Annotated in this window: 55 protein-coding genes and 2 pseudogenes (1 of these 57 running past the window's edge); 34 read left to right on the forward strand and 23 right to left on the reverse strand. The window is 44.6% G+C overall.

Features of this window, described 5'->3' with window-relative positions; translation table 11 throughout:
- Positions 1–76: 76 nt before the first annotated feature.
- Positions 77–1,102, reverse strand: coding sequence for an IS110-like element ISVisp6 family transposase (locus tag AB6D93_RS15995; protein ID WP_102332345.1), 1,026 nt, complete (start codon positions 1,100–1,102; stop codon positions 77–79).
- 102 nt (positions 1,103–1,204) lie between these two features.
- On the opposite strand from AB6D93_RS15995, the gene AB6D93_RS16000 reads away from it, so the two are divergent.
- The 4 genes from AB6D93_RS16000 to AB6D93_RS16015 all read left to right on the forward strand — a co-directional run bounded on the left by AB6D93_RS16000 (position 1,205) and on the right by AB6D93_RS16015 (position 4,860).
- Positions 1,205–2,341 (forward strand): hypothetical protein, encoded by a 1,137-nt coding sequence (locus tag AB6D93_RS16000; protein ID WP_102332346.1) that lies wholly within the window; start codon positions 1,205–1,207, stop codon positions 2,339–2,341.
- Positions 2,342–2,473: 132 nt separating this feature from the next.
- On the forward strand, positions 2,474–4,099 hold the full coding sequence (locus AB6D93_RS16005; RefSeq protein WP_102332347.1) for a DUF4435 domain-containing protein: 1,626 nt from the start codon (positions 2,474–2,476) through the stop codon (positions 4,097–4,099).
- A gap of 195 nt (positions 4,100–4,294) precedes the next feature.
- On the forward strand, positions 4,295–4,576 hold the full coding sequence (locus AB6D93_RS16010; RefSeq protein WP_011080399.1) for a type II toxin-antitoxin system Phd/YefM family antitoxin: 282 nt from the start codon (positions 4,295–4,297) through the stop codon (positions 4,574–4,576).
- Positions 4,573–4,860 (forward strand): type II toxin-antitoxin system RelE/ParE family toxin, encoded by a 288-nt coding sequence (locus tag AB6D93_RS16015; RefSeq protein WP_017064044.1) that lies wholly within the window; start codon positions 4,573–4,575, stop codon positions 4,858–4,860. Before AB6D93_RS16010 ends, AB6D93_RS16015 begins: the two co-directional genes overlap by 4 nt.
- A gap of 150 nt (positions 4,861–5,010) precedes the next feature.
- Here the strand turns inward: AB6D93_RS16015 and AB6D93_RS16020 are convergent, their stop codons facing one another.
- Complete coding sequence (locus AB6D93_RS16020) at positions 5,011–5,289, reverse strand: type II toxin-antitoxin system RelE/ParE family toxin (RefSeq protein WP_102332348.1); 279 nt, start codon at positions 5,287–5,289, stop codon at positions 5,011–5,013.
- Positions 5,286–5,570 (reverse strand): hypothetical protein, encoded by a 285-nt coding sequence (locus AB6D93_RS16025; protein WP_017059448.1) that lies wholly within the window; start codon positions 5,568–5,570, stop codon positions 5,286–5,288. Before AB6D93_RS16025 ends, AB6D93_RS16020 begins: the two co-directional genes overlap by 4 nt.
- Before the next feature lie 185 nt (positions 5,571–5,755).
- Between AB6D93_RS16025 and AB6D93_RS16030 the strand changes: the two genes are divergently transcribed.
- Both AB6D93_RS16030 and AB6D93_RS16035 read left to right on the forward strand, forming a co-directional pair.
- The gene (locus AB6D93_RS16030) at positions 5,756–6,457 is read left to right on the forward strand and encodes a lipoyl protein ligase domain-containing protein (protein ID WP_017059449.1); all 702 of its coding nucleotides are present in this window, start codon (positions 5,756–5,758) and stop codon (positions 6,455–6,457) included.
- Positions 6,458–6,562: 105 nt separating this feature from the next.
- Positions 6,563–7,570: a LacI family DNA-binding transcriptional regulator gene (locus AB6D93_RS16035; RefSeq protein WP_017059450.1), complete on the forward strand. Its 1,008-nt coding sequence runs from the start codon at positions 6,563–6,565 to the stop codon at positions 7,568–7,570.
- Positions 7,571–7,643: 73 nt separating this feature from the next.
- On the opposite strand, the gene edd is transcribed toward AB6D93_RS16035, so the two are convergent.
- Complete coding sequence (edd, locus tag AB6D93_RS16040) at positions 7,644–9,440, reverse strand: phosphogluconate dehydratase (protein ID WP_102332349.1); 1,797 nt, start codon at positions 9,438–9,440, stop codon at positions 7,644–7,646.
- Positions 9,437–9,961, reverse strand: coding sequence for a gluconokinase (locus AB6D93_RS16045; RefSeq protein ID WP_017059452.1), 525 nt, complete (start codon positions 9,959–9,961; stop codon positions 9,437–9,439). Before AB6D93_RS16045 ends, edd begins: the two co-directional genes overlap by 4 nt.
- A 242-nt stretch (positions 9,962–10,203) precedes the next feature.
- Here AB6D93_RS16045 and ascF point away from each other — a divergent pair, with 242 nt between their 5' ends.
- The 3 genes from ascF to AB6D93_RS16060 all read left to right on the forward strand — a co-directional run bounded on the left by ascF (position 10,204) and on the right by AB6D93_RS16060 (position 13,839).
- Positions 10,204–11,682, forward strand: a complete 1,479-nt coding sequence (gene ascF, locus AB6D93_RS16050; protein WP_017064040.1) for a PTS cellobiose/arbutin/salicin transporter subunit IIBC — start codon at positions 10,204–10,206, stop codon at positions 11,680–11,682.
- 71 nt (positions 11,683–11,753) lie between these two features.
- Positions 11,754–13,190, forward strand: a complete 1,437-nt coding sequence (gene ascB / locus AB6D93_RS16055; RefSeq protein WP_102332350.1) for a 6-phospho-beta-glucosidase — start codon at positions 11,754–11,756, stop codon at positions 13,188–13,190.
- Positions 13,191–13,221: 31 nt separating this feature from the next.
- Entirely contained in the window at positions 13,222–13,839 is a 618-nt protein-coding gene (locus AB6D93_RS16060) for a bifunctional 4-hydroxy-2-oxoglutarate aldolase/2-dehydro-3-deoxy-phosphogluconate aldolase (protein ID WP_065583747.1), read from the forward strand.
- 90 nt (positions 13,840–13,929) lie between these two features.
- On the opposite strand, the gene AB6D93_RS16065 is transcribed toward AB6D93_RS16060, so the two are convergent.
- The 3 genes and pseudogenes from AB6D93_RS16065 to AB6D93_RS16075 all read right to left on the reverse strand — a co-directional run.
- Positions 13,930–14,805, reverse strand: a complete 876-nt coding sequence (locus AB6D93_RS16065) for a radical SAM protein (protein ID WP_102332351.1) — start codon at positions 14,803–14,805, stop codon at positions 13,930–13,932.
- A gap of 217 nt (positions 14,806–15,022) precedes the next feature.
- Positions 15,023–15,844 (reverse strand): SDR family NAD(P)-dependent oxidoreductase, encoded by an 822-nt coding sequence (locus AB6D93_RS16070; protein ID WP_102320416.1) that lies wholly within the window; start codon positions 15,842–15,844, stop codon positions 15,023–15,025.
- Between the two features lie 210 nt (positions 15,845–16,054).
- Positions 16,055–16,213 (reverse strand): annotated as a pseudogene (locus tag AB6D93_RS16075) (enoyl-CoA hydratase/isomerase family protein); the annotation flags it as partial.
- Between the two features lie 446 nt (positions 16,214–16,659).
- Here AB6D93_RS16075 and AB6D93_RS16080 point away from each other — a divergent pair.
- Together AB6D93_RS16080 and AB6D93_RS16085 are read left to right on the forward strand one after the other, a co-directional pair.
- Complete coding sequence (locus tag AB6D93_RS16080; RefSeq protein WP_102332352.1) at positions 16,660–18,033, forward strand: MATE family efflux transporter; 1,374 nt, start codon at positions 16,660–16,662, stop codon at positions 18,031–18,033.
- Between the two features lie 91 nt (positions 18,034–18,124).
- On the forward strand, positions 18,125–18,457 hold the full coding sequence (locus tag AB6D93_RS16085; protein WP_372050172.1) for a LysR substrate-binding domain-containing protein: 333 nt from the start codon (positions 18,125–18,127) through the stop codon (positions 18,455–18,457).
- A gap of 195 nt (positions 18,458–18,652) precedes the next feature.
- Here the strand turns inward: AB6D93_RS16085 and AB6D93_RS16090 are convergent, their stop codons facing one another.
- Positions 18,653–20,725: an alkyl/aryl-sulfatase gene (locus AB6D93_RS16090; RefSeq protein WP_102332353.1), complete on the reverse strand. Its 2,073-nt coding sequence runs from the start codon at positions 20,723–20,725 to the stop codon at positions 18,653–18,655.
- Between the two features lie 189 nt (positions 20,726–20,914).
- On the opposite strand from AB6D93_RS16090, the gene AB6D93_RS16095 reads away from it, so the two are divergent.
- Positions 20,915–21,817, forward strand: coding sequence for a LysR family transcriptional regulator (locus tag AB6D93_RS16095; protein ID WP_102332354.1), 903 nt, complete (start codon positions 20,915–20,917; stop codon positions 21,815–21,817).
- On the opposite strand, the gene AB6D93_RS16100 is transcribed toward AB6D93_RS16095, so the two are convergent.
- Positions 21,814–22,713 carry a DMT family transporter gene (locus AB6D93_RS16100; RefSeq protein ID WP_017059463.1) on the reverse strand — a complete coding sequence of 300 codons (900 nt, stop codon included), beginning with the start codon at positions 22,711–22,713 and terminating at the stop codon, positions 21,814–21,816. The genes AB6D93_RS16095 and AB6D93_RS16100 overlap by 4 nt on opposite strands.
- A 197-nt stretch (positions 22,714–22,910) precedes the next feature.
- Between AB6D93_RS16100 and AB6D93_RS16105 the strand changes: the two genes are divergently transcribed.
- From AB6D93_RS16105 to AB6D93_RS16125, 5 genes are all read left to right on the forward strand, one after another.
- Entirely contained in the window at positions 22,911–23,300 is a 390-nt protein-coding gene (locus AB6D93_RS16105) for a VOC family protein (protein ID WP_017064032.1), read from the forward strand.
- 51 nt (positions 23,301–23,351) lie between these two features.
- A complete protein-coding gene (locus AB6D93_RS16110) occupies positions 23,352–23,876 on the forward strand; it encodes a hypothetical protein (protein WP_102332390.1) in 525 nt (174 codons plus the stop codon).
- Between the two features lie 169 nt (positions 23,877–24,045).
- A complete protein-coding gene (locus AB6D93_RS16115; protein WP_102332355.1) occupies positions 24,046–25,485 on the forward strand; it encodes a 6-phospho-beta-glucosidase in 1,440 nt (479 codons plus the stop codon).
- A gap of 99 nt (positions 25,486–25,584) precedes the next feature.
- A complete protein-coding gene (locus AB6D93_RS16120) occupies positions 25,585–26,583 on the forward strand; it encodes a LacI family DNA-binding transcriptional regulator (protein WP_017064029.1) in 999 nt (332 codons plus the stop codon).
- A 202-nt stretch (positions 26,584–26,785) separates the two neighbouring features.
- On the forward strand, positions 26,786–27,346 hold the full coding sequence (locus AB6D93_RS16125; protein WP_017059468.1) for a sugar O-acetyltransferase: 561 nt from the start codon (positions 26,786–26,788) through the stop codon (positions 27,344–27,346).
- Between the two features lie 67 nt (positions 27,347–27,413).
- Here the strand turns inward: AB6D93_RS16125 and AB6D93_RS16130 are convergent, their stop codons facing one another.
- Complete coding sequence (locus AB6D93_RS16130) at positions 27,414–28,601, reverse strand: MFS transporter (protein WP_017064027.1); 1,188 nt, start codon at positions 28,599–28,601, stop codon at positions 27,414–27,416.
- Between the two features lie 281 nt (positions 28,602–28,882).
- Here AB6D93_RS16130 and AB6D93_RS16135 point away from each other — a divergent pair, with 281 nt between their 5' ends.
- Together AB6D93_RS16135 and AB6D93_RS16140 are read left to right on the forward strand one after the other, a co-directional pair.
- On the forward strand, positions 28,883–29,764 hold the full coding sequence (locus AB6D93_RS16135; RefSeq protein ID WP_017064026.1) for a LysR family transcriptional regulator: 882 nt from the start codon (positions 28,883–28,885) through the stop codon (positions 29,762–29,764).
- A 444-nt stretch (positions 29,765–30,208) separates the two neighbouring features.
- Positions 30,209–31,741, forward strand: a complete 1,533-nt coding sequence (locus tag AB6D93_RS16140) for a phospholipase D family protein (RefSeq protein ID WP_102332356.1) — start codon at positions 30,209–30,211, stop codon at positions 31,739–31,741.
- Between the two features lie 128 nt (positions 31,742–31,869).
- Here the strand turns inward: AB6D93_RS16140 and nfsA are convergent, their stop codons facing one another.
- The gene (gene nfsA, locus AB6D93_RS16145; RefSeq protein ID WP_017066969.1) at positions 31,870–32,592 is read right to left on the reverse strand and encodes an oxygen-insensitive NADPH nitroreductase; all 723 of its coding nucleotides are present in this window, start codon (positions 32,590–32,592) and stop codon (positions 31,870–31,872) included.
- A 279-nt stretch (positions 32,593–32,871) separates the two neighbouring features.
- Between nfsA and AB6D93_RS16150 the strand changes: the two genes are divergently transcribed.
- From AB6D93_RS16150 to AB6D93_RS16180, 7 genes and pseudogenes are all read left to right on the forward strand, one after another.
- Positions 32,872–34,116, forward strand: coding sequence for an NADH:flavin oxidoreductase/NADH oxidase family protein (locus tag AB6D93_RS16150; RefSeq protein ID WP_102332357.1), 1,245 nt, complete (start codon positions 32,872–32,874; stop codon positions 34,114–34,116).
- A gap of 236 nt (positions 34,117–34,352) precedes the next feature.
- Entirely contained in the window at positions 34,353–35,336 is a 984-nt protein-coding gene (locus tag AB6D93_RS16155; RefSeq protein WP_102332358.1) for an HAD family phosphatase, read from the forward strand.
- Positions 35,337–35,544: 208 nt separating this feature from the next.
- A pseudogene (locus tag AB6D93_RS16160) lies at positions 35,545–36,126 on the forward strand (aspartate/glutamate racemase family protein); the annotation flags it as partial.
- Between the two features lie 244 nt (positions 36,127–36,370).
- The gene (locus AB6D93_RS16165) at positions 36,371–36,493 is read left to right on the forward strand and encodes a hypothetical protein (protein ID WP_258182976.1); all 123 of its coding nucleotides are present in this window, start codon (positions 36,371–36,373) and stop codon (positions 36,491–36,493) included.
- 199 nt (positions 36,494–36,692) lie between these two features.
- Positions 36,693–37,565, forward strand: coding sequence for a radical SAM protein (locus tag AB6D93_RS16170; protein ID WP_102332359.1), 873 nt, complete (start codon positions 36,693–36,695; stop codon positions 37,563–37,565).
- Between the two features lie 267 nt (positions 37,566–37,832).
- Positions 37,833–38,069: a YdcH family protein gene (locus AB6D93_RS16175; RefSeq protein ID WP_017067743.1), complete on the forward strand. Its 237-nt coding sequence runs from the start codon at positions 37,833–37,835 to the stop codon at positions 38,067–38,069.
- A gap of 193 nt (positions 38,070–38,262) precedes the next feature.
- Positions 38,263–39,159: a LysR family transcriptional regulator gene (locus tag AB6D93_RS16180; RefSeq protein WP_102332360.1), complete on the forward strand. Its 897-nt coding sequence runs from the start codon at positions 38,263–38,265 to the stop codon at positions 39,157–39,159.
- Positions 39,160–39,412: 253 nt separating this feature from the next.
- Here AB6D93_RS16180 and glpD read toward each other — a convergent pair whose 3' ends face one another.
- The 5 genes from glpD to AB6D93_RS16205 form a co-directional block, all read right to left on the reverse strand.
- Positions 39,413–40,972 carry a glycerol-3-phosphate dehydrogenase gene (gene glpD / locus AB6D93_RS16185; RefSeq protein WP_102332361.1) on the reverse strand — a complete coding sequence of 520 codons (1,560 nt, stop codon included), beginning with the start codon at positions 40,970–40,972 and terminating at the stop codon, positions 39,413–39,415.
- A gap of 288 nt (positions 40,973–41,260) precedes the next feature.
- Positions 41,261–42,055, reverse strand: a complete 795-nt coding sequence (locus AB6D93_RS16190) for a DeoR/GlpR family transcriptional regulator (protein ID WP_102332362.1) — start codon at positions 42,053–42,055, stop codon at positions 41,261–41,263.
- Positions 42,056–42,315: 260 nt separating this feature from the next.
- The gene (gene glpK, locus AB6D93_RS16195) at positions 42,316–43,836 is read right to left on the reverse strand and encodes a glycerol kinase GlpK (protein WP_017060940.1); all 1,521 of its coding nucleotides are present in this window, start codon (positions 43,834–43,836) and stop codon (positions 42,316–42,318) included.
- A 59-nt stretch (positions 43,837–43,895) separates the two neighbouring features.
- Positions 43,896–44,750 (reverse strand): MIP/aquaporin family protein, encoded by an 855-nt coding sequence (locus AB6D93_RS16200; RefSeq protein WP_004732234.1) that lies wholly within the window; start codon positions 44,748–44,750, stop codon positions 43,896–43,898.
- A 448-nt stretch (positions 44,751–45,198) separates the two neighbouring features.
- Positions 45,199–45,630 (reverse strand): PACE efflux transporter, encoded by a 432-nt coding sequence (locus AB6D93_RS16205; protein ID WP_017064018.1) that lies wholly within the window; start codon positions 45,628–45,630, stop codon positions 45,199–45,201.
- 130 nt (positions 45,631–45,760) lie between these two features.
- On the opposite strand from AB6D93_RS16205, the gene AB6D93_RS16210 reads away from it, so the two are divergent.
- Complete coding sequence (locus tag AB6D93_RS16210) at positions 45,761–46,651, forward strand: LysR family transcriptional regulator (protein ID WP_017066099.1); 891 nt, start codon at positions 45,761–45,763, stop codon at positions 46,649–46,651.
- An 89-nt stretch (positions 46,652–46,740) separates the two neighbouring features.
- Here AB6D93_RS16210 and arsB read toward each other — a convergent pair whose 3' ends face one another.
- The 5 genes from arsB to AB6D93_RS16235 all read right to left on the reverse strand — a co-directional run bounded on the left by arsB (position 46,741) and on the right by AB6D93_RS16235 (position 50,701).
- Entirely contained in the window at positions 46,741–47,796 is a 1,056-nt protein-coding gene (gene arsB / locus AB6D93_RS16215) for an ACR3 family arsenite efflux transporter (RefSeq protein ID WP_102332363.1), read from the reverse strand.
- Positions 47,797–47,905: 109 nt separating this feature from the next.
- Positions 47,906–48,247: a helix-turn-helix transcriptional regulator gene (locus tag AB6D93_RS16220; RefSeq protein ID WP_017064015.1), complete on the reverse strand. Its 342-nt coding sequence runs from the start codon at positions 48,245–48,247 to the stop codon at positions 47,906–47,908.
- 192 nt (positions 48,248–48,439) lie between these two features.
- Complete coding sequence (locus tag AB6D93_RS16225) at positions 48,440–48,847, reverse strand: glycine zipper family protein (RefSeq protein ID WP_029235181.1); 408 nt, start codon at positions 48,845–48,847, stop codon at positions 48,440–48,442.
- 31 nt (positions 48,848–48,878) lie between these two features.
- A complete protein-coding gene (locus tag AB6D93_RS16230; RefSeq protein WP_017072305.1) occupies positions 48,879–49,541 on the reverse strand; it encodes an START domain-containing protein in 663 nt (220 codons plus the stop codon).
- Positions 49,538–50,701: a glycosyltransferase family 2 protein gene (locus AB6D93_RS16235; protein ID WP_017064013.1), complete on the reverse strand. Its 1,164-nt coding sequence runs from the start codon at positions 50,699–50,701 to the stop codon at positions 49,538–49,540. Before AB6D93_RS16235 ends, AB6D93_RS16230 begins: the two co-directional genes overlap by 4 nt.
- Before the next feature lie 262 nt (positions 50,702–50,963).
- On the opposite strand from AB6D93_RS16235, the gene AB6D93_RS16240 reads away from it, so the two are divergent.
- From AB6D93_RS16240 to AB6D93_RS16250, 3 genes are all read left to right on the forward strand, one after another.
- Positions 50,964–51,761, forward strand: a complete 798-nt coding sequence (locus tag AB6D93_RS16240; protein WP_017069716.1) for a Cof-type HAD-IIB family hydrolase — start codon at positions 50,964–50,966, stop codon at positions 51,759–51,761.
- A gap of 180 nt (positions 51,762–51,941) precedes the next feature.
- Entirely contained in the window at positions 51,942–52,589 is a 648-nt protein-coding gene (locus AB6D93_RS16245; RefSeq protein ID WP_017060931.1) for a DsbA family oxidoreductase, read from the forward strand.
- 34 nt (positions 52,590–52,623) lie between these two features.
- Positions 52,624–53,832 carry a winged helix-turn-helix domain-containing protein gene (locus tag AB6D93_RS16250; protein WP_102332364.1) on the forward strand — a complete coding sequence of 403 codons (1,209 nt, stop codon included), beginning with the start codon at positions 52,624–52,626 and terminating at the stop codon, positions 53,830–53,832.
- Positions 53,833–53,897: 65 nt separating this feature from the next.
- Here AB6D93_RS16250 and AB6D93_RS16255 read toward each other — a convergent pair whose 3' ends face one another.
- Complete coding sequence (locus tag AB6D93_RS16255) at positions 53,898–54,755, reverse strand: LysR family transcriptional regulator (protein WP_102332365.1); 858 nt, start codon at positions 54,753–54,755, stop codon at positions 53,898–53,900.
- 106 nt (positions 54,756–54,861) lie between these two features.
- Here AB6D93_RS16255 and AB6D93_RS16260 point away from each other — a divergent pair, with 106 nt between their 5' ends.
- From AB6D93_RS16260 to AB6D93_RS16275, 4 genes are all read left to right on the forward strand, one after another.
- Positions 54,862–55,185: a putative quinol monooxygenase gene (locus tag AB6D93_RS16260; RefSeq protein WP_102332366.1), complete on the forward strand. Its 324-nt coding sequence runs from the start codon at positions 54,862–54,864 to the stop codon at positions 55,183–55,185.
- Between the two features lie 3 nt (positions 55,186–55,188).
- Positions 55,189–56,163 (forward strand): Gfo/Idh/MocA family protein, encoded by a 975-nt coding sequence (locus tag AB6D93_RS16265; RefSeq protein ID WP_102332367.1) that lies wholly within the window; start codon positions 55,189–55,191, stop codon positions 56,161–56,163.
- A gap of 199 nt (positions 56,164–56,362) precedes the next feature.
- Positions 56,363–56,701, forward strand: a complete 339-nt coding sequence (locus AB6D93_RS16270; RefSeq protein WP_017060926.1) for a hypothetical protein — start codon at positions 56,363–56,365, stop codon at positions 56,699–56,701.
- A gap of 431 nt (positions 56,702–57,132) precedes the next feature.
- Positions 57,133–57,671, forward strand: partial view of a hypothetical protein gene (locus AB6D93_RS16275; protein WP_102332368.1) — the start only. Its footprint extends 1,693 nt past the window's final position; 539 of the gene's 2,232 nt are visible here — the first part of the coding sequence; the start codon lies at positions 57,133–57,135; the stop codon falls past the right edge of the window.

Below are 57,671 nucleotides of genomic sequence, written 5' to 3' on the forward strand. Positions count from 1 at the left end.
GGTCTTAACCTATCTCCATCATTAGCGTCTGCAATGACCCGGTGGGTTTAACTCTCTATGCTGCTTAGGTTTCTACTTAAGCAGCATAGTTTTCATATTCGGTTTGATTGTGTAAAAGCGACCATATAATTCGTGCGTTCTTCGCGGCCAGTGCCACTATTGCTCGGTTCATTCCTCTTCGTTCTAGAACGCCGCGACACCACTGACTTAACTTATCTTGCTTGTCGCCAAGGTTGGCAATCACGGTCCTTGCGCCATGAACTAATAGTGTTCGTAAGTATTTATCACCGTGTTTGGTTATTCGGCCTAAGCGAGGTTTTCCTCCTGTGGAATATTGCTTTGGTACGAGTCCTAGCCAAGCAGAGAAATCACGGCTTTTATCAAATTGAGAACCATTGCCTATCGAAGCAAGTATCGCAGTAGCGGTTTGCGGCCCAATACCTCGAACTTTCATCACTCGTTGAACATTAGCGCTGACCTTAGCAAAAGAGTCGAAGACTTGTTCAGTATCGGCGATACGTTGATTCAACTCTCCAAGGTGGTGATAAGCATCGGCAATCACCGTTCTTGCGAGATGTGGCAGTTCATTTTCTGCATCTTCAAGCATTAAGGGAACGTGTTTCATCAATGAAGAGCGACCAACGGGAATGATCAACCCGAACTCAGAAAGTAGGGCGCGCATGCGATTCATAAGCGCGGTGCGTTCACGAACCCAATGCTCTCTCATTCTATGTACCGATAAGATGGCTTGTTGCTCGGGGGATTTTACGGGTACAAAGCGAGTTGATGGACGCTGAACAGCTTCGCAGATAGCGACTGCATCATTAAGGTCGTTCTTCCCTTTAGTTCGATAAGGAACCACGTATTTAACGGCCATGATACGGGCGTCGTGCCCAAGTTTATTGAGTGTTCTTGCCCAATAATGTGCACCACCACACGCTTCAACGCCTATACGCATGAGTGGCATATTTGCTATTGTAGTCAGTAGTTTAGAGCGAGTTACCGATTTATGAAGTATGACCTTACCATTTTGGTCTACGGCATGAAGACTGAAGTGGTTTTTAGCTAGGTCGATACCGCAGAAATAAGAATAATCAGACATGGTGCCTCCGATGCATTTAAGTACCACATAAGTGTGGCAGATCCTCGGTATGGGGAATCCATGTCATTCGTTAGGGCTCTCCGGATAATAAAAGGAATATACATGTCAGATTTACCAAAAAGTATTCAAGTTATTTTTGAAAATAACCCCCAGCTCAAGGAGTTAATACCCAATCCTACTTTGGTGTCAGATTCATCATTCGTATCTGCTTTTAGTCAAAAGCTAGGGCGTTCGTCTGTAGTTGAAGAGGGGGAATGCTTTTATAAAGTTGTCTTTAAGAAAAACTCTTCCAGAGAATTAATGACAATTAATAGTGGGGAGTTGAAAGGGTTGCTTACATCTACATGTATTGAGAAAGGGAAAATCAGTGATGTTGCAGGGCTAGAAAAGGTAGAACTAGATAACCAATCAGATCTAATGCCGACTTTGTTAGGTATTAGCCTTTATGGCTCTATTCAAAATAATTTGTCTTATATTTCTCACTTATGTGTTGATATTAGAAATCACCAGATTATTGAGGAGCAGGCACGGTTTGAAAGGATTTCAGAAACTATAGTAGATAGTTTTAAAAGTATTCCTGACATAGCACTAGACAGGTCAATGCGAGATGTATACTTATCTCGCATAGTAAAAAATAATGACGATTGTTATGAGATGTATATTTCTCAAAGACAGGGATTTAATGACCTTATTGAGTCAGAGCCACGAGAGTATTCTACGGGATTCCGCTATTATTACACAATGCATAATGGTCAGCGGTTTTATCCGGATCAGTTCTTCGAGAGTAAAGTTTTAGCTCACCCTGTATTTTCAGTTTTTGAACGTTTGGTAGCTGGGAGAATTTGCGAAATAGTTCTAAGTGGTAATTATTCAGATAGCAATATTCAAAGGCATAAAGACTTCATAAGTCGGGTTCAGACTGAACTAGAAAAAATCATGGAATATCGCCTTAATGCATTTCATAGATTTACGGAAGATCAAAAAAGAAAAATTGAAGAAGATTTGAGTTTGTCTGGTTATGATCGCAAAGAACTAAATGATCAATTAGTGGAGCATATTGGCTTTGTTGATCGAATAGAAAACAAAGTATCTGGTTTGTTAGAAGCGAAACTAGATGGCTTTAATATTTTAGCTCATCTAATGGAACAAGATGAAATAGATGTATTTTTAATCGATGGCAAATTGCTTGTAAGTAATACGGAATTAAGCCCTAACAAATTGCTTAAGAGCGATTCGTAACGCGTGGCATTTTTACTGTGCGGTGGCTTTTGTGGTTAAGGCGCTGTGCGGTAACTCTTATATTGCGTTACTCACACCTTAGCAAGGCGTTATGCCACACTAAAATTTTCAACTACAAAGGTGAAGTTTGAAATGGGAAAAAACAATAAATTCACATTAAGTTTGCCTAATAATGTGAATGGTTTATCTGAAATAGAAACGTTGAATAGTCTACTATTTATTGGTGCCAATGGTTCAGGGAAAACTCGATTAGGAACATGGGTTGAATTTAATTCCCCACAAAAAGAAAAAGTACATCGTATATCAGCTCAAAAATCATTAGCTATGCCAGATAGTACAACTCCGCGTTCTATTGATGAAGCTGTTTCCGACCTTTTATTTGGTTATCCAGATGCGATTAATCAATCTAGTCCTTCGTCTTATAAACATTCTAACCGTTGGCAAAGAAAACCTGCAAATACAATGCTAAATGACTTTCAAAAACTAATGGTCTACTTGTTCTCAGATCATACTGAGGAAAGCGCTAAGTATCTTGCTGAGTCAAGGTTATCGAATGAACGAGTAGCACCTCCGACTACTAAATTGGATAGAGTTAAAGAAGTATGGGAGAAAATTTTACCTCATAGAGAACTAGTCCTAGGTGGTTTAAGAATTCAGACTAAAGTGAAGAATGATGCAGCATCAGTTTATAACTCATCGGAAATGAGTGATGGAGAACGAGTCATTTTTTATTTGATTGGGCAATGTTTATCGGCCCCTACTGATGGCATTATTGTTATTGATGAGCCAGAATTACATTTACATAAATCGGTACAAGCGCCATTGTGGGCTGAAATTGAGCGGCAAAGGCCTGATTGTTTGTTTGTATATCTAACACATGATGTTGATTTTGCTGCATCTTTTAAAGATGCTAAAAAAGTTTGGCTAAAATCATATGATGGAAATACCTGGGACTGGGATATAGTACAAGAAATAGATAATTTACCTGAAGAATTATTGATCGAGATTCTTGGAAGTAGAAAACCTATTGTATTTGTTGAAGGAGAAACGGGTAGTCATGATACGACATTATATCGAATGTTATTAGATGACTATTTAGTCATACCAAGAGGTTCGTGCTCTCAAGTTATAGAGTCGACTAAGGCTTTAAGAAACAGTCAGCAACTCCACCATTTATCAGCTTATGGCATCATCGACCGTGACAGAAGGGTTGACGATGAAATTGCTTCTTTAGAAGAGTACGGTGTTTATACTCTAAAAGTTGCAGAAGTGGAAAATTTATTTTGTACAGAAGAAATATTGGCAATAATAAGTGAGCGTTTAGTACGAAATAAAGAGGATGACTTTTCAGAGATTCGTACATTTATCATATCACGCTTGAAATCTGAGCTAGAAAATCAGATTTCGTTAAGAACAGTAAGTGAAATAAAGTTTCGTTTGAACTTGTTTGATGATAAAGCAAAGGGTATTGATGGCTTAGAAACAGCTCTGGTTGGTTTAACTTCATCAATAGATGTTCCGTTTATTTATAAGCAAAATGAATCGTTATTTGAACAGATAATATCGACATCAGATTATAAATTACTCTTGAAAATTTATAATAGAAAGTCACTACCTAAGCAAATAGCCCAAAAAGTAGGCTTAAAGAATGATGAATTGCCAGAGTTTGTCATTAGAATGGCAAAAAGTGGTTTAGTGGCAGATGTGAAAAGAGCACTGAAACCTTACTTTGGGGGGTTTTCAAAATACATGGCATAACAAAGTAATCAACACGATTTACTACATTCGCCATTCTGGGTTTGTCTTTAGTTTCAGTGGTTAAGGCTGTAAAATTCAGTTTGGTCAATGTCGTAGTAAACGTGTTATTGCGGCGTAACACAAAATCAGGCTATTGCTCAAAATTGCTATTTGAACTATTATTTGTACATTAAATTGTACCATAGGGAGTTCAACATGAGCCGCATCCATTTTGATCAAGATATTCAGCCTTTGTCTGAATTTCGTGCTGGCGTGACGTCATTTATTAAACAGATTAACGAAACTCGCAGACCACTAGTTATCACACAACGTGGTAAGGGTGTTGCGGTTGTCCTTGATGTTGCAGAATATGAAGCAATGCAAGAGAAGATCGAGTTACTGGAAGAAATGCGTACTGCTGAAGCACAATTAGCTTCAGGTTTAGGTGTTTCCAATGAAGACGCTCGTGCTCAAGTGCTGGGGCGCATTAAGAAATGAAAGTAGTCTGGTCACCACTAGCATTACAAAAGTTAGGTGATGCAGCCGAGTTTATTTCACTGGATAATCCAGTGGCGGCAGAAAACTGGGTTAATGAGGTCTTCGATAAAACAGACCTTCTCTCAAGTATGCCTGACATGGGACGAATGGTTCCTGAGCTACCTCATACCAATTACCGCGAAATCTTGTTTGGTCACTATCGAATCATATATAGCCTCAGCCATGAAATTCGCGTCCTTACAGTACGAAATTGTCGTCAGATACTAACGGAAAGTGACGTGTAGCAATTGTGTTATAACAAGCAATTTAAGAGGGATTCACAACGCTTGGCACTTTTGCTCCTACTTCAAGTTAAGTGTTTATGGCACAATGCTTTAGGTTTGGGTGGAGGCGTTGTTCACCCCTTAATTGGGCTAGTTGCCCAGAGGAAGTAATCAATCCATTGGGAACTTTTGTTTCTGGTGGAGTACGCGCATAATTCGGATAATGTCGCCTTCGATCCAATAGGAGACGATCATTGAAATCTCAGGAATTATAAGTAATTGCCCACGAATGCCGTCTCTCTGTACACCCATTAGAGGCTGCTCAAGCAAGTTTTCTACTTTTGTTTCAATGAGGTTGTCAGCGTTTTCTGCCGCATCAGGGGTGAAGTCATAGATAAACTCAAAGATCCTTTCACGATCATTGAGTGATTCTTCTTCCCATAAAATCATTGCTTACCTCGATTACGTATTCTGGCTTTGCGTTCTTCCATTCGAGATTTAGCAGTTTGGTGTTCAACGAAAACGGATTCTCCTGAGTCAAACTTCTCAAATGCTAGGTTTACTTGTTCAGTTAGCCATGCATCGTGAGATAATGTCTGTCTTTGTTGCTCAGCGAGTTGCTCAGTAAGCTCACGGCAAGCACCACTCAGTGTGCGACCTTGGCTCTCAGCCATCTGTTGAGCTAGGCGTTTTGTTTCTTCATCAACACGAAATTGAATTCTAGTGTCCATGATGTATTCCTTTATTGGTGTGTGTACAAATGTTAGCACTCACCTTTGAGATGGGCAACTGACAAGCTACTATGGCGCCAATAACTAACTTTTGGTGCTATGTTTCATCGCACATAGTCCCATATCTCATCAACCATTGCAGAACGTTAAATGATAGGTCACCACAATCTGTAGAGGAAAGTGCATTGAAGTTAACCAATAAACTCGTACGTTACCCGCACATTGATGTTGATCGTGCGTTTGAAAAAGAAGCTGAATTATTGCAGCAAATTCAGGCGGGTGAGATTGGGCAAGCCTTAATGTTGTGGCAAGCAAAAGCGCCGACACTTGTTTTGCCCGCAGGTAAAAAGTGGCCTGTGACCGTAGAGTCTAGAAAACAACTCGCGGCACAAGGTTGGCAACTCACCTCACGTAAAACAGGCGGCGCTCCCGTTCCCCAACTGCCGGGGATCATTAACTTATCGCACATTTACCATTGGCCTCGTGATGAAGCCTACAACATCCAAAAAGCGTATCTACATCTGTGCAATGTCTTAACCCTGTTTTTTAAAGAACTGGGCATCGATGTGGATGTACACGCGACTCCCGGTTCTTATTGTGATGGTGACTACAACCTCAATATCAATAAACAAAAAATAGTGGGCACGGCGCAGCGTGTTTTGCTTAAACAAGGGGGCGGCCAAATCGTACTTTCGCAAGCTTGTATCTTGTTGGATGTCGACCTAGAGAACATCGTTGCACCCGTAAATTTTTATAATCAAGTTTGTGGCAATCCAACCGTGGTGGACGCGCAAGTTCATACTCCGTTGTCCGCACATCTGACAACTCTACCCAACGTAGACTCACTCTTTCAGCAGTTAAGCCAAGCTTTCATCAAGCATGCGTGATACCAACCTTTCGTTAACGCCATGCTAATTTGTCGGATGGGTTGAACTTAAGGCGGTGAGAACTTTATAATGTTACTTGTAACATAATAAAGAGTTCAAATAGTTATGACAGAACAGCAGAAGAAAACTCGAACCACACTTCAAGATGTTGCAGACAAAGTGGGGGTCACAAAGATGACCGTCTCTCGTTACATGCGCAATCCCGATTCAGTCGCAGCCAAAACTCGCGTTAAAATTGCAGCGGTTATTGAAGAGATGGGATACATCGAAAACAAAGCGCCAGCTATGCTCTCTAAATCGTCGAGTAAAGCGATCGGTATCTTGCTCCCTTCGTTATCAAACCAAATCTTTGCCGCGTTTGTTCAAGGTATCGAAACGGTTACTAAAGAGAATGGCTACGAGACGTTGCTTGCTCACTTTAGCTATGATGCTGTGGAAGAAGAGGAAAAGATTGCTTCGCTGCTTTCGTATCAAGTTGATGGGTTGATATTGACGGAAAGCCACCACACCCCCCGCACGTTACAGATGATCAAGAATTCAGGTGTTTCTGTTGTTGAAACGATGGAACTCCCAACCAATCCGATCGATATGGTTGTTGGCTTGGACCATATTGATGCTTCTTACCATGTCGTGAAGCGAATGATTGAAGCTGGTAAACGCTCTATTGCTTACTTTGGCGCTCGATTGGATGCGCGAACCAAGTTGCGTTTGCAAGGCTATGACAAAGCGATGTATGAGGCTGGATTAGAGCCTAAACACGTGTTGACTGAACAGCACTCTAACTTCTCTTTGGCTGAAGATCTGCTTGATCGCGCTCTTGCGGATTACCCAGATCTAGATGGCGTGTTCTGCACCAATGATGACATCGCGATAGGTACCTTGCTCATTGCCCAGCAACGTGGAATCCAAGTGCCGCAACAGCTATCTGTGGTGGGCTATAACGCGTTAGATATTGGTCAAACCATACGCCCAAAACTGACTAGCGTGGATACGCCACGTTATGAAATAGGTAAGAAAAGTGCCGAGCTACTGCTTGCCCGATTGAAAGGTGAGCCAGTTACGGAAACGGTAGTGGATATGGGCTATCGCATCACTGATGGCGAAAGCGTTTAACCAAGTATGGTGGAAACTGAAAGGGGCATCGAAATGATGCCCCTTTTGCTTTTACATTTAAGTAATGACACAGCTAGACGATAAAACTCGCCCCTTGTTCTGCACTCGAAACGCTTTGGCGCATCACGCTAAATAGGTTGCGCCCCATGGTTTGCTGGTTGGCGTCTGCCTCAAATACCTTCGCTTGGCGAGATTGCATGTCGTTGAGGTTATTGAGTTCGCCACTCGCGCAATCTAAGCGCAGGATATCGCCTTCGCAAACAAGCCCAATAGTTCCTCCTCGAATAGCCTCTGGTGAGACATGAATCGCGGATGGGATCTTTCCTGAGGCTCCAGAAAGGCGCCCATCAGTAACCAGAGCCACTTTAAACCCTTGTTTCTGAACATTACCTAGAATCGGCATGAGCTTATGCAGTTCAGGCATACCGTTCGCAGCTGGTCCATTATTTATCACCACAACAATGCAATCTTTGTTGAGCTCACCTCGTTGATACGCAGCTTCTACCTTATGTTGGCAATCAAAAACTACCGCAGGTGCTTCTATTACACGTCGCTCTTCTGCAACCGCTGACACTTTAATCACTGCGTTGCCAAGGTTCCCTGAAAGGACTCGCGTTCCGCCTGTGCTTTGGAATACCTGTTCTTGGCCTGCAATTACCTCTGCATCTGCCGACTGTTTGCACTTTTTCCACGTTAGCTTTCCATTTTCAAGTTCTGGAATACTCATTTGATCTTCAAACGAGCCAAAGGTAGGTGTGACATCTCGGTGCAGTAAGTTGGCTTGATCTAAACGGCGTAACAGCGCGGGAACTCCTCCTGCCGCTTGGAACGCATTCATATCTGCTGGGCCGTTGGGATAAACTCGAGCAAGTAAAGGCACCACATCGGATAGATCGCTGATGTCTTGCCAAGTCAGAATAAATCCTGCTGCGCGTGCTACTGCGACCATGTGAATGCTGTGGTTAGTGCTGCCACCTGATGCGAGTAGGGCAACAATGCCATTGATTAAGCTTTTAGCGGTAAAGACTTCAGAAAGCGGGCGGAAGTTTGCGGCTTGTGGTGTCATTGAAGCAATTTCAATGGCGGCATGCTGAGTGAGTGATGCGCGCAATTTAGAGTCAGGATGAATAAACGCTGAGCCCGGAAGCATCAGCCCCATCGCTTCAAATACCAGCTGATTGGTATTGGCTGTGCCGTAAAAAGTGCAGGTGCCCGCTGAGTGATAAGCGTTGCACTCCATATCCAGTAAGGCACTTTTTCCTACCTTACCAGCCGCGTATTCTTGGCGAATATGTACTTTCTCATCATTGCTGATGCCCGTTGCCATCAAGCCCGCCGGAACAAAAGCGGTGGGTAGATGTGCAAAAGAGAGCGCGCCCATCAGTTGTCCTGGAGCTATCTTGTCGCAAATACCAAGTAATAGGGTTGAATCAAACACGTTGTGACTCAGTGAAAGAGCGGTCGATTGAGCAATCAAGTCCCTTGAAAACAAAGACATATCCATGCCTGGTTGCCCTTGAGTTACCCCGTCGCACATCGCAGGAACACAGCCTGCTACTTGAGAGGTGTGGCCGAACTTAGCTAACGCCTTTTTGATCTGATCTGGATAGTGTTGATACGGCTGGTGAGCGCTTAACATATCGTTGTAAGAGCTGATTAACGCCACATTGGATTTAGTGAGATCAAGAATCGAGCGTTTCTCATCGGAGCAAGAAGCTGCGACAGCATGAGCCAAGTTGCCGCAAGAAAGCCCTTTACCACCTTTGCCAGCAGAGGCTTGGTGTTGGGTTCGGTTTAGAAACGCTTCATGAGTCTCTTTGCTTCGTTCAATTAATCGTTGAGTCACCGCTTGGATGGTTGGAAGGGTCATGCTGTTTCTGCCTCATCAGTCATTGAAAGCACAATCGCAGCACAGTCCACAACGTCATCAATATCGCCATCAATGCTGATGACAACCGTATCTGGCTCGTGATCGGGTCTTTCTAATGTTTCGAACTGGCTTTTAATCATGTTCTCTTTCATGAAGTGGCCTTGGCGCTGACGCATTCGATGCAAGATCAGGTCAATGTTGCCATCTAAAAAGAGAAAGGTGAGGTTTTTGTTCCCTTCGCGAATTTGGTCGCGGTACTTCTTCTTCAACGCAGAACACACAATAATGCCGTGCTCATTTTTACTTTCTAGGCTGTACGCTGCATCACGAACGCGTTCCAGCCATGGAATGCGATCATCATCATTAAGAGGTTGGCCTGACGCCATTTTTTGAATGTTTGCTCGAGGATGAAGGTCGTCACCATCAATGAACTTACGCCCAAGTTTTTTTGCCAACTGCTCGCCTATCGTGCTTTTCCCACAAGCACTGACACCCATGACGATGACACTACTACCAGCCATAACTCAATCCTCTTAACAAATTTGCGCGTGATCTCAATTTTGAACATCGCTTGTAAATATGGCTTTATCTTATAAGCGTTACCGGTAACATGTTACCGGTAACTTAAGGAAGTGTGATGAAGGACACAAAACAACAATTCACAACAATTGTGATTGTTTTTGCATCCTACTGACGGAAAATTAGTCACATCTCACTATATTCGCGTTTAAAAATCACTGGAAAGAGATCTTTGGGGGATAAAATGGCCAACGATTACCGCGCAATTGCGAAATCTGTTGTTGAGCATCTTGGGGGCAAGACAAATGTGGCTGCCCTAACACACTGTATGACTCGACTACGATTCGTTTTACACAGCCAAGATGGCGTCGATATTAACAAGCTAAAAGCACTGAAAGGTGTGATGGGTGTTGTTGATAATGGAGACAAAGTACAAGTTATCATTGGTAACGAGGTATCGTATGCATACAAAGAAGTGATGGCGCTTTGTGAGCTATCCACTGTATCTGAGTCAGAGGTTCCTGCTAAAAAAGAGAAGCTAACGGCTAAGTCAATTGGTGCGAAAATGTTGGACGCACTGGTTGGTACCATGTCGCCTCTTATCCCAGCAATCATTGGCGCTTCAATGGTCAAACTGCTCGCCATGGTACTTGAGATGCTGGGCTGGGTTGAGCCAAATGCACCTACCTTGATTATCTTGAAAGCGATTGGCGATGGCGCCTTCTTCTTCCTACCGGTTATGGTTGCCGCTTCCGCATCGATCAAATTCAAGACCAATATGTCTCTTTCCATTGCGATTGCCGGTGTCTTAATCCACCCGAACTTTATGGAATTGATGGCGCAAGCAGCAGAAGGCAAGCACGTTGATTTCTTCGGTATCCCAATCACGTCAGTGAAATACACCTACACGGTTATTCCTGTACTTGTGATGACTTGGGCTCTTTCTTACATAGAACGTTGGGTAGATAGCATTACCCCTGCTGTGACTAAAAACTTCCTGAAACCTATGCTTATCGTATTGATTGCAGCTCCGGTTGCTATCGTACTTATCGGTCCATTTGGTATTTGGGTTGGTACTGCACTTTCAGCGCTTGTTTACACAATTCATGACACATTAGGTTGGTTGTCGGTTGCTATCATGGGCGCACTGTGGCCTCTACTAGTTCTTACTGGTATGCACCGTGTATTTACTCCAACGATTATTCAAACCATTGCTGAGACGGGTCGTGAAGGTATGGTTATGCCTTCAGAAATCGGTGCCAACCTCGGTATGGGTGGTGCGTGTCTGGCTGTTGCTTACAAAACCAAAAACAGCGCACTAAAGCAGACATCATTAGCCGCAGGTGCTTCAGCTATCTTCGCCGGTATCTCTGAGCCTGCATTGTACGGCGTGCTTGTTCGTCTGAAACGTCCACTTATCGCAACAATGATTACTGGTTTTATCGTAGGTGCATTAGCGGGCATGGGTGGCCTTGCGAGTCACTCGATGGCAGCACCAAGCTTGTTTACGAGTGTTCAGTTCTTCGATGTGAATGACCCAATGAGTATCGTTTGGGTGTTCGGTCTGATCGCATTGTCTATTGTTCTGTCATTTGTTCTAACCCTAGTTTTAGGCTTTGAAGATGTTCCAGAAGATGATGCCGATGAGAAAGCAACTTCAGAGTCAGCAAACAAAGAAGCTGGTAAGGCAGAAGACAAGCCGACAGTAGTGTCCGCGTCTTAATTAGAGTTGATTAATTTATTCAGTCACCTTACTTCCGCGTAAGGTGACTTTTATTGTTTCCGAGGTATTCGATGTCAAACATTCAATTTCCCGAAGATTTCTTATGGGGCGGCGCTATTGCTGCAAACCAGTCTGAAGGCGCTCACTTAGCGGGTGGTAAAGGCCTAACAACCGTAGATATGATCCCTTATGGTGAGAACCGCATGCCAATTAAGCTTGGTCAGGTTGATAAGGTGACGCTCAGCGAAGACGAGTTCTACCCAAGCCATAACGCGATAGACTTTTATCACCGTTACAAAGAAGACATCGCCTTGCTGGCAGAGATGGGATTTAAAGTCTTCCGCGTATCCATCGCTTGGAGCCGAATCTTTCCAAAAGGTGACGAGCTAGAGCTAGAGCCGAACCAAGCTGGCTTAGATTTTTACCGTGATGTTTTTGAAGAGTGTAAGAAATACGGTATTGAGCCGCTCGTTACCTTGTGCCATTTCGATGTGCCTATGCACTTGGTCAACGAGTATGGTTCGTGGCGTAATCGTAAGATGATTGAGTTCTTTAGCCGTTACGCGAGAACCTGTTTCGAAAACTACAAAGGCTTGGTGAAATACTGGTTAACTTTCAACGAAATCAATATTTTACTAGCGAGCCCGTTTTCTGGTGCTGGATTGTTGTTTCAGGAAGGCGAAAATCACGATCAAGTGAAGTACCAAGCAGCTCACCATGAGCTAGTAGCAAGCGCTTTGGTAACCAAGATTGCCCATGAAGTTGATGAGCAAAACCAAGTGGGTTGTATGCTGGCGGGCGGTAACTTCTATCCATATTCATGTAAGCCAGAAGATGTGCTGATGGCTATGGAAAAAGACCGCGAGAACCTGTTCTTTATCGATGTTCAATCGCGTGGTTACTACCCATCTTATGCTCAAAAAGTGTTTGATAACAAAGGTGTGGTGCTTGAAACACAAGATGAAGATTTCGAGATTCTAAAGAACACCGTCGATTTCATTTCTTTCAGTTATTACGCTTCACGCTGTGCTTCCGCTGATATGAATGCAGGAAATACGAGTGCAGCGAACGTCGTTAAGTCCATCAAAAACCCTCATCTTCCAGCAAGTGATTGGGGCTGGGTCATTGACCCTACAGGTCTTCGAATTACGATGAACACACTCTATGACCGTTACCAGAAACCACTTTTCTTGGTAGAAAATGGCTTAGGTGCTCGTGATACCTTGGATGACAATGGAGAAGTGAACGATGATTACCGCATTGATTACCTTCGTCAGCACATTGTTGCGATGCATGAAGCAATGGAAGACGGTGTACCATTGATGGGTTACACACCTTGGGGTTGTATCGATCTTGTTGCGGCGTCGACCGGAGAGATGAGCAAGCGCTATGGGTTTATCTACGTGGACAGAGACAACCTAGGCAATGGTACGTTAAATCGTATTCCTAAAAAGTCATTCCACTGGTACAAAAAAGTGATCGCAAGCAACGGCAGCGACTTGGCTTAATTTGTCTGTTTGATAATGAGAGAAATGAACAATGAAAACAATTGAACAGCGACTCAGAGATATTCGCATCGTTCCGGTGATCGCCATTAATGACGTTGCTCAGGCTGTGCCGCTTGCGAAAGTACTGGTTGAAAATGGCTTGCCTTGTGCTGAAGTGACATTTCGTACAGAAGCGGCAGCAGAGTCGATTCGTTTGATGCGTGAAGCTTACCCTGAGTTACTGATTGGCGCAGGTACTGTGCTGACTACAGAGCAGGTGGATACTGCCATTAATGCGGGTGTTGATTTCATTGTCAGCCCAGGTTTGAATCCAACCACAGTCAAATACTGTCAGCAAAGAGGGGTTACGATTGTTCCTGGAGTGAGTAACCCAAGCTTGGTTGAACAAGCAATGGAAATGGGGCTTAAGACACTAAAGTTCTTCCCTGCCGAGCCATCTGGCGGTGTCGCAATGTTGAAAGCGTTGACGGCTGTTTACCCGGTTAACTTTATGCCTACAGGCGGTGTAAGCCCAGCGAACGTTGAGTCTTACTTAGCACTGAAATCAGTCGTTGCCTGCGGTGGAACTTGGATGGTACCGACAGACAAAATGGACAAGGGTGATTGGGATGGAATCGCAGAATTAGTCCGAGCGGTCGGCTCCAGGTAGTTCGATAGAGAGCGACATAAGTAGAAAATGAAAGGGCCAGCTGATACTGGCCCTTTTTGTGGCTGCTTCAAACGATGTAGAGGTTACTCGTTACCAAGCAAAGGTTTTAATGACGTTTTGCTTAGTGATTGGGTTGTGAGCGATGTCTTGATTAATCTTATCAAGAAACGGCTTACGAGCCTGAGGCAACATGCCACGCATTGGTGAGATGTTATTGCCGTGGTCGCCCCAGTAGTAGCAATCGAAATCTTCTAGATTTTCGAGCAAGTATTTTTCTTCTTCCAGAATCTGCAATGGCGTTGGTAAAACAAACTCGCCACGGTTTACTCCTTTTTCCAGCACCGATCCCGGTTGAACGGCTAAAGCCATCGGTGCAATCGCATCTGGCTGCATGATGTTCAGCAAGCTGGTGGTATTAATCGCATGCTCGACAGAACGCTCTTTGCCGCCAAGGCCAAAGATAAATGAAGCCAGCACCTTGATGTCTGCTTCACGGGCTAGGTTCATGCCTTCAATCGCATGCTCACGCGTCATGCGCTTTTGAATGCGTTCAAGCACAATTGGGTCACCTGACTCCAAGCCTGAATAGGCCATGCTTAAACCTGCCGACTTAATCTCTTTCAGTTCAGACAAGCTCTTACGACGGAAGTCATTGAACCCTGAATATAGAGAAATGTTCTTGATCTCTGGGAAGGTGATCTTGATGTAATCCAGAATCGAAATCAGCATCTCGGTTCTAATCGCCATCACGTTACCATCGACTAAAAAGATAGACTCTACATGCGAGTAGATCTTTCTCGCCGCGTCAATATCTTCAAAGATGTCTTTGATGTCTCTTACTTTGAAACGCTTATCATCAAACATCGTGCAGAAGGTACACTGGTTATTACTGCACCCCAATGTTGTCTGGATGAGTACGCTCTCTGCTTCCATCCAAGGACGATAAACTTTACCTTCAAAACGCATAAATGCTCCTCGGCCGTAGCCTGTGTTGTTTCGACGGGGGCAAGTTTAGCAATCTGCATCTTGGGTGATAATTGGGCAAAGCGGGGAATCAGTATTAAAGAAATCTTAATAATCGAAAGAGCGCGCAGTTCTTTGTCTGTATAGATAGAACTGCGGCTTGGATTGTGTGTGTGGTGGTGGGGGGGAGTGTTAGTGGTCGTTTTTTACTAATGAATGATCAGTGCGTAACGCACAGCTTTTCTTCGAGTAATTGATTAAGCACTGTCACCAGCTTGTGGTTCTTAGTGTTGTCTAATGCGTCGGCGTGCGGGTCTTTGAACAACCCAGAATCATTATCAAAATATTGACCAGAAGCGTTGGCAAACTCATCACTGAGCGCAGCACGACAAAGAATATCGGCTCCAATCGCAAGGTCGTTGCCATCAACGCCATAAGCATCTTTCACTAATTTACTACCAAGGAAAGAAGCTGGGTTTACAGGGATAATTGCGGTGCCTTTGTCTAAAAGAGTATTGGCTAATTCGATGGACCACATCGTTAGCGCGAGCTTACTTTGCGCGTAAACCGGACCATCAAGTTCGCCCGCATTCGGACTGATTAATGCATCTAGATCTACGGGTGCTTGGGCTGCTGAAGATAGGTTGACGATACGACCTGTCGCATCAAAAAGAGGAAGCAGCTTTTGTGTCAGTAGATACGGCGCAATGGTGTTTACGACAAAACGCACATCAAGATTGTCTGGAGTGGTGATGTCCGACACTTTATACACACCTGCGTTGTTAATGAGTATATCGAGTCGTTTGTGATCGCTTTTGATTTGGGTTGCGAGCGCCTCAACTTCAGAGAGCGTCGATAGGTCTGCGATGTAGCTTTCGATGATTGCATTCTTAGACAGGCGAGACAGAGCGGTCACGACTTTATTGACCTTAGCTGGGTTGCGGCCATGAATTAGAACATGGTGCCCTTGCTGCGTTAGTGCTTTTGCGGTCTCTAAACCAATGCCATCCGTGGCACCTGTGATCAGAATTATTTTTTGCATATTCCGTCCTTCAAAAAATAGTTTGAACAACGTTATAACAAAGATTAATGACACATAGTTGCATTTGGCTCACAAGCTGAAGACTCAAATGTGAGTCTATGGGGCAAATAATGACCATTTTAACACTTGGTGGTTAACCGTTGGCGTTTAACGATTAAGTAAGACAATGGGTCAGTTTGTGACTGACCCAAATTAAGAGAAGTGACCGAGTTATTTGATGTCTTGAACGTTCATAACCAGAGTTTCCCAGTTACGTTGGTTTTCCATATCGTGCTCTAGGCCTTGCTCATCGGCAATTTGGAAGCGCTTAACCGCAGGGGTTTTGCTCGTAGCTTGATACAACCAATAAGCTTCCGCTTTGAGTGCTTCGGCTTCGTCAGCATCAAAGTCTCTTGCCCTTGAACATTCACAGTACCGAAGTCAAAAGTGACGGTAAGAATTCCATCCTCGGCTTGAGCTTTAAACGTTGTATAACCTTGATATACCATTTCCATATTCCTTCTGAGAGATTTCATTTCAGCCTATTCAGTGTGAATGCGACCTAAATTCAGGCTAGCGAGGAATGTTCGAACCAACAATTAACCATTAAACGAAACACTATTAACGAATTATTAAGAGTGTTGGCGCGTTTGATAATTTCAATTTATTCAGTGTCTTAGATGGATACTTTAACGTTGAAGGTATCTTGCTAATTCGATTGTCAACGAAATCTAAAAACTCATTCCTTGTCTGGCGCTCTTATCCTTTTCATTTAGCTTAGTATACTGCTCAACTAGGTAATTAGCCCCAAGGTACAGACAAGAGTGAACCGACTTATGCAGATGAGATCCGCGACTTTGAAAACCATTATTGAGAAAACGCTGCCACTGACGCTGGGTGTGTTTGCGATCATGATGGTGCAATTGGTCGATTCGATCTTTATTGGTCAGCTAGGGGTGAATGAGTTGGCGGTTCACGGTATCACCTTGCCATTCCAAGCGGCGTTTACCGGTGTTCAAGTGGGAATCGGTGTCGCGGCAACGTCCATTATTTCTCAAGCGGTAGGGGCAAAAGAACAACGTAAATCCACCTCAATTGCCTCACTATCTGTCGGGTTCGGTGTCTTGGTGATTGCTTTGATCTGCATAGGGCTGATTGTTTTTAGCGATTCTGTTTTTGCGTCGTTTGTGAATGATGTCTCTGACGCTCAATACCAATCCATGCTGTTGATTTTTAATGTGTACTGGCCGTTGTGGCTATTCAGTGCATTGATGGTGGCGGTGCTTTATCTGGCCACCTGCGTTTATCGAGCCAATGGCGATACCAAAACAACCGGCAGCATGTTCTTGGCTGCCAGCGTGATTAACCTGATTCTCGACCCTATTCTGATCTTTGGATTGGACATGGGTATTGCAGGGGCGGCGATCGCATCGAGCATTGGCTACGCTTTCGGCGCAATCTACATGCTAATCAAGTCTCGTGGCAAAGGTTGGTTTGGCTTCAATGGCGCGTGCCGTAAGCAAATCAAAGGCTACAGTTTTGAGTTATTCAAGACGGTAATGCCAACCACCGCGAATCAGATATTACCTGCGGTCAGCGCGTTCTTCTCAATGTTATTGATTGCGAGAATCGGAACCGATGAGATGGCTTTTTGGAGCTTACTCGCCCGTGTTGAAAGTTTTATGCTGGTGTTTTCTCTTGCTCTGACGATGTCTATCCCGCCTATGATTGGTCGTTACCTAGGGGCGCAGCAGCGATGCAAAATCCCTGAGCTATTGAATACAACAGCGAAGTTCTTATTGGTTTTCCACACCGTGATGGCAACATTGTTGGCGCTGTTTAGTGGCTGGATTATTCCTGTTATCTCGGAAGAACAAAGCATACGCAGCTGGTTTGAAGTGACCTTGTTATTTATACCGTTCAGCTATGGGCCGCTTGGGCTTTGCATGTTGGTTGCGTCGGTCTTTAATGCCTTGGGTGTGCCGCGTAAAGCTTTGAATGTCTCTTTCCTACGCTTGTTTGTTTTCTACATTCCCGCTTTATGGATCGGCTCGATAACCGGAGACATGGTCAATGCGGTTATTGCTGCGACCGTCGCCAATGTTTTAGCGGGCGCTTTTGCATGGTTTAAGCTTAATGCCTATATTAAAACTCACATTATTCCCCGTGCCGCTGCGGCCAATAAGCAGCGTGTACTCAGCGCAGGCTAGCCATTATTGATGAACATTGAACATCTAAAATTGTTTGTGCGACTCGCGTCTACCTACGCACAATATAGGTCAAGCAGGACAAGAGCTTGGGTTGTCACCTCCGGTAGCCAGTATTCATATCGGAAAACTCGAAGAGAGCCTAGGTGCTATCCGCGTCGATCACGGTGAAGCGGTAAGGGATGTATGTGTCGATGGCTTGGGCATTGCCATGTGCGCGAGTTGGATAGCATACAAGCAGCTCGCGGAAGGTTCGCTGGTTGAGGTGTTGCCGGATTACCCTTTAAAGGATGAGGCGGCTATCTGGGCGGTATACCCGAGTGCTCAGTTACTTGCACCAAAGGTGCGCGTATTTATCGATTACTTTGTTCAATATTATGGTTCACCTTCTTATTGGGATTGCGACGTAAACGGGCAAACTCAGTAATCTATCAGCTTCAACAAATTATCAGTTTTATTAAGCTCTCAGTCTCAGTAATAGAGCAAACGCAGTAGCGTTCAAGAAGCACTTATTGAGAACAAATAAGAAAGCCCCGACCAAAAGGTAGGGGCTTGTTTTATGTTCTTTATAGAACGTTTTTTCTAGCTAACTGCTGTTGTTTTTACTTAGTGTTTCCGGCGTTTAATGAGCGTGTACCGCTGAATCTTGGTATAGCTCTGCATCAACTTCTTCGCCTTTTTTTGGACGCGGTACAATCTCAAAAGAGGTGTCAGCTTCTGTCAATGAAGACAGCAGTTTGTTAAGTGATGTCTTATCACCTTTCACGCCTGCTTGTCCGTCTTCTAACAGTTTTCCAAGGCTTGTTTTCTTAAGCACGATGTCAGACACGTCAGACTTATTGATGATCAGTGTTGTATCGGCGTCTTGCAGCTCGTTCACTTGAATGTTGTTCAGGTTACCGTTAGACATCTCAACGTAGTAGAACTCTTGCACATCAGGCAGCTGAATATTCAACGTAAATGGTGTTTCTTGTGCCTTTAGCGAATCCACTTTTACGGCTAAGTAATCCAACAAGTTCTCAATAGTCATGTTAGCCAATACATCCGGAGATGCAGTTTTTGGTGCGCCCGGTTGTGTGCCAATACGAAGCTCTTGAGCGCCGGTTAGGTAGATGTTTCTCCAACCTGCACCTTCTGATTGATAACCCAATTGCTCGTACGTATCTGCCAATAAGCCACGTGCAACTTTGTTCTCTGGTTCTGCTTGAATCACCTTATTCAGTGCTGTTGCAACGAAGCGATATTCACCTTCTTGGAAGTCTTGCTGCGCTTTTTCAATCACAGCGTCGCTGCCGCCCATGTATTCAACAAACTTCACTGACTCTGGCTTGATTGGTAGTGGATTTAGGTTAGCTGGGTTCATGTCGAAGTAACCAAGATACATGTTGTACACAGCGCGGGCGTTGTGAGAGTAAGTACCGTGGTAACCGTTGGTGTGCCAAGACTGTTGAATGCTGTCTGGCATGACCTTGTAAATCTCGTCCCCGATGTCTTGTAGAACCACACCGTTATTGGCTAAGCGAAGCGTTTGGTTATGAGTAAAACCGTAAGCGTCACGCTGCATTTTTAGGTAATCAGAGATCTCTTGTTCGCCCCAGATTGGCGATGAGTGAGACGCAAACAACACCTCTGTTTCTTCACCCCAAGTGATTAACATCTCGTTGATCTTCTTAGACCATTTCAAGCCGTCACGTACTTTAGCGCCACGCAGCGTGTACAGGTTGTGCATGCCTTGGTAGGTCAGTTCGCCAGTCCAAAGTGCTTTCATGCTTGGAATATACGTCACCATTTCAGAGGCCGCTTCGGTACCTGAAGCATCCATGAATTGCATTTCTAGGCCGTCAATAACCAGAGTTTCAATCTCTTCGTTATGGTTCAGCTCGTAGTCTGGCAGTACGTAAGTAATGCTACCGGTTGATAGGCCTTTCGACAGTGCAGCATCAACAATACCGTGCTCGTGTCGGTTCAGGGTTGCACCATACTGATAAGCGGTACGACGAGACATTGCATTACCCGCCAATACGTTTTCGTCGACGATCTCTTTAGTAATGTTTTTCGAACCGTACACTTTTACATCTGGGTATGCGTCTTTGATTGCTCTTGCGCCACCAAAGTGATCAGCGTGCGAGTGAGAGTAAATCATTGCTACGACTGGCAGTTCGCCGCCATCAGGCACATTGTTTTTGAAGAATTTTAGAGATTTAGCGGCCGCTTCTTTGGTAAGAAGTACGTCATAAGCGATCCAACCGTTGTCACTACGAATGAAAGAGATAGACGCTAAATCCGCGCCTCGAACTTGGTAAACTTTACCCGGAACAACTTCATATAAGCCTTCTGCTGCTTGGTTCAATACCGCTTGGCGCCACAGTGAAGGGTTTACTGAATCTGGTGCTTGGTCTGCATTCGTCACACTTGGGTCGATAAAGTTAAAGCTATTGCGAATGATGTCGCCCGTCTCTTGGTCGAAGCTAGCAATAAGGCCCTTGTTGTTATTGTCGAAAGCGCGAGTGTCGGCAAAGTTAAGTGTTTTTGCGAACTCTTGGTTTGCCTTAGTCGTCATCTCGGTTGCGCTTTTGCCACCTTGGTCGCCAATTTCGCTGAAGTGTGCGTGGTCATGGTTAGCTGCAACTGCAGGGAATACGAGCGAGATAGCTAGGAACAGTGATGCATTTTTGAACGTGCGTGAAGTCGTCATAAGAGCCTCTTCATTTCAGAATTTTGTTTCGTTGAGGCGATTATAGGAATAAGACATATAGCAAAAAATAAAGTAAGCTTTATTTAATACATCACGAACTGTTATGTGTTGTATGCTTAAAAGTAGCAGATTGAAGCGCAAAGCTTGTCGCATACCCAATGCGAGTGCAACTAAACATGGAGAGTGACCGTGAGTGATGTTGAAAAGTTAGATCTAAATTTACTGAGCGTATTTTTGGAAGTGTATCGATTAAAGTCGATCACGCTTGCATCAGAATCGCTTGGTATGACTCAGCCTGGGGTTAGCGGGGCATTGAAGCGATTGCAATCTCAGCTTGATACCGACCTGTTTATTCGTGAAGGGCGTGGGATTATTCCGACTAACGCTGCGGTGCAATTGGCAGACCGAGTAGAGCCTGCTCTAGAAGGGATAAGCAGCGCAGTAAGCACTATAAAGACATTTGATAATCAGCAGCATCATGTGTTTCGTATCCTGGTGAATGAGATTGGATTAACCAAGCTTCAACCTCTCGTCGAGCAAGATGAGACGTTGGGCAATATCTCGATTGAATTCAATATGGTGCCGAACAACGAAGAAGAATTATTGCAAGGCTTGAGCATGCAACAAGCTGATTTAGCGATTGATATCCATTACCCGCAAGTTAACGGCTACATGAAGCAGCCGATGATTGAAGATGAGTTGGTGCTGATAGCTCGAAAGGGGCACCCGAGAATCAATGGCTCTGTGACGCAAGAGCAATATTACAACGAAAAGCATGTTACTTTTAGAATGCGTCGAACCCGTTTATACACGGCAGATTATTTTACCAAGTCGCCACTGAAACAGAGAAAAGTGAGTGCCGAGTGTGACTCGCTGATGACCATGTGTGTGCTGGTATCGGGCTCAGATTGTGTCGGCAGTACATCGCGTGATTTTGCCAATCAATTTTCCGAATCCTTCCAGCTTCAAGTCCTTGATCAGCCGTTTGAAATCTTACCGATGCAGCAATACATGATTTGGCATAAAAGAACCGATTTGAACCCTGCTCATCAGTGGCTGAGAAACAAGATTCAGCAATATATGGCTGATTAACGAGCCGCTCTTGCTGCTCGTTTCTGTTTGGCGCTCTCTATCATCTTAGAAGGCGTCATTCCTGTCACCAACATGGTGCCGGTGATAACCAGAATTGAACCAACAATCGTATTGATGCCAATTGCTTCATCTAAGAATAAGTTACCCCATAGAATACCAAATACCGGAATGATGAAGGTCACGGACAGGGCTGAAGGTGCGCCGAGTTCAGAGACGAGATTGAAGTAAAGTAGATACGCTAACCCAGTACATACCGCGCCTAATAAGACAACCGATGTAGTGATCGTAACGTCGGGTGTTTCTCTCATCGGAATAAAGAATACAAACGGCAAAACCAGCAATACCGCAGCCCACATGCTGCCATGAGCATTGTTGAATGCCTCAACTTTAGGGGCTTGTTTGGTATAGTTTGACGCTATTCCGTAGCTAAAGGCCGCCATCACTGCTGCAAAGATAGGAAGCATAGCCTCACGGCCAATGTTCATCGCATCCCAACCGACTAACACGCCAACTCCTGTTACCCCAATCCCAAGTCCCAATAGAACTTTCGCCTCGAGTGCTGTTTTGGTCCATATTGCACCAATGATTGCTGCCCATATTGGCGCGGTAGAGTTCAAGATGGCGAGTGTCGAGGCGTTAAGTGTCTGCGCGGCATAAGCGAAAAGCAAAAAAGGAAGTGTGGTGTTAAACAGGCCGAGAATGAAGAAGTGTTTTGCGTGATCATGAAAAGAGAGCTTCTTTTTTAAATAGAAAGAAACTAAAAGCAGAGTAAGTGCTGCAAACAGAACTCGCGCTTCAATTAAGACTGCGGGCCCTAATGGATTGGCGGCCATTCTCATGAAAAGAAACGAGCCTCCCCATATAGCCGCAAGTAGTATCAGTTTTAAAAAGCTCACAGTTTGAATCTCAGATTGTGTAAAACCTGACTATGGAGGAAAGATAACTATTACACAAACATAGATGCCAATACTGTGCAGTTATGGACATAAAATCGAGCCCGTTAATCAGGAACAATTTCGATGAATTTCGTTCTGTTTATTGTTCCTTATTTGATGAGTAATCTAGCGTTAGACATCAAACTTAGGCAAACAAAATGAAGATTGAACACATCGCAATTTGGACCAAACAACTCGAAGTACTGAAGCGATTTTATGAAGATTATTTCGGCGCGACATTGAACTCAAAATATCACAACCCAACTAAAGGGTTTTCTTCATACTTCCTCTCGTTTGATACGGGAAGTCGTTTAGAGATTATGGAAATGGACTCTGTCCCTGAATCGAAAGACGACATCTATGACCAGTTCACAGGCTTCATTCACATGGCGATATCATTAGGTTCGGAACAGGCGGTCGATCAACTGACTCAACACTTGGTCGAAGACGGCTATGAGCGCTTAGATGGCCCAAGAAGAACAGGCGATGGCTATTATGAGAGCTGTGTACTCGATCCGGATGGTAATCGTTTGGAACTTACCGTTTAATGTAGAGACTTAATTGAGTTACTCATCTACTAACGGAACTGAGGTATGACAATGATGAAGCTTGCTGTGACTTTCCTTTTTAGTCTTGGGCTTATGGGATGTGCTACCTCAGAACCGGTGTATGAGCAGGAGGCGGACTCAAAGCCTGAACCATCCCAACCCATAGGTTACCTTGGCTTCAAAGCCCATCAAGAGTGGGCCATTCAATTTAACGATTGCACGGTCTACGATTTAACAGGCGCACAACCCTACCAGTGGTTTGATCGCACTTCAGCCTCTGTGAGCTGTTATACGTTTAAGCCAAACGATGCCATCGAGCCTTTATCTGTCTATGCCGACGCAAACTTCGACAGCAATAAGCTAGCCCCGATTAACCTATTTCAAGAGCTGCAGGTATCAGAGTCTGGCTGGGGCAAGTTTCCTGCCGTCTATGAGACCAACGGTACCAATTGGCTGAAAGTCAAAGAGGGTTGGATTCACCTCACACTAGCCGATCAGACACTCGTTCAGTTCTACCCTGGCACTCAAGACCAATCTGGCAAATCACTGCATGATCAGTATTTTGAACAGCATTGATCGTAATGCTGACTGTTGATTAGTCTTTAGATCGATCAAAAAAGATCTTTTAACTGTTGCTGAAACCGGTTTCAATCTGTATCTTTGCTTTTATTGAAATCGATTTCAGAGTTGTAATTGCAGCTCAAATTCTGATCTTTTTCACGAATAACTTGTAGTGAGTAATGGTATGAACAACGAATTTTCGAACGATTTTTTATGGGGCGGTGCAGTAGCAGCGCATCAACTAGAAGGCGGCTGGGATGCGAATGGTAAAGGTGTCAGTGTTGTTGATGTATTAACAGCGGGCGCTCATGGTGTACAACGTCGAATCACCGATGGCGTGATTGATGGCGAAAACTATCCTAACCAAGTCGCAGTGGATTTCTACCATCGCTACAAAGAAGACATTAAGTTATTCGCTGAGATGGGCTTTAAGTGTTTCCGTACCAGTATCGCGTGGACGCGTATCTTCCCAAATGGCGATGAAGCTGAACCGTGTGAAGCGGGTTTAGCGTTTTACGATGATCTGTTTGACGAGCTGTTGAAATACGACATTCAGCCTGTGGTAACACTGAGCCACTTTGAAATGCCTTACCATCTAGCTAAGGAATATGGCGGCTGGATGAACCGCAAAGTGATCGACTTCTTCGTTAAGTATTCAACTGCAGTGATGGAACGATACCAACACAAAGTGAAATACTGGATGACGTTTAACGAGATCAACAACCAGATGAACACCTCGGCAGATATTTTCGGTTGGTTATGCTCAGGCGTGAAGTTTCCACAATGCGAAAAGCCGCAAGAGGCGATGTATCAAGCGGTTCACCATCAGTTTGTTGCAAGTGCTTTGGTGGTTAAGAAAGGTCACGAGATCAATCCAGATCTTCAAATCGGCGCAATGTGTGCGATGGTGCCTTTCTATCCACGTTCTTCTAAACCGGAAGACATTATGGTGGCACAACAAGCGATGCGTGACCGTTACTTCTTCTCAGATGTGATGGTTCGCGGTCATTACCCAAATTACGCTACGCGTGACTGGGCAATCAAAGGCTTCAACATTGAGATGCAGCCTGAAGATGAGCAGATCCTAAAAGAAGGTAAGGCTGATTACTTAGGCTTTAGCTACTACATGTCGAATACCTTGGATTCTTCTTCTCACCAATCTACAGAAGAAGCGATGGACGGCGGTCATGAAAATTCGGTCGATAACCCGTTTATCCAGTCTAGCGATTGGGGCTGGCCAATTGATCCGACGGGTTTGCGTTTCTGTTTAGCGTCTCTGTATGAACGTTATGAAGTGCCATTGTTCATCGTTGAGAACGGTTTTGGCGCGGTTGATACCATTGAAGAAGATGGCAGCATTAATGACGATTACCGCATTGCTTACCTTGGCGACCACATCAAAGAGATGAAAAAAGCTGTTTCGATTGATGGTGTTGATTTGATGGGCTATACCCCTTGGGGCTGTATCGATTTAGTTTCGTTCACCACGGGCGAGATGAAAAAACGCTACGGATTCATTTACGTAGATAAGCACAACGATCAATCTGGCTCACTAGAACGCAAGCGCAAGAAGTCTTTCGAGTGGTATAAAGGTGTGATTGCATCTAACGGTGCCACTATTTAGAATGCATTCCCCAGCGCAGTTATGTGAACTGTGAGCTGTCATTTTGCAATGAATTAGTCGGCCTATGTCGGCTAATTTTTTATAAAGGAAAAGAAGCGAATGGTAACCATGCTTGATGTCGCAAACCGCGCAGGCGTATCTAAATCGACCGTTTCTCGTGTCTTAAATGGCAAGAACATCGTGCGCCCAGATGTGGTGAAAAAGGTATTTGATGCGATTCAAGAAACAGGTTATCGACCGAACTTGTTGGCTCAGCAATTGGCGACCAAGAAGACCAATTTCATCGGCTTTGTAATTACCAATGAGTTGTTCAATGGCCCTTACTTCTCTTCCTTGATGTATCACGCGGCTTCTTATAGCGAAAAGTCGAATCACCAATTGGTGATCACCGATGGCAAACACAGCGCTGAAGACGAAAGAAAGGCGATCAATTTCCTGCTGGATATGAAGTGCGCGGGCATCATCATCTATCCGCAATGTTTAACCGAAAGCGAGATAGCTCAGATCATCGAAAGCACTGACACTCCGATTCTGGTACTCAACCGAGAAATGCCGTCGAAGCCCAATCATGCTATTACCACCGACCATTATCAGAGCGCTTGTTTGATGGTTGAACACATCATCGAGCAGGGTCATACCGATATTGCAGTGATTCGTGGTAAAGCCGGTTCTTCGACCGATGAGCTGCGTTACCAAGCCTATCAAGATGTGTTAACTAAACATGGTGTTGCATTGGATGAGTCCAACGTTGTTCAAGGTGATTGGACGATGGAGAGCGGTTATCACGCGGCTCAGGCTTTGGCAAAAAGCAGAACCACATTCACTGCTATCTTGTCTGAAAACGATGATATGGCGATTGGTGCGATTAAGGCGTTAACCGAACTTGGGTACTCATTGCCTCAAGATGTTTCGATCGTCGGCTTTGATAACAGCAAAGTGGGGGCGTTTTTAACGCCAAGCTTAACGTCTGTGAGTGTGCCATTAGAGCAAATGACGCAAAAGGCGATCCTGCAAATTGTCGGTGAAACAGAGCAAGCGACCACCATCAATACCACTGGTAGTTTGGTGTTACGTGATTCGATAGCGAAGCTAAATTAGCACTGTTCGAATTTCATATTTTACCTACAAAAAGTGACGAGCTGCGTATCTCTTAAACCAAGCTCAAACACTCCTTATTCACTGTTATTTAGATGTGCGATATTGCGTTTTTGGTCGATGAATTGACCACCATTAGTTAAGTAATGTGAAGCTAGATAAGTAATATGAAAATAGCTAATTGATGTGAGAACAGGTAAGTAACGTGAAAACAGAAAAACAAAAAATGCTAGCAGGTGAACCTTATCAGGCTTGGGATAAAGAGCTTTATGCAGCTCGTATCGAATGTCGCAAGGTGCTTCAAAAACTCAATAACAGTATTCCTGACACACCCGAATGGGAAGCAGCAACGCAAGAGCTGATTCCGGGCTGTGAAAATGCGCATTTAGAACCTCCATTTCGTTGTGACTACGGCTCGAACATCAAGCTAGGCAAGAACTTCTACGCTAACTTTAACTGCGTGATTTTGGATGTGGCTGAAGTGACTATTGGCGACAATGTGCTGCTTGGTCCGAACGTTCAAATCCTGACTGCAGGTCACCCACTCGATGTGAAAGGCCGTGTAGAAGAAGGCGTTGAGTTTGGCACACCGATTAATGTTGGCAACAATGTTTGGCTTGGCGGTGGTGTAATTATCTGCCCCGGTGTCACCATTGGCGAAAACAGCGTGATTGGCGCGGGCAGTGTCGTAACCAAAGACATCCCAGCCAATGTGGTTGCAGTCGGTAATCCATGTAAAGTGCTGAAAGCGATCGATAACGAGTAATAATCAGATTGAATTGATAAAGCCCGAACCTAGGTTCGGGCTTTGTTTTTTCTATTCTTGCTAGATGCTAGATGCTAGATGGAACAGCTTGTTGTGCTTGCTTCTTATCTAACGCACCACTGAATCGAGTCAGAACAAGAGCGATCAAAACGATCACAGCACCTACCCAAGGGGTGTTCATTAATCCAGATTTCGCGACAATCAAACCACCGCCCCATGAGCCTAATGCAATACCGACGTTGAAGGCTGCAATGTTCAATCCAGAAGCGACATCGACGGCGTCTGGTGTGTATTTCTCAGCCAGTTTCACAACATACACTTGTAGTCCTGGAACGTTACCGAATGCGAATGCACCCCAAACCAAAATGGTAGCAACAGCTGCGTAAGGGTTTACTGCGGTAAAGTTGAATACCACCAGTACTGCGGCTAAACCAGAGAAGATAACGGTCAGTGCTTTAATTGGGCCCATCTTGTCGGCCATTTTTCCGCCCCAGATGTTACCGACCGCCACTGACACACCGTAAACCAACATGATTAAGCTGATTGAGCTCGAATCAAATCCTGATACATTTTCCAGTATTGGAGCAAGGAACGTAAACGCTGTGAATGTGCCGCCATAACCTAGTGCTGTGATAGCGTAAACCAACAGTAAGCGTGGTTGAGTTAGAACCTTTAGTTGTGCCGAAATCTTCGCCGCTGGTGGTTGCTTAAGGTTGCTTGGAACCAAGATAGCGCTACCGATAAGAGCAATAAGACCAAGCAGAGCCACTATCAAGAAGGTCGCTTGCCAGCCAAAGGTTTGCCCGATATAAGTGCCCAGTGGTACGCCGGTTACCAATGCAACCGTTAAACCTGTAAACATGATCGCAATGGCACTGGCTGCTTTATCTTTTGAAACCAAACCTGTCGCGATGGTCGATCCAATCGAGAAGAACACGCCATGGGCAAGGCCAGTCAAAATTCGTGCGGCGATCAGCGTGTTATAACCCGGAGCTTGCCACGCCAATAAGTTACCAATGACAAACAATGCCATCACGGTCAGCAACACCGCCTTACGATTCCATTTGCCGGTTAATGCCGTTATTACTGGTGCGCCAATGGCAACGCCAAGCGCGTATAAACTGACTAATAGGCCTGCCGATGGCAGAGATACATTCAAGTCGCTCGCCATGGTAGGAATCAAGCCTACGATGACAAATTCTGTGGTTCCGATGGCAAAGGCGCTGAGCGTCAATGCAAGTAATGCTAATGGCATAATCATCTCTCTTACTGTTCTTTGTTAAATACCGAGCGCGATAAAATGGGGCAGCTTGTGACTGCAATAGGAGCGCTTCGTTTGATGGCGAGGATTATCTAGCAAAATATATTTGTGAAAAATGCCATCATTAACAAATAACCTTTGTGTTATTTGCAATAATTGGAGAGTTAACCGATTATTGGATTAAGCTGATGAGATCGCAAAGACTCAGATGATTTGAGCTGTGATGAGCACAAGCGAGATGACATTAAACAAAATGAAGATAGCGAAGGAGCCTCATGTTAACCCGTTCAGATGATTTAGAAATGGTACTCACCGTTGTCGATGCTGGTGGTTTTTCTGCGGCGGCAGAGGCGCTGGATGTGCAGGTCGCCAAGGTGTCTCGTTCGGTGAGTAAGGTTGAGTCGCAACTCGGCGTCTCAATATTCAACCGAACAACGAGACGCGTGGAATTGACGGAGGAAGGGCGGCAGTTTGTCGATTCAGTCAGGGTGGGATTACAGATGATTCAGAGCGCGGAAGAAGAAATCGTGTCGCGCGGAGAGTTGCCAAAAGGTCGTTTAAGAGTCGATGCCGCCAGTCCATTCGTATTCCATCAGCTAGTGCCGTTGGTGCAGTCATTCAAAGAGGCTTACCCAGACATTGAGTTGGAACTCACTTCCAACGAAGGCTTCGTTGATCTTCTCGAAAAGAGAACTGATGTTGCGATTCGAATCGGTAAGTTGTCCGATTCAACACTGCACGCTCGCCCGTTAGGAAAAAGTTTACTCCATATTGTGGCGTCACCTGATTATCTCGCTAAGCGTGGGCTGCCCACCAAACCTGAAGATTTGAGTTCGCATCAAATTGTGGGGTTTGCGGGTAACAAAGTGCTTAACCATTGGCCTTTACCAAACCAAAGTGATGTCGCGCCTACTGTGACAGCCAGTAATGGTGAAACCGTGCGTCAACTAGTCTTAGCTGGAAATGGGATTGCTTGTTTATCGGGGTTTATGGTGCAGGAAGATATGGCTGCGGGTCGCCTAATCCCTATTCTGGAACAAGACAAACTTGCCAACACAGACCGAGAGCGAGTGAATGCGGTTTACTACAAGTCGTCATCGGTCTCTAAACGTATCTCGGCGTTTATCGACTTTATTCAGCCCCGTTTGAGCTTGTAGGGAAGGCTTGTGTAGGGACGATAAACGTTATGTAGCGTGAACAATGTTTTCGGTGTTGATCCTTACATGCCCCTTAGATGAACAACAGCTTTAGCGCTTACGTAAGTAATGCGTTTGCACAATCTCATATAAGTAAGTCGACACGCCTGTTAGTGTGAAATCAAGCGGTGAAACTAGATCTCCAAACAATGGTGAAGCATCACCCAGACCGAATAGAGCTCACCATTGACATGGTCGAAAAGCCGCTGAGTTTATACTGTTTGGCACTCACCCAACTTAAGTGATTTGTGGGCCAATTTACCGACCTTTAAATTTATACTGGATAATTACCTATAAATTTCAGGCTTTAGCAGTAATAATCAATGAATAGATCGGAATAGCTTGTTCATTGAAAAGCTGTACGGAAAGTTTCTAAAGACGCATCGTGAAAAGGAAGTCAGATACATGCCTGTGCTCCAACGCATCAGTTTAACGTTAATCTTAATCGCCGTTTTAGGTGGGTGTTCTTCACTTCCTGAAGGCATCGATCATCCAACAGAACCGCCAACCTCTCCTGCACCTAGTTCTTTATCGGTTCTAACCAATGAATTTCAGCCTGAAGCTTTAGAGCAAGGCACCACCGCGGTTCGTCTGCAAGAGTCTGGTTGGGATGCTTTGGCACAGCGATTAGCACTGGTCGAAAGTGCCGAGCACACCATCGACATTCAATACTACATCTGGAACTCTGACGAATCGGGCAGCTATCTCGCTAGCCGTTTGTTAGCCGCGGCTGAGCGTGGTGTGAAGGTGCGCGTAATGTTGGATGATATCAACCTCAACGAACGTGAAGGTTTGCTGTCGGCACTGGATGCGCACCCGAACGTCGAGATTCGTATCTTCAATCCAACGCCAACACGCCGTGGCTTCAGTAAATGGCTGAGCTTTGTCGGTGACTTTTCTCGCTTAAATCGCCGTATGCACAATAAGTCGTTTACCGTAGATGGTACTTTGTCTGTGGTGGGTGGCCGTAATATCGGTGATGAATACTTCGACCTATCTGATGAAATCAATTTCCGAGACCGCGATGTATTAGTCATGGGCTCGGTAGTTAACACCATCCAAACCAGTTTTGTTGAATACTGGAACAGCCGTTGGTCTTACCCTGTCGATATGCTGGATGATGACGAACAACCTGATCTCTCGAAGATAGATAATATTGTCGTTCCGCATTATCAAAATTATCCTGAATTACCATTAGATCGTAAGGCTGTTGATAGTTTACTGAAAGAGGTGGTTGGTGAGATGACTTGGGTGAATGCGCGTTTTGTTTACGATCAACCCGTCCCTGATGACTCCGATAATACTGATGAACCAAAAGCGACCGCGATTCTTCTAGGGAAATTAGCGAGCGAGTCGAAACAAGAGATCTTGTTGGAATCGGCTTACCTTGTATTCGATGATGGTCAGCTTGAAGCGTGGCAAGTGTTGAACAATAAGGGCGTTGAGATTAAAGCGCTAACTAATTCTATGGCGTCTAATGATCTGGTGACTAATCATTCCGCTTATGCGGGCAGACGTTACGACATGTTGGATCATGGCATCGACCTGTTTGAGCTAAAACCAGAATCTAAGTTGTGTGAAGCATCGACTCAGGACTTGTCGAAATGTGCACCTGAGACGGCCTATGGCTTGCACGCTAAATCAGTCGTATTCGACCGCAGCATCGCGAGCATCGGCTCATTTAACTTCAACTTGCGTTCTACCTACTTGAACACGGAATCGGTTTTGATCATCGAGAATAAAGAGATTGCTGAAACATTAGCAGAAACCATTGAGCAAGCAATGAGCGAAGAAAACAGCTGGCGATTAGAGCTTGAAGACGGTGATGTGTATTGGTATTCAGGCGATCAAAGCTGGGACAGCGAACCAGAAACGGGTAAGTGGGAACGAATGCAGTCAGGCTTTTTGCAATTGCTACCGATTGAGAAATATCTGTAAGCTAGCCGCCTCCGGATAAATAAAAATGTCAGCGTATATTACGCTGACATTTTTGTTTGTACTGCTGTTTGCTGCTAGCTCTAATCGCTTAACGGCTTAACGGCTTAACGGCTTAACGGCTTAACGGCTTAACGCTTGGTCAGCTGCTTGCTGTTTAAGTAAGGCAGGATATGTGGGCGAGATTCACCAGAGAGTTTCTGTGTGATCTGCTGTGACCAACTGCTCTGTTTTTGGTTGCTTGAACGGCTTGCGTAGTAGCTTTGCATCGAATCATCGTAGCTGGCAATGTCATCTAGGCTCAGCGGTTGGTATTGGTTTTCGTGCATCACCACGTGAGCTGGAAGGCGAGGCTTGACCTCTGGTTGCTGTGCCGGATGACCTAAGCACATCCCAAACAACACGGCGGTATGTTGTGGTAGTTCTAACAGTTCATCGACTTGTTGTGCGCTGTTACGCAGCCCGCCAATGTACACGCCACCTAAACCTAGAGACTCAGCAGCCAACATGCAGTTTTGCGCCATGATGCCAGAATCGACAGCGCCAATCAGGGTCAGTTCAGTAAAGTCGGTTTTCACTTCAGGGTTGATTTGAGCGTGGCGTTGATAGTCGATACAGAACACCAAAAACTCAGCCGCGTTCTCCACGTAAGCTTGATTGCCTGCGTATTCGGCTAGCAGTTTACGCTTCTCTTTGTTTGTCACTCTCACGATAGAAACAGCCTGCAGTAAGCTCGATGACGAAGCCGCGAGACCAGCCTGAATAATCACATCAAGTTGTGCTTTTTCAATCGGTTGATTTGTATATTGACGAATGGAGCGGTGCCCCAGAATAGTTTCAATCGTGCTGTTCATAACTCTCAGACAGTCCTTGTGATGATGGCGTAGAGAATCACAATAACGACAATTACCATGAGCGTAAAGGGCATTAGAGCCTTTCTGGTTGACATATTTCAGCAGCGTCAGCCCAGTTTTTGAGATTCTATTTATAATCGATTAATGCCAGCTGCTATGCCGCTGGCATTTTATTATTGAGTGAAACTTGCTTCGAAATAGGCACCAAATGCTCAGAACTGTCGGATAAAATAGGGCATACTGGATTCAATATATAAACCCAAGAAAGTAACCACGCGCATGAATCCAATCTGCCTCAACGACCCTTTTTTTCTTCCTAATGGCCAAGTGATCAAAAATCGCCTGTTCAAATCGGCAATGAGTGAACAGCTAGGTGATAAACATCATAACCCTAAGCAAGGTTTAGTCACGCTTTACCAGCGTTGGGCTCAAGGAGGAATTGGTCTATCCATGACGGGTAACGTGATGGTCGATAGAGGTGCGCTTGGTGAACCTAAAAACGTGGTGTTGGATGAGCACAGTGATTTAAGCGTATTTCGTGAGTGGGCGAGTGCCGGAACACAGAATGGTTCGCAGATATGGATGCAGCTGAATCACCCAGGTAAGCAAATTCCTAAATTCTTATGTGATAGCCCGGTTGCTCCTTCGGCTATCTCTTTAGAGCGTGGATTAGAAAAAGGCTTTAATACGCCACGAGCTCTGACTGAGAAGGAAATAATCGCAATCATTGATAAATTCGCGCTGAGTGCAAAGCTTGCAAAACAAGCGGGTTTTACTGGTGTACAGATTCACGGTGCTCATGGTTATCTTGTCAGTCAGTTTTTGTCTTCTAGACACAATCAACGCCAAGACAAATGGGGTGGGTCACTCGAAAACAGACTTCGTTTCGTGCTTGAGGTTTATCGCGCGATTCGAAAAGAGGTTGGTGAAGATTTCCCTGTCGGAATTAAGCTCAACAGCGCCGACTTCATGAAAGGTGGCTTCACTGAAGAAGAGTCGATGCAGGTTGTGCAAACACTGAGTGATAACGGTATCGACCTGATTGAGATCTCTGGCGGCACCTATGAAAGTCCATCAATGATGGGTTCAAAGAGCAAAGCTGAATCAATCAAGTCCAGCACAGTAAAACGTGAAGCGTATTTTATGGATTACATGGTTAAGGCGAGAAAACTCGTGAGTACACCGCTGGTGGTCACGGGTGGTTTTCGAACCGCGCAAGCAATGAATGAAGCATTAAACACCTCGGCGACCGATTTTATTGGTATTGCGCGAACAATGGCGGTTGATCCTGATTTCCCTAACAAGTTAATTGAAAACCCTAGCCACGGCATGCCACTAACGGTGCCAACCACAGGAAAACCCGCATTAGACAAGGTGGCGATGGTCGGGCTGGTTTGGTATGAACATCAGATGTGGCGCATTGCCTCTGGCAAGAAAGCCGACCCAAAACTAAGCGCACTCGGTGTGGTGGTAAAAACAATTCTCAGCGCTGGCTGGCACGCTTTCAAAAAGCGCAGAGTGTAAGCAGTCATGGATTGATAAAGCAGAACTTTGAGGAATTGAAGTTCTGCTTTTTTGTTTGTCTCCTTTTAAGTTCTCGATAAATACATCGCAGAGCACCCTCAGCCAGCTTAGCTGTGGTACTAATCTAATACCAACATGAGCATTGGTTATGGTGTTCATAAGTGGCAAATCAGAGTAGACCAACTAGGATGAATTGAATTAAACCCTACAATTAATTCAACAACATGGTAGTTGCTATGAAGAAAATAACCCTCTTATCTGTCGCGATCTTATCCAGTCTCTCTTTCTCATCTTTTGCTAAAGATTGTGATCCCAACTTGCTGCCTTCTTGGAAGGACAGCGAGAGCAAATCCGCTATCGTCGACTTTGTTGGGCAAGCCACTAAAGCTGAGTCTGATACGTTCGTGGCAATTGAAGATCGCATTGCCGTGTTCGATAACGACGGTACGCTTTGGTCGGAAAAGCCTTATTACTTCCAATTAGCCTTTGCACTAGATCGTGTAAAAGAGATGGCGCCTGATCACCCTGAATGGAAAACCGAAGCACCGTTTAAGTTTGTACTCGAAGGTGATATTGAGAGCGTTCTGGGCAGCGGTGAAGAAGGGCTATTGAAAATCATCATGGCGACACATTCTGGTATGACTGTTGAGCAATACCAGCAAGACGTTGAGCAATGGCTGACGGTAACAAAAGATAAACGCTTCAACAAAGCCTACACAGACCTTACTTATCAGCCAATGAAAGAGATGCTGACTTACCTGCAAGAGCATGACTTTAAGACTTATATTGTGTCGGGCGGAGGCGTTGATTTCATGAGAGCGTGGGCTCCACAAGCTTATAATATTCCTACAGAGCAAATCATCGGTAGCGCGCTTAAATACAACTACAGCTACAACGATGGTAAGCCAACCGTTACTAAAGACTCGTCCATTTTGACCATTGATGACAAAGCCGGAAAGGTCACTAACATTCAGCATATTATCGGCAAGAAACCTATTCTAGCGGTCGGCAACTCAGACGGTGACCAAGCGATGATGCAATGGGCTACGAGCCAACCCAACTCAATGGCGATGATTGTTCATCACACTGATGCTGAGCGCGAGTGGCAGTACGATCGTGAGTCTCACGTTGGCAAGCTTGATAAAGCGCTAGATGAGGCGAATTCCAGAGAGGATTGGACACTGATCGACATGAAATTAGATTGGTGTGAGGTGTACTAACGCCAAGTATACCCTTGGTCAAAACTTCAAAGGCTCGGATTTTAAATTCGAGCCTTTTTTGTGAGCGGAGGTTTTGGGAATGAACGGTTTGAAAGCAATCGTTTGAAAGGAATAAGGTGTTATGGGTTCGCTTTAAGCAAGAACGTACTATAAATTTTCAATGCATGACGGTTTAATCGAGTTAGTCGGAAATTAAAGGAATAGCAAAATGAAAACGATCGGTTTGCTCGGCGGTATGAGTTGGGAGTCGACAGTGAGCTACTACAAATCCATCAACGAGGGCGTTAAAGCCACACTCGGCGGGCTCAATTCTGCAAAGGTTTGTATGTACAGCGTGAACTTCGATGAGATAGAAAAGCTTCAACATCAAGGTCGCTGGGCTGAGACGGCGGATATCTTATCGGACGCGGCTTTATCGGTAGAGAAAGCCGGAGCGGACTTCATCCTGATCTGTACCAATACCATGCATAAGATCGTTCCTGAGATCGAAGAGAAGGTCACGATTCCTATCTTGCACATCGCTGATACCACAGCGCAGAAGTTGCTTGAACAGGGTGTAAAGAAAGTTGGATTACTCGGTACCGCTTTCACCATGGAACAAGATTTCTATAAAGGCCGTCTGACTAACAAATTCGGTATCGATGTGGTGATTCCTGATGAGAGTGACCGAGAGAAAGTCCACAACATCATTTATCAAGAGCTGTGTCGAGGCCAAGTAAAAGAAGAATCTCGAGATGTATACCGTCAAATCATTGAGAAGCTAGGCCAACAAGGTGCAGAAGCGGCTGTACGTTTGGCGACGAGTGACTAACTTCTAGTTCTTATTCTTAGTTCCATAGCTGTCCTATTTTCGCTCTTGTACGATTTTCATTCGTTGAAGTGAAAGTTTTTTGTACAAAAGCAGGTCGTTAGTTAAAGAAGCGATGCTTTGTTCATTAACCAAGGCCTTATCGGTAGGTAAGGTTTTAGTTAATGACTGAGGTATCCGCGCTTTTAAGCACTATGCTTTAGTCATGACCGAAAGAGGATTTATTATGAAATGGCTTATCTTATCTGTAACGCTGTTATTCGTGGCAGGATGCCAATCGACGGGGTCTCAAGAAGCACAAGTCGGTGACGACATGAATCGAGTTCATACCCAAGGGTGCAGCAGCTAATCTTCTTTTGTGGAAACACATTTTCAGCTGCTCCGGTAGAGAGTTACCCCTACAAAGCCTTGTGTTGTCACAAGGCTTTTATTTTATATAAAATCTAAAAAATGATTCGACTATATCGCGAATTATCAATGAATACTGGTGTTGATAAACTCTGTTTTATTAAAGCACGCTCTCGTGCTTATAGACCGGAGAAACCAATATGAATTACGAGGGAAAAGTATATCGTCCATGGACAGAGGCGAAGAGCATTCTGATTCAAACCACTTTAGGTTGCAGTATCAACACGTGCACGTTCTGTAATATGTTCAGCGATAAACGATTCAAGGTTTGTGATATTGAGGATGTGTTTAAAGATATCGAAGAAGCTCGCCTGATTTATCCTTATGTTGAATCAATTTTCCTTATCGATGGCAACGTGATGGCCGCCAGCACGGATTATCTCCTTAAGATTTTGGATAAGCTTCGTCATACCTTTCCAGAAAGCAGAAAAGTATCGCTCTATAGTGGTTTGAACGATTTCCGTCGTAAAAGCTTGAGCGAACTTAAAGAGCTTAAAAGTGCCGGTCTCACTATGGCTTATGCGGGGTTGGAGTCAGGCGATGCGGTTGTACTCGACAACATCAAAAAGCGCATGACACCAGAACAAGCGATCGAAGGCATGGAATTAGCCAAAGAAGCCGGCATTGAAACCTTACTTTCGTTTATCTTCGGCCTTGGCGGTCGTGATCGATCAAGTGAACATATTGTCGAGACCACAAGATTACTGAATATCATGAAGCTTGAGCAGATAGCGCCAATGGCGTTAGCGATTCAGCCAGGAACCGTGATGGAACAAGAAGTAAAAGATGGCAAGTTCGTTATGCCGACGCAACTTCAGATCTTAGAAGAAGAAAAGTATCTGCTTGAGAATCTAAACATCGACACTTTCTATTGGGGCGACCATGGTAATAACATCGTGACTCAGAAAGGTTTCCTGCTTGATTCAAGAGAGCAATTTTTGGCTAAGGTGAACCATGCGATAGCATCAAACCCAATGGCTAAAGACAGTGTTATTCAGACGTTTGCTTGGTAGCGTTTAGTTAAAAACGATACTTGCAGGCTAAGTAAAAATCGAAAGAAGTATTGTTTTCGAGGCGGGATAATCGCCATAAACCTACTTCCGTTACTGAGACAATTCAAAATCAGCAAAGCCATTTTCTTGGTGGATGTTGTAAATTTGTGAATCTGAATTGTCTATATTCTATGCTGTGTACTGGATCTCATTTGTTATTTGACTCCCTTGCTAAGGTTAATAATGAATGCGTAATACCAATCACTTTACTCAACTTAAGAGGTTTCTATGCTAGGTGAAAATCATTCTCTTGTTCACGAATTTCCTGAAATGAAAGATAAAATTGCTGAGCTTGTTAAAACTGACGATGGCTTTGCAGCAGACATGAAGACGTACGACAACCTTGATAAAGAGATTCGTAAGCTTGAGCTGAAAGATTCACCCATTGATGACGGCTCGATGCACCAACTGAAACATGATCGTTCTGTACTGAAAGATGCACTGCATGCACGTTTAACTGGCTAGTGAGCTAGTAATTTTGCTGATTAGCTAAATGGCGAATTGCAGACTTAGACAAAAAAACTCCTTCGGGAGTTTTTTTCGTTTTGGCACAATAACATCTTCACAATTCAACTGAGTTAATACGTTGTATTGTTATGTGAATGACGCATAATGAGGGTTACTGGTACACGATTTTTAAGATTTTATTGGTAATCTCATGAATATTGAACACCTCAAATTGTTTGTTCGTTTAGCTTCCACACATAACATCAGCATGGCTGGGCAAGAGCTTGGTTTGTCTCCTGCTGTTGCAAGCTCGCACATCAGTAAACTGGAAGACAATTTAGGCGTTCGCTTGGTCCACAGAACCACTCGTAAGGTCTCTTTAACCGAAGAGGGGGAAGCATTCTTACCTCATGCTGAAGAAGTGTTATCGAGCGTGGATGCTGCCAAATCGGCGGTCGGTGTGGGTTGTGATTCTCCAACCGGAACGCTGAGAGTTACCGCATCTGCGTCTTTTGGACGTTTGCATCTTGTTCCTGCTTTACCTGGATTCTTAGAACGCTACCCTGGGTTAAAAGTCGATCTCAGGCTATCAGACTCGATGGTGGATGTTGTTGAGGGTGGCTTTGATATCGCGATTCGTATCTCGGAGCTGAAAGACTCGACACTGATTGCCCGAAAATTGGCGACAGACAAACGTATTGTGTGTGCATCGCCTGATTACTTAATCAAATATGGTAAGCCAGCTACACCTCGAGATCTTAATGATCATCAGTGTATTAGCTTAATTGGTTTAGAAAACTGGACCTTCAATACTGAAAGCGGGCCTAAGACGATTAAGGCATCTGGGTCGTTCAGGGCAGATAACGGGGAAGCACTGCGTGACGCAGCCTCAGGTGGTATGGGGATCACGGTGACATCGAATTGGTGTGCCTATGAACAACTGAAAAGCGGTCAGCTGGTTCAAATATTAGAAGATTACCCATTAACATCAGAGCCTGCAATTTGGGCTGTGTACCCAAGTACAAGGTTACTTGCACCAAAGGTGAGAGCCTTCATTGACTACTTCTCTGAATATTATGGTAATCCGCCGTATTGGGAGAAAACATAGAGACAAACGTTATTAAAGCGCTGACATGGTGAGCGTTTTTAAATGTGTTGTTTCGTTGAGATAAAGAATAGCAACCTTTTGTGAAGTTGATAATCAACCGGATTAATAAAACACTATTTAGTTTTTGTTGAAAATAGAGGTGTGAATAAAGTCTCAGGCTGAGCGGAATAGTAGACAATAAAAAAGCTTAGCGTGGGGAGCGCTAAGCTTTGTCATTATTTATATTCAGGAGCGGATGGTTTTGCTAGAAGAACTAACCGACTTGAGAAAAGTTCACCACAGTGCTTTCAAGATTCTCTTTTAAGTAGCTAGAAACTGCATGCTGCTCTGTTTCACTTAAGTACAGGCCAAGCTTGGTTCTGCGCCACAAGATGTCTTCGTCAGTCATCGCCATCTCTTCATTGATCAAGTAATCGATCTCAGCTTGATAAACGCCGTGTGCTTCGCTTGAGAATTGGGTACCAAGATCAGCTTCGCTCGTTGCACCTTCCAGCAGCTTCCAAGTGTAAGTACCAAATTGAGTCACATAACGTAGTAACAGTGCTTCTGATATCCAAGGGTACTTGGTGTGGATCATCTTAGCGAGCTGTTCTCTGCTGCAGCTGAAGTTACCACCCGGTAGTGTGTCGTTAGCTGTCCAAGGTGCGCCCATGTGTTTCAGGTAAGGTTCTAGCTTGTTCAGTGCCGCTTCGCCGAGTTTACGATAAGTCGTTAACTTGCCACCAAAGATAGATAGCAGTGGTGCTTGATCCATTTCTGCATCCAGCTCCAGTGTGTAGTCACGAGTGATCGCTTGTGGCGAGTCAGATTCATCATCACAAAGCGGTCTTACGCCACTGTATGTCCACACAACATCGTCACGCTCTAGTTGCTTAACAAAATGCTGGTTAACGATATCAATCAAGTAATCAACTTCTACATCGTCGATAGCCACTTCGCGAGGATCGCCTTTGTATTCAAGGTCGGTAGTACCGATGATCGAGAACTTATCTAGGTAAGGGATCATGAACACAATACGATTGTCTTTGTTTTGCAGAATGTACGCTTGTGGTTCGTCGTGAATGCGTGGCACAACAATGTGTGAGCCTTTGATCAGACGAATATTACGAGGCGAAGCCTGCTCTAAACCATCATCAAAGAACTGTTTCACCCAAGGGCCAGCTGCGTTGACCAATGCTTTCGCTTTGCGCTCGAAACGTTGGTTTGTCATCACATCAAGAATCGTTACGTGCCAAATGTCGCCTTCGCGGTGTGCTTTTTCAACTCGGCAGTAGTTGCGTACTTCTGCGTTGTTTTCTTTCGCCGCCAACACGTTCAGCAATACCATACGCGCATCATCTACCCAGCAGTCTGAGTATTCGAAACCTGTTTTCATTTCTGGTTTAAGCAAACCTGATTGAGCCAAGTTCACCGTTTTACTTCCAGGAAGAGTGGTGCGCTTACCCAAGTTATCGTAAAGGAATAGGCCACAGCGAATCATCCAAGCTGGGCGTAAAAATGGTCGATGAGGTAAACGGAAACGCATTGGTTGTGCAACGTGAGGCGCTTTTCTTAACAAGACTTCACGTTCAGCGAGTGCTTCCGAAACCAAACGAAATTCGTAATGTTCAAGGTAGCGTAGGCCACCGTGGATAAGCTTTGAGCTAGCGGAAGACGTCGCAGACGCGAAATCATTTGCTTCGTATAAGCCAACGTTTAGACCACGACCTGCTGCATCTGCCGCGATGCCTGCACCATTGATGCCGCCGCCAATCACGATCAAGTCTAAAGTGGAAGATGTACTGTTGTTTGAATTATTTTGTTGAGCACTCATGGTTTTGACCTCTTTCTGAGCGAACGAGCATTTTAGAACATAATTGAATCCTATATGAACTTTCGTTTGCGGTCATTTATTATTTTCGTTTATGCGCGTTTTATGTGATTTGCGCATAAAAAAACCTTCGCTTATGACAGCGAAGGTTCCAAATAACTCTCATTCGAGCATAGAAGTGATATTAATCATGTTCAAGTGCGACTTTCCAAGTAACAAAAAAGCCCATTATCGATAAAGTGATCTATCAATAATGGGCTCTTTTAATGAACATGATTTCTGAGCGTTTTTTTATTCGTCCGACGCTAGTGGTTGAGACGCGGTCTCGATCACTTCCAATGGGATCGATGAATCCTTGAGGATGTTCAGGAGCTCTTCTGGTGGCTGTTTATTGGTGAACACCATGTGTGCTTGAGAGATGTTACCCAGCTTAACCATTGCGTTGCGACCAAACTTACTGTGGTCGACGGCTAAGAAGATGCTGCGGCTGTTTTCGATGATAGCTTGCTTCACTCGAACTTCATGGTAGTCAAAATCAAGCAGTGAGCCGTCAAAGTCGATGCCGCTGATCCCTAGAATGCCGAAATCGAGGCGGAACTGCTTCACGAAATCGAGTGTTGCTTCACCCACGATACCGCCATCACGGTTTCTCACTTCGCCACCTGCCAAGATAACCTTTATCTCTGGGTTTGGTAGCAGGATACTGGCAACGTTGATGTTGTTAGTCACGACTCTGAGTTGTTTGTGGTTTTTGTTCAGCGCGCGTGCCACCGATTCTGGTGTGGTGCCGATATCAACGAACAAGGTTGCACCATCTGGAATGTGTTTAACCAGCTCGTCGGCAATCACATCTTTTTCATTGAAGTTAAGCGCTTTACGCGTGTTGTAAGAGGTGTTTTCTGAGCTAAGAGGAATGGTTGCACCACCGTGATAACGACGGATTTTGTTGCTATCAGCCAGCTCATTGAGGTCTCGTCTGATGGTTTGTGGGCTAACATCGAACTTCTCTACGAGCTCTTCGGTGCTCACATATCCTTGTGTTTTTACCAGGTCTACAATCTGCTGGTGTCTTGGTATCTGCTTCACTTAACTTACCACTCCCTGCACGCTATGGGCTCTAGCGCGTCACAATCGAAAATATTAACTCGCGCTATTGTGCTCGAATTGATGAGGAGAGAGAAGTAATGATAGTAAGGAATTATGTCCAAACCGCAAAAACGTTGATCAAAACATGAAAAATTGGCTCCAAACGCAAAAAAGAGCACAAAATAGTGCTCTTTTTAGTTTCGTTTACTGAGGAACGAACAATTCAATCGATAAGAGAGTGATTATTCGAACGCTCGATTTTACTCTTCGTCGTCATCGTGCAGTTCAGACCAAACTTGTGCACACTTGATAGCACGCTTCCAACCTTTGTAACGGCGGTTACGCTTTTCTTCATCGTGGTGTGGCAAGAACGTACGGTCTAGTACTGCTTTGTCTTGAAGCTCATCGATGCTGTCCCAGAAACCAACTGCTAGACCAGCAAGGTATGCTGCACCCAGAGCCGTTACTTCAGTTACTTCAGGACGGTGAACTTCTGTATCTAGTACGTCTGATTGGAATTGCATTAGGAAGTTGTTCGCTACTGCACCACCATCAACACGTAGGTTTGCTAGCTTGATGCCAGAGTCCGCTTGCATCGCATCCAATACGTCACGAGTTTGGTAAGCAATACCTTCCAGTGTTGCACGGATGATGTGGTTAGAGTTAACACCACGAGTCAGGCCAACAATCGTACCGCGAGCGTAAGCATCCCAGTATGGTGCGCCTAAACCAGTAAACGCAGGGACTACGTAAACGCCGTTTGAAGAATCCACTTTCGTTGCGAAGTACTCAGAGTCTTCTGCGCCAGCCAGTAGTTTCATTTCATCACGTAGCCATTGGATTGATGCGCCGCCCATGAATACCGCACCTTCCAGTGCGTATGCAGGTTCGCCTTTAGGGCCACATGCCAGTGTGGTTAGAAGGCCGTTTTTCGATGTGACTTTCTCTTGGCCTGTGTTCATTAGAAGGAAACAACCAGTACCATAAGTGTTCTTAGCTTGGCCTGCTTCTACACACATTTGACCGTAAAGTGCAGCTTGTTGGTCACCCGCAATACCCGCGATTGGAATACGAGTACCGCCTTTACCACCAAGGTTCGTTTGACCGTAAACTTCAGAAGAACGCTTCACTTCAGGCATCATTGATGACGGGATACCCATTTCATCAAGCAGCTTTTGATCCCAACATAGGTCGTTGATGTTGAACAACATAGTACGTGACGCGTTAGTGTAATCCGTAACGTGAACACGTCCTTGAGTCATCTTCCAAACCAACCAAGTATCAACGGTACCGAACAGTAATTTGCCAGCTTCAGCGTCTTCGCGAGCGCCTTCAACGTTGTCTAGAATCCATTTTACTTTTGTACCTGAGAAATACGGGTCAAGGACTAAGCCTGTATTGTCACGTACGTAGTCTTCTAGGCCACGTGCTTTAAGGTCTTCACAGATGTCTGCAGTACGGCGACACTGCCATACGATTGCGTTATAAACAGGCTTGCCTGTCTCTTTGTTCCAAACAATGGTGGTTTCACGTTGGTTCGTGATACCAATGCCCGCTAGCTCATCGCTGCGGATGCCTGCTTTAGCAAGAGCTTCAACCAATGTAGAGCTTTGAGTCGCCCAGATTTCCATTGGATCGTGCTCAACCCAACCTGCTTTCGGGTAAATCTGAGTGAATTCTCTTTGAGAAGAGCTAACGATGTTTGCATCGTGGTCGAGGATTACAGCGCGAGAACTTGTGGTGCCTTGGTCTAGGGCAACAATGTATTTTTGCTCGGTCATGGTAAGAATCCTTTTTCTTTCGTTATTTATATTTTAGTAAATGTAAGGTCGCTTAGGGATTAAGCTTGAGCTTGTTCAGCTTCTTCTTCTGTTTCACATTGGTTTGGAATTGTGCAGCCTTGGCCTTCTACTGGTAGGTAAGCACCGATAACACGTGGGTACAACCAACCACCAAAACACGCACCAGCAATTGGAGCAAGAATTGGAACGATGAAGTAAGGAATATCACGAGCACCGCTTAGTGCGAAATCCCAACCTGCAAAGTAAGCGAACAGTTTTGGTCCGAAGTCACGAGCAGGGTTCATTGCAAAGCCCGTCAGTGGACCTAAAGAACCACCGATAACCGCGATAAGAATACCGATCAGTAGAGGGTTCATTGCACCGCGAGATGCGCCGTTGTTCTCATCACCTAACGCTAAAATGGCAAACATCAACACTGCAGTAATCACGAATTCCACAGCAAAAGCGCCGAAGAAAGAAAGTGAAGCATGTGGGTAAGTCGAGAAGATACCAGCAGTTGATAGTGCGTCTTGGCTGCTACGAACGAAGTTATGTGCGATTTCGTAGTCAGTAAATAGGTTGCTGTACAGGCTGTAAACCAATGCTGCAGAGCAGAAAGCACCAAGCAGTTGCGAAATGATGTAAGGCACCACTTTCGCTTTATCAAAGCCATGGAACATGGCCAGTGCAATCGTTACGGCTGGGTTGATGTGTGCGCCTGAAACGCCGGCAGTACAGTAAATTGCAATCGCAACACCGAAGCCCCAGATGATGCTGATTTCCCATTGTCCGAATGTCGCACCAGTTAATACCAGAGCGGCCACACAGCCAACGCCAAAGAATATGAGTAATCCTGTACCGATAAATTCAGCCAAGCATTGCCCAAATAAAGAAGGGTGTTTGTTTGTTGTCATGTTCGAGTCCTTTTTAGTTTTGCTTATCTAGCACGTGTATTGTGCATATATTTGCGAACTCGAAAATAAACGAACATCAAAAGTGAGCGTTTGAGCATAAAATTGTTAATTAAAGTCACTTGAAATGTTAATCCGAACACTTTTGCTCGAAAAAGATGCTCGCATGAACGTCATTGCTCGAATTGATAGGTTGCGAAGCCGCTCAAACTACCTATATGTAAATGAATGCGCAACTGGTACGAGGAGTTTATGTTTGGATTTGTGATGCTACTTCGTGAGTGGCGGATTATTAGACTTAATTAGGGAGGGCTGTGTGATGTTTTTGCTATGTAACAAGGGCGTTAACAAATGAGCTTGTATGCATAAATGAATAAACTGCCAACTATGTTGTAGTTTGGCAGTTTTAATTTGGGTGTATGTTCTTGTTATACGAGACGAACTTACCGCTCTAAACCAGAGCTGCAACTTTTCCTTTCGCAACCAATTGATCTCGAACTGAGTCATACGCCCAGTTGAACGCAATCGCGTAAAGTACGAAGAAGATAACTAGGCCGATGTCCATGATCAGTACGGTTAGGAAGTCGAGTTGTAGAACCCACATCAAGACAGGTAGAGTCACTGTCATTAAGCCAAGCTCAAAACCTAATCCGTGCAGGATACGTGTTTTCGTGGTTCTTTTGCTTCGGTCTGCTCCGTAAATTTTGTCGTAGCCATAGTTGTAAACGTAGTTCCAAGCCATCGCTATCAATGATATTGCGAGCGCTAAGCCTGCCATTTCACCTGCGCCGTTTCCTGTAATATAGGTTGCAAGCCCTGCCATCAAAACCAAAGCAACCAATTCAAATAGCACCATGTGCAACATGCGTTCTTTATGTGACATTTTTCTAACTCTCTTTACGATTAAATAGCCGCCGATGGGCTAATGACTTGGCTAAATAATATCTACTTAAGTGATAATATAAAGATAGTTAGCATCACATATAGTGATAGTAAGTTTTGGGAGACACCGAATGTACAACATTGAACAACTGAAAATGTTTGTGTATGCCGTTGAATTAGGGTCATTTTCTGCCAGTGCTCGTCATTTGGGGAAGGTGCAGTCGGCGGTGAGCCAAGGCATCAGTAATCTTGAAATAGATTTTAATGTTGAGCTTTTTGATCGTTCGACTCGAAAGCCTTCACTAACCAAAGCGGGCGAGCAGTTATTTAAACAGGTGAAAGCGATCGTGCTTCAGGTTGAAGATCTGAATGTGACGGTTAGTGCGATGGGCAGTGGTGAAGAGGGGCTCATCAAAATTGCATTAGATGATTCACTATTGGTCCCGAATCTATCTAAGATCCTTAGTCAGTTCAGTCAACAATTCCCTGCGACTGAAGTGGAACTGGTTGCGTGTACCACGACAGAGGTCAATCCGTTAATTATCGAAGAGAGGGCCGACATTGGATTAATGTTTACTAACTTGGCTTTTGATGTCGGTTCTGAGCCTTGCTTTATCGGTCACTTACCGTTTATTGCTGTGTGTCATCCAAGTCATGCGCTCGCAAAAACAGGTGTGGCGAAACTCTCTGACTTACTCCCGCATCGTCAGTTAATGTTGAGGGGAGACAAAGGTAAGGTGATGGATCAGTTTCCGCTGATTGCCGGAAAGGTATGGTGGTCAAACAGCTTTATCGTCATTAAAGAGATGATTCTTGGTAGCGATATCGGTTGGGCATACTTACCGAAACACCTTGTTGAAGAAGAGCTTATTAAACAGCGCTTGGTAGAGGTGAATGTGTCATTTGACCATAAAACTTGGTCGCCTCCGGTTGATCTTGTTCTGTCTAAAACACGCTCAAAAGGTCCTGCATTACTTTGGCTTGAACAAGCATTGAAAGGCCTATTAGACGAAACTGAATAAAGAAAAGGCTCACCGTTTAACGTGTGACCCTTTCTGTTCAAAGTGATGCTGCTTTTTGTTAGTTCTAGTTCTAGGTGTAGACGTAGATGCTATACGCTAGGTTTAACCGTCTGACCGTTGTAGTACTTGTCTTTCATCTTAAGCGCCACGTTCACAAGGTAAATCAGCACAGGGACTTCAATCAGTGGACCGATAACGCCTGCAAACGCTTGGTCTGAGTTGATACCGAATACTGAGATAGCCACGGCAATCGCTAGCTCGAAGTTGTTACCTGTTGCTGTAAATGCAATTGATGCGTTCTTGTCGTACTCGATGCCCATCTTTTTACCGATGAAGAAACTGATGAAGAACATCGCAGTGAAGTAGATAGTCAGTGGAACCGCAATTAATAGAACGTCCATTGGCAGTTCAACAATCATTTCACCTTTCAGGCTGAACATCAGAACGATGGTTGCCAGTAGTGCAATCAGTGTGATTGGAGAGATGCGTGGAATAAATACGTCGTTGTACCACTGCTCGCCTTTCATCGACACAAGGATCTTACGGCTTAGGAAGCCCGCTAGGAATGGGATACCTAGGTAGATAAGTACACTGTGTGCAATGTCGATCATCGAGATATCAACCAACATGCCTTCGTAACCAAATACTGGTGGAAGAACGCTGATGAACAACCACGCCATAAAGCTGTAGCTCACCACTTGGAATGCACTGTTTAGAGCAACCAATGCCGCGCCGTACTCTTTGTTACCGCCGCCGATGTCGTTCCAAACCAGAACCATCGCCACACAACGAGCAAGACCAATCAGAATCACCCCAACCATGTAACCTGGGTGGTCTCCCAAGAAAGTTAGTGCCAATGCAAACATCAGAATTGGACCAACGATCCAGTTCATGATCAAAGAGAGCTTAATGGCTTTCTTATCTTTTACCACAGTGCCTAGCAGGTTGTAGTTAACCTTAGCCAGAGGTGGGTACATCATTAAGATAAGGCCAATCGCAAGCGGAATGTTAGTGGTGCCAACAGACATTGAATCGTTCCACTGTTCGATCTGTGGGAATAGGGTGCCGAGTAGTACACCAAGGCCCATGGCAATAAAAATCCACAGTGTTAAGTAGCGATCTAGAAAACCTAACTTTGGTTTCATGATAATCTCTCTTAGTTGATATCGTAAATCGTCGAAAAACGATTGGTTGTGGCAAAAAAACACGCTTAAAAGTAAAGGCTATCAAAGCCGATCATTCAAGCGTGAACTTCTATTTTAAAATGCTGTTAAATATCGATTCGAAGCGTTGAATATTGTCGCGGTCGATGCGGTAACACATCTTCGGCGGAATCGACTCAGCCGTAATAAAACCTGAGGCTTTCAATATTCTTAAGTGCTCTGATACCGTTGATTGAGCTAAACCCAATTCACTCACCAGATCACTGTTCAAGCAGCCGCCCGATTTTTCTAACGTGGAAAGGATACTCAATATACGTATTCTTGCTGGGTGAGCGAGTGCTTTCGCCAGTGCGGCCATTTGCTTTTCTGCTTTAGCATCACCGTGTTCGATGGGCAGAGAACAGCCACCAGATGTCGAGCAAGTTGAGTTCATATTGACGTCTCACTTTCATTAATCGTTAAAAGACGATTAATGATAAGCCTATTTTAAATAGGGGTCAATGCTCACTGTCTATTTGAACGAACTTTAAGGTGGCGATTCAGGGACTATGGTTGAACTCTGCTTTGACTCAGCTACGCAAAATGGCGTGAACATCGATTAAACGCCATTTTGCTCGGTTATCCGCTAGTTAAGAACGGTATAGCCTCGGTTGATCATACAGTTACGATTCACTTGAAACTTCTGCTGCTCAGATAGCTCGGCGGATTGTCTTTTTTGAGCACCGTGCTTTAAAGCGCCGCTGATAATACCGATGCCAGCACCAATTTTTGCACCATCATGACCACTCCCGCCAGAGACGGCTCCACCAACCGCACCCAGCGCTGCACCCTTAGCGGTTGAACCGACAATATCGCTGCCAAGAGAATCGACCTCTTCAGGCTTCACTTGTTGAGCGTATTGCTCACATTCATACAGATCGGCGTGATACTGTGTTTCATCAACACCTTTAGTATCGACAATGATTTGATTAGCAAATACTGAACTTGATGCTACAAGCAATATCGCTGCGATTGGAGAGAATGGAAATTTCACAATATAGACCTCTAGAGTATTCATTGCATTGTTAAAGTGACGTGTAGTTCTCGATGAAATCAAGGCGCCGATCGGTGTACTCACCAGAATCCAACATCTTAGATAACCCGCGAAGCGTGTTGTAAGGCTGAGAAACGGCCACCATGTTAATGAGCCAATACGGAATATCGCCACCTGGATCACTCAATACTCGATAAGAGATATGGGTGGTGTTTTCGTCGATTGGTGTCAGGATCCAACTCGCCTCTAATTCAGCCACTCTGATGATTTTTTTATTATTGTTTGGCAGGTAATCAGGCCTACCATGCTGATCAATGGTGACAACCATCGTCTTTGGATCTTGAGTGATGACGTTCTCTACGATAGCTTCACGATCGGCAACTGGCCAAGGTGCCTTGGTATAGGTTTTGGTGATCGTGTGCGCCGCACTAAAATGCTCTATTTCTTCCATGTCATCGATGTTTTCTACCCATTGCGTGCCAACAGAGGTATCGATAAAGAGTGCGATAATAGAAGTGAGGGACGCGTTGATGTCGCCTTCTGCTCGAAATTCTTTAAAGTGACTGCCTTCAATTTTACGGTTATAAACCTCGATGCCTTTTTTATCGCGTGCCAGTGACCAGCCATCGGTGTCTGATGCAAACACCGAAACTGAACAAGCAAGAAGAAGCAAAGTAATAATCTTATTCATCATGTTAATGAGCGCCCTTTCCAGCTGATTTTATTGGTTTTAGATAAGCGGTAACTGTTCAGCACGAGTAGGCTTTGAACACAAATACCGAAGGGTACGGTTAACGCAAATTTTGCGGGAACAAACAGTTCCTTAACCAAAATGAAGTAGGTGACGATCGACACCAAGAGCATCACAGAGCTGACAATGAGTGAATAAGCATGAATGGCAGACATGTCACTGATGAAGGCGTTCGCCGATACCAGCATCAAAAGCGGTCCCGCCCATGCGATGATGTTGGCTTTGATGAAGACTTTTAAAGCTTGTGCTTGCGATTGACAATTCACAATAAGATTCATGTTTTTGGAAAAGCCAGCCCAGATTGAGTTGAAGTCTGAATACATGTGCGTACTCATTAGTTTGTCTGCAAATGCCCAGAAAATCTTAAATCCATTGACCTTCATGACTTTTGCAAAGGCGATGTCTTCCGATATCGCGTTTGCTACTGCGGCGTGTCCACCGACTGCGTCGTAGGATTTTCGGGTAAACAACATCGCCTGACCGTTAGCAATCGCTTCTTCCTTAGTCATGTCGTTCGAGTTTTTAAAGTTCATATAAGATGCGATCGATAGAAAGATGCCCGGCAAGGTCGCTTTTTCTGCCACAGACGCAAAAGTTTGTTTTGGATTAAACGATAAGAGATCAGTTTTTTGTTGGATAGCAAAGTCGATAACGCTCTGTAGCATCGCGGGTGCTGAATCGGTATCTGCATCAATGAAATACACATATTCACCGCTCGCGTTGAGTGCGCCAGCCATACATGCATTGCTCTTACCAAGCCATCCGGTCGGTAACGTTCTACCTGAAATACAGCGCGCGTTAACGTCGAACTTACTGATCAATGCTTCTACTTTTGCACGGGTTGAGTCAGTAGAAAAGTCATCAACAACAATGACTTCAAACTTGTCTTTTGGGTAGCTCTGCTTCAATAGAGAGCCAAGGCTGATTTCAATATTGTCTTCTTCATTTCGCGCAGGAATAATGACGGAAACAGTCGGCCACTCAGTTCTTTTGAACGATATTTTAGGTTCAATGTGAATACGATGGCGCTCTAAGTTCGCAAGTGTGATTAGAAACTTGACGGTAACGATGCAAAGCAAGGTCGTAATAATAGCTAAAATCATAATGACTGTGGTCGGAATAAAGTGATGGAGAGACGGGAAAGAATATAGTGGAGTGTGATCTAGCGCATATCTTGTATGTAGGACTTAACCCTTCAAACTGGAATGCGCTTCTGTTAGCGTTTGCCTTGGAAAGATGTGAAACAGTGACTGACAGGCGGTAAAATAAGCATTGTATTCACCAGCGACTCTAGCGATATAATCGAACCCAGAACCGTTACTCAAGATAACGAATGATCATAATCCAATAATAGGTACGCCCGACATGCCCCAACAAAACATCAAATTTATCGCGACTGATATGGATGGCACCTTACTCGATGAGCATGGAAAGCTCGACCCTGAGTTTTTCAATCTTTATGAGCGCTTAGAAGCGCAAGATATTATTTTTGCTGCCGCGTCTGGCCGCCAGTATTACAGCTTGCTAGAAACATTTTCCCCGCTTAAAGATCGCATGATGTTTATTGCTGAAAACGGCACATTAGTGATGCACAAAGGCCAAGAACTTTACAGCTGCTTGCTTGATACCGATGCCATTAAAGAGATCATTAAAGAAGCTCGAGCTATTGAAGGCGCGCATGTGGTGCTATGCGGTAAGAAATCGGCATACATCGAAACCAAAGATGAGCGTGCTCTGGCGGAGATCTCTAAGTACTACCATCGCCGTGAGCAAGTAGAAGACTTACTGGCGGTAGAAGACGATTTCATCAAGGTGGCTATCTGTCACTTCGACGGTTCACAAGAGAAAGTGAACCCAACTATTGATGCCAAATTCGGTGAGAACTACCAAGTGGTTGTAAGCGCAAAAATTTGGTTAGATGTGATGAACGCTGAAGCGTCAAAAGGTGCGGCGATTAAACATCTACAGAACACATTAGGTTTCACTTACGAGCAGACCATGAGCTTTGGTGATTACCTAAATGACTTGGAAATGCTTAAAGAGAGCTACCACTCTTACGCGATGGAAAACGCGCATCCAAAGTTAAAAGAGATCGCGCGTTTTGGCGCGCCAAGTAACGTTGACGCGGGTGTGTTCCAAGTACTTGAGAAATTGCTAGCGTAACGCTCTTAAGCTAGATTCGATTTTTATCAAAGCCAACTCGTGAAAATGAGTTGGCTTTTTTGTTGGCTGCTGTTGTATTGAGTTAAATTTGAACGAGTGTTCAGCTTGTTGTAGTCTAACCAGAAAGATGGGTATTCACTTTGAATTGGATACGCCTTAGTAACGATATTTGGAATGATTATGAGCAAGAAACTTCAACTTGATATTATTTCTGACGTAATGTGCCCGTGGTGCGTAGTCGGTTACAAAAACTTAGAGCTAGCCGTTGCGGAACTTGGTTTAGAAGACCAGATTGAACTTGAATGGCAGCCGTTTGAGCTTAACCCTGACATGCCGCAAGAGGGCGAAAACCTGCGTGCCCATATCATGAGAAAATACGGTTCTAGCGCAGAAGAGAGCCAACGTTCACGAGAACAGCTTTCGGCTCGCGGCCAAGCGGTTGGTTTCGATTTCAATTTCTATGACAGTATGAGAATGGTCAATTCACGTCATCTACATGTACTTCTCGATTTTGCACTAGCGCACGGCAAACAGACTGAGTTAAAGCTACGCTTCTTTGCTGCTCACTTCACAGAGCAAAAAGACCTGTCCGATCTTGAAGTCATTGCACAAGAGCTTGAAGCGGTTGGCTTAGACTCAACGAAGGCACTGAAGCGCCTAAAGAACACCGACAACTTGAAGCAAATTGAAGCGCAAGAGTTTGAATGGCAACGCATGGGGATCTCTGCGGTTCCTACTGTGGTGTTCAACCGTAAGAGTGCAGTAACGGGCGCGCAGACGGTAGAAACCTACAAGCAGATTCTTCAAGAGCTTATTGCTGAATCATAAACGGATCATTGCTATCAATTAGAGTCTGAATTTCATGGAATCACTGTCACTCGCTCAAGCGCAAAAACTGGTATTGCTTTCGCAAAAGCTGCCGCCTAAGAAGTTGCCACCTAAAAAGCAACGCAATGGGGGCGCTTTGGCGAACACGTTGTCTGCGATTGAAAACCTTGGCTATGTGCAAATTGATACCATCTCTGTGATTCAACGAGCTCACCATCATACGTTGTGGAATCGAAATCAAGACTACCAACTGAACAATCTTGATAAGCTGTTAGAGCGTCGAGAAGTATTTGAGTATTGGTCGCATGCCGCCGCGTATTTACCCATGCGTGACTTCCGATTCAGCCTACACCGCAAGAATGGTTTTGCGAGCGGTAAGCTCAAGCATTGGTATAAAAAGGATGACGCACTGATGGCTCATGTTCTCAAACGTATTGAGAATGAAGGGCCGTTGATGGCGAAAGATTTTGAAGGGGATAGGCCAAACCCCGGCGGTTGGGGCGGTAAACCGGCCAAGCAAGCATTAGAAACATTGTTCATGCAAGGCGACTTAATGGTGCCAAGCCGAGTTAACTTTCATAAGGTGTATGACCTAACCGAGCGAGTTTTACCGAGCGGAATTGATACCTCTGAGCCGACAGAACAAGAGTACATCGAGCATCTGATAACACGTTATTTAGAGGCTAACGGAGTTGGAATAGCGTCGGAAATGAGCTACCTACTCAAGAACACAAAGCCTTTGATTCAGAGAGCACTCCAACAGATGCTTGAAGATAAGCAGGTTCTGAAAGTAGATATTCAAGGCTCTGATTACTATGTCCTGCCAGGTGCTTTTGAACTGCTGAATCAACCTCTTTCCAGAACCAAGCTTAAGATACTGTCTCCGTTTGATAACCTGCTGATTCAACGAAAGCGAATGCAATCATTGTTCAACTTTGATTACCTCCTAGAATGCTATGTTCCAGAGGCCAAGCGTCAGTTTGGTTATTTTAGCTTACCGATTCTGTGGCAAGGTAAGCTGGTGGCGCGAATGGATTGTAAGGTCGACAGGAAGACCCGTTTACTCAATATTCGCAACTTGGTTGTTGAAGAGCGAATTAGAAACCATGAGTCATTGGTTCACGCTTTATGCGATGAGCTTAAACACTTCATGGTGTTCAACCAATGTGATGAGATGATCGTCCATTACACTACACCTTCTGATCTTGGTAAACGCTTGGTGAGCCATTGGCAAACGGTCTAGCGGTCTTTGTTGTTCCGGAAATCCTTCATTACTTAAAAGCCTTTTTTGAATTAGTCAACGCTTAGTTACTTGGAAAGAGAGGCTAATAAAAACTCAACAAAGGTTCGGTTCTTCAACGACAGTTGCTTGGTTTTGTAGAGCAAGTGAATCGGCTTGGGTAACGGCGCCATGCCGGGTAGGATTTCCAACAGCGCTCCACGATCAATCTCTTCTGCGACTAAGATAGTCGGTTGCAACAACACGCCCACACCCTGCAGGGCGGCATACCGCAACACATCACCATTATTCGACATCAAGCGCACACGTTCTTTATTCGGTGTGGCGTGAGGAGCTTGGCTGCTGTAACTGAATCCAAGCGATGGGTGCTGCGCCAAGTCTTCCAATACTCTGATTTCAGCATGTTGGTTTAGGTAAGCGGGCGCCGCGCAGTAACACATCTCATAATCCCCTAAATACCTTGCGACCAAGCTTGAATCGGATAGGTCACCAATTCGCACAATCAGGTCAATGTCAGATGAATAAGGATCAACAAGGTCATTATTCAACATCAGCTCGACGTTTATGGTTGGGTGATGTGCGAGGAACTTAGCTACGATAGGGGCGAGTACCTTGTTTCCATAGGTGACAGGGCAGTTTATTTTTACCGTGCCTTGTGGTTGATTTTCCAAGGTTTGAATCAGGTTCTCTGCATTGCTGATGTCTTCGAGAATTCGCTTACACTCACGATAGTAAAGTTGTCCTGAATCGGTTAACGATTGCTTACGCGTGGTGCGGTGGATCAGCTGAGACTTCAAACTGGCTTCTAAGGAATGGACATGTTTGCTTATCATAGTCGCCGACAGGTTGAAGCGGTTTGCGGCGCTGCGAAAGCTACCTTGTTCCACCACATAGACGAAGACTTTCATGCTGGTTAACTTATCCATTGAACACTTTTGGTTGATAAACAATAAACAAAACGTGAGTTTATCAATTATTAGGGGTTAATTATATTAATGGCAAACCGATAATTAACTAAAATAAGAGCGTGCAATGCCTCAAACGAATGAAACTATCTTTGTTACTGCCGAACTTAAGATCAAAACCAACATAGAACGAGCAGCTGCGCTCGAAGCTATCGAACAGTTTTGTTTAGACATGCAAAGCGAACCGGGCTGCCTCCAAGCAATTGCAACCTATGATCAAAGCCAAAGCGATCGTGTGATCTTGCTTGAGCAATACGCAAACCGTGAAGCGATCAATCAGCACTTTGGTATGCCTCATACCCAAGCGTTTATTGAGCGTGATATAACGGAATTAGTGCAAGCATTTGAAACACAACGTGGACCTATCAAAGCACAAGAGCAGGAGAGCTAAGACATGAAATGGGGAATTCTAGGAACCAGTTTTATCTCAGGTGTAATGGCGGATGCAATTAAAGGCGATGCTCAAAGCGAGCTGTATGCTGTTGCTGGACGCACAGAGAAAACACTCAATGAGTTTGCTGCCCAATACCAGCCAACACGAACCTTCAACAACTATGAAGCCTTGCTTGAAGATGAGTCGGTCGACATTATCTACATTGCTCTACCAAACCACGTTCATCATGAGTATGTGATTAAAGCGGCTCAAAAAGGCAAAGCGATCTTGTGTGAGAAGTCTTTGTCGGTAGATATGGAAAAAACCGAGCAAGCTTTACTAGCCGTGAAAGAAGCGGGCGTATTCTTTGCTGAAGGTTTGATGTATTTGAACCATCCACTTATCACCAAGCTTCATCAAGAACTGGCAACTGGTGAGATTGGCGAAGTGCGTTCAATTCAAGGTTCCTACGTTGCGGCGATTGATCAGTTCGTGAATCCTGCGAGCAAAGGCGCGCTATACAACCTTGGCTGTTACCCAATGTCGCTGATTCACTCTGTTGCGCAGCAGCAATTTGGTGAGAGCGTGTTCGATGACGTGCAGATCTCAGCAATCGGTCGACGAGGCGAAGATGGCAATATCTGTGAATCGTCGGCGATGATGCATTTCAACGACCGTTTTACCGCACAAATCCACACTGCTGAAGACCACGGTTTAAAGCATGGTTTTACGATCCTAGGCAGCAAAGGCTGTATCACGCTAGATACTAATCCATGGCTACCGACGGCAGAAAACACGTTTACGGTAGAGATCTATGAAACGTCGATACGTGAAGTGAAAGTCGAAGCGCAAGGTGATGGTTTCCATTATCAAGTGCGCAATATCCGCCAAGCGGTTGAGCAAGGTGATACACAACTTGCTGCGCCAATGGCAACCCACCAAGACTCTCGCGTAATCATGAAGTTATTAACTGATTGGGAACAAGCGGCGAGCTAATGTTTTAGTAAATTCTATACTCGTCTCATGTTTGATCGCCTCGTAAGCTATCAAACATGAGGCGTTTCCTCTATATCTTCCAGTCGACTCTCCCCAATAAATACTTTGCATTTGAAACCGCCACAGTGTCCAATATCAGGTAGTACGAAACTGACCGAAAAACCTTATTTTTTAAGGTGTTAAATAGGACCTTTGCCGCATGCGTAAATCAGATAAGAAAATCGAGAATCAAATCAGAGACGTGTTAACTGACGTTTGTGAAGACACGCTGAAAGGCTTCGATGGTTTTTTGTGGGTGACTCACTCGGTCAACTTTTCCTCTTTTCCGCAAAGTTTGAAAATTGTCTGTGTATTCGATACCAATCAGGATAGAACGAACTTCTTAAGTGGCGAAGGTCAACAGAGTGTCTCAGGGGCTATTCAACAAGCGTTCAATCAAGTTGGAATTCAACTGAAGAATATCGATAAGCATGTTAGCTACGATACGCAAGAAAATTGCGATCGCGACCATCAAGGGAAGTGGAACAAGAGGCTTTAAGGAGCGTTGTCATCGTTCTTGTTTAGACAGCCTATCCAAATTGAGTTTCAATAGTGTGGCGCTCAAACTGAGATTCGATACAGCAAATCCAAGTCCTATTCTGAGTTCTAGGCTCTGATAACTTCTCATCTTCCAAACCGTATTATTCTCATTTTGAGAAAATCTGAGCTGATTTCTCGTTAGCCGGAGATACTTGGTTTCCAAATAAAATTAAAATCACAAAAACTTATATTTTCCTTAATGCATTGATTTTGAATCGGCATTTGCTCGTTTTACTTGCCACCGATGAAACAAGACAGACGAGCACTTGAACAATAGAGCCATGTAGTCGATACTTTTTTCGTATTTTGATTCCTAAATTGACACGTAAGTTGGCTGACTTTTCGTTTTGTGATTTAAGGCATGACAGTATCGATTAGGAAATTTGAATCATGAAAACCTACATTTCTGGGCTGCTGGCACTCATACCGTCATGTTTAATCGCTGGTTACGCTTTTGCTGTTGGTACAGCGGTTGTGCTGCCAGGGCAACATGAAGTTGGTGTTGATCTTTCGGGCTCCCCACTATCTACGAATGCCGCCATTGATTGGGAAATTTCCAACAGTGATATTGTGTTCGGAGCTTATGCCGACAAAGCCGACAATGAGCGGGCCACGACAATTGGTTATATGTACAACCAAGTCATGGCGATGAACTCGGGTTGGTTGGAGAACGATCTCCGTAACCAAGCTGAGTTAGAAGGCCTCAATTTCGAAGACTATTTCCTGCACTTTTCTGAAGATACTGTCATTGCCGAAGTTGATAAAACTCATGGCGAAAAGACTCTTTTAAACCGAAAGCCTATGATCTTGGGTTATACAGCCAATGAAGACCATGCTGGCTTTTGGCTGTATCAAGAGCCTCCGTGGGATGCCGATGTGTTTGAGAATTTCGAACAGGGCGGGGCTTTGTATGTCTATCATGCTGAGCA

The sequence above is a fragment of the Vibrio sp. 10N.247.310.23 genome, from assembly GCF_041467155.1.
Lineage (GTDB): Bacteria > Pseudomonadota > Gammaproteobacteria > Enterobacterales > Vibrionaceae > Vibrio > Vibrio crassostreae_C.

What these genes read in the sequence shown, in the direction of transcription:
- AB6D93_RS16240 (WP_017069716.1), top strand. Translation starts at nt 50,964, where the DNA reads ATGCCCCAACAAAACATCAAATTTATCGCGACTGATATGGATGGCACC.
- AB6D93_RS16140 (WP_102332356.1), top strand. Translation starts at nt 30,209, where the DNA reads ATGCCTGTGCTCCAACGCATCAGTTTAACGTTAATCTTAATCGCCGTT.
- AB6D93_RS16170 (WP_102332359.1), top strand. Translation starts at nt 36,693, where the DNA reads ATGAATTACGAGGGAAAAGTATATCGTCCATGGACAGAGGCGAAGAGC.
- AB6D93_RS16155 (WP_102332358.1), top strand. Translation starts at nt 34,353, where the DNA reads ATGAAGAAAATAACCCTCTTATCTGTCGCGATCTTATCCAGTCTCTCT.
- ascF (WP_017064040.1), top strand. Translation starts at nt 10,204, where the DNA reads ATGGCCAACGATTACCGCGCAATTGCGAAATCTGTTGTTGAGCATCTT.
- glpK (WP_017060940.1), bottom strand. Translation starts at nt 43,836, where the DNA reads ATGACCGAGCAAAAATACATTGTTGCCCTAGACCAAGGCACCACAAGT.
- AB6D93_RS16205 (WP_017064018.1), bottom strand. Translation starts at nt 45,630, where the DNA reads ATGTCACATAAAGAACGCATGTTGCACATGGTGCTATTTGAATTGGTT.
- AB6D93_RS16090 (WP_102332353.1), bottom strand. Translation starts at nt 20,725, where the DNA reads ATGACGACTTCACGCACGTTCAAAAATGCATCACTGTTCCTAGCTATC.
- AB6D93_RS16015 (WP_017064044.1), top strand. Translation starts at nt 4,573, where the DNA reads ATGAAAGTAGTCTGGTCACCACTAGCATTACAAAAGTTAGGTGATGCA.
- AB6D93_RS16070 (WP_102320416.1), bottom strand. Translation starts at nt 15,844, where the DNA reads ATGCAAAAAATAATTCTGATCACAGGTGCCACGGATGGCATTGGTTTA.
- AB6D93_RS16210 (WP_017066099.1), top strand. Translation starts at nt 45,761, where the DNA reads ATGTACAACATTGAACAACTGAAAATGTTTGTGTATGCCGTTGAATTA.
- AB6D93_RS16130 (WP_017064027.1), bottom strand. Translation starts at nt 28,601, where the DNA reads ATGCCATTAGCATTACTTGCATTGACGCTCAGCGCCTTTGCCATCGGA.
- AB6D93_RS16255 (WP_102332365.1), bottom strand. Translation starts at nt 54,755, where the DNA reads ATGGATAAGTTAACCAGCATGAAAGTCTTCGTCTATGTGGTGGAACAA.
- AB6D93_RS16260 (WP_102332366.1), top strand. Translation starts at nt 54,862, where the DNA reads ATGCCTCAAACGAATGAAACTATCTTTGTTACTGCCGAACTTAAGATC.
- AB6D93_RS16135 (WP_017064026.1), top strand. Translation starts at nt 28,883, where the DNA reads ATGTTAACCCGTTCAGATGATTTAGAAATGGTACTCACCGTTGTCGAT.
- AB6D93_RS16250 (WP_102332364.1), top strand. Translation starts at nt 52,624, where the DNA reads ATGGAATCACTGTCACTCGCTCAAGCGCAAAAACTGGTATTGCTTTCG.
- glpD (WP_102332361.1), bottom strand. Translation starts at nt 40,972, where the DNA reads ATGAGTGCTCAACAAAATAATTCAAACAACAGTACATCTTCCACTTTA.
- AB6D93_RS16020 (WP_102332348.1), bottom strand. Translation starts at nt 5,289, where the DNA reads ATGATTTTATGGGAAGAAGAATCACTCAATGATCGTGAAAGGATCTTT.
- AB6D93_RS16060 (WP_065583747.1), top strand. Translation starts at nt 13,222, where the DNA reads ATGAAAACAATTGAACAGCGACTCAGAGATATTCGCATCGTTCCGGTG.
- AB6D93_RS16000 (WP_102332346.1), top strand. Translation starts at nt 1,205, where the DNA reads ATGTCAGATTTACCAAAAAGTATTCAAGTTATTTTTGAAAATAACCCC.
- AB6D93_RS15995 (WP_102332345.1), bottom strand. Translation starts at nt 1,102, where the DNA reads ATGTCTGATTATTCTTATTTCTGCGGTATCGACCTAGCTAAAAACCAC.
- arsB (WP_102332363.1), bottom strand. Translation starts at nt 47,796, where the DNA reads ATGAAACCAAAGTTAGGTTTTCTAGATCGCTACTTAACACTGTGGATT.
- AB6D93_RS16065 (WP_102332351.1), bottom strand. Translation starts at nt 14,805, where the DNA reads ATGCGTTTTGAAGGTAAAGTTTATCGTCCTTGGATGGAAGCAGAGAGC.
- AB6D93_RS16025 (WP_017059448.1), bottom strand. Translation starts at nt 5,570, where the DNA reads ATGGACACTAGAATTCAATTTCGTGTTGATGAAGAAACAAAACGCCTA.
- AB6D93_RS16115 (WP_102332355.1), top strand. Translation starts at nt 24,046, where the DNA reads ATGAACAACGAATTTTCGAACGATTTTTTATGGGGCGGTGCAGTAGCA.
- nfsA (WP_017066969.1), bottom strand. Translation starts at nt 32,592, where the DNA reads ATGAACAGCACGATTGAAACTATTCTGGGGCACCGCTCCATTCGTCAA.
- AB6D93_RS16005 (WP_102332347.1), top strand. Translation starts at nt 2,474, where the DNA reads ATGGGAAAAAACAATAAATTCACATTAAGTTTGCCTAATAATGTGAAT.
- ascB (WP_102332350.1), top strand. Translation starts at nt 11,754, where the DNA reads ATGTCAAACATTCAATTTCCCGAAGATTTCTTATGGGGCGGCGCTATT.
- AB6D93_RS16180 (WP_102332360.1), top strand. Translation starts at nt 38,263, where the DNA reads ATGAATATTGAACACCTCAAATTGTTTGTTCGTTTAGCTTCCACACAT.
- AB6D93_RS16150 (WP_102332357.1), top strand. Translation starts at nt 32,872, where the DNA reads ATGAATCCAATCTGCCTCAACGACCCTTTTTTTCTTCCTAATGGCCAA.
- AB6D93_RS16110 (WP_102332390.1), top strand. Translation starts at nt 23,352, where the DNA reads ATGATGAAGCTTGCTGTGACTTTCCTTTTTAGTCTTGGGCTTATGGGA.
- AB6D93_RS16235 (WP_017064013.1), bottom strand. Translation starts at nt 50,701, where the DNA reads ATGATTTTAGCTATTATTACGACCTTGCTTTGCATCGTTACCGTCAAG.
- AB6D93_RS16265 (WP_102332367.1), top strand. Translation starts at nt 55,189, where the DNA reads ATGAAATGGGGAATTCTAGGAACCAGTTTTATCTCAGGTGTAATGGCG.
- AB6D93_RS16035 (WP_017059450.1), top strand. Translation starts at nt 6,563, where the DNA reads ATGACAGAACAGCAGAAGAAAACTCGAACCACACTTCAAGATGTTGCA.
- AB6D93_RS16245 (WP_017060931.1), top strand. Translation starts at nt 51,942, where the DNA reads ATGAGCAAGAAACTTCAACTTGATATTATTTCTGACGTAATGTGCCCG.
- AB6D93_RS16270 (WP_017060926.1), top strand. Translation starts at nt 56,363, where the DNA reads ATGCGTAAATCAGATAAGAAAATCGAGAATCAAATCAGAGACGTGTTA.
- AB6D93_RS16220 (WP_017064015.1), bottom strand. Translation starts at nt 48,247, where the DNA reads ATGAACTCAACTTGCTCGACATCTGGTGGCTGTTCTCTGCCCATCGAA.
- AB6D93_RS16010 (WP_011080399.1), top strand. Translation starts at nt 4,295, where the DNA reads ATGAGCCGCATCCATTTTGATCAAGATATTCAGCCTTTGTCTGAATTT.
- AB6D93_RS16230 (WP_017072305.1), bottom strand. Translation starts at nt 49,541, where the DNA reads ATGATGAATAAGATTATTACTTTGCTTCTTCTTGCTTGTTCAGTTTCG.
- edd (WP_102332349.1), bottom strand. Translation starts at nt 9,440, where the DNA reads ATGACCCTTCCAACCATCCAAGCGGTGACTCAACGATTAATTGAACGA.
- AB6D93_RS16175 (WP_017067743.1), top strand. Translation starts at nt 37,833, where the DNA reads ATGCTAGGTGAAAATCATTCTCTTGTTCACGAATTTCCTGAAATGAAA.
- AB6D93_RS16105 (WP_017064032.1), top strand. Translation starts at nt 22,911, where the DNA reads ATGAAGATTGAACACATCGCAATTTGGACCAAACAACTCGAAGTACTG.
- AB6D93_RS16120 (WP_017064029.1), top strand. Translation starts at nt 25,585, where the DNA reads ATGGTAACCATGCTTGATGTCGCAAACCGCGCAGGCGTATCTAAATCG.
- AB6D93_RS16080 (WP_102332352.1), top strand. Translation starts at nt 16,660, where the DNA reads ATGCAGATGAGATCCGCGACTTTGAAAACCATTATTGAGAAAACGCTG.
- AB6D93_RS16200 (WP_004732234.1), bottom strand. Translation starts at nt 44,750, where the DNA reads ATGACAACAAACAAACACCCTTCTTTATTTGGGCAATGCTTGGCTGAA.
- AB6D93_RS16045 (WP_017059452.1), bottom strand. Translation starts at nt 9,961, where the DNA reads ATGGCTGGTAGTAGTGTCATCGTCATGGGTGTCAGTGCTTGTGGGAAA.
- AB6D93_RS16165 (WP_258182976.1), top strand. Translation starts at nt 36,371, where the DNA reads ATGAAATGGCTTATCTTATCTGTAACGCTGTTATTCGTGGCAGGATGC.